The sequence below is a fragment of the Pseudomonas uvaldensis genome, assembly GCF_021271205.1.
Lineage (GTDB): Bacteria > Pseudomonadota > Gammaproteobacteria > Pseudomonadales > Pseudomonadaceae > Aquipseudomonas > Aquipseudomonas uvaldensis.
Window position 1 is genome coordinate 230,686 of the sequence record NZ_JAIWKS010000007.1, and the last position, 57,671, is coordinate 288,356.

Here is a 57,671-nt window from a genome sequence, read left to right on the forward strand (position 1 = left end):
CACCGTGCACACTCTCTGGCTGAGTGGCGAGCAACTGCCCGACGCGATTCGCGAACAACTCGAACGTTGCCTGCCCCACTGCCGGATACTCGATCTGTATGGCTCGAACGAAGCCGGGGACGTCGCCCTGATCGGCCCCGCAGGCCGCTTGCACCTCACCCCCGGCACCGAGGCCTACGTGTTGGACTCGACACTTGAATGCGTTCGCCTGGGCAGTCCCGGCGAACTCTATGTGCACTCACCGGGACTCACACCGGGTTATCTCCAGGACGATGCGGCCGATCAGGCAGCCTTCATAACCAACCCGCTGGCGCTGACCCAGCCGGAACTGGCCCGACGGCTGCTGCGTACCGGTGATATGGTGCGACTCACCGAGGCCGGAAACATCCATCTGCTGGGCCGCAGCACCACGCATTTGAAGCTGCGTGGGTTCAAGGTATTCAGCAGCGACGTAGAACGTGTCCTGGTTGCTCACCCCGAGGTACGCACGGCCTTGGTCACCACGCGAGGCGACGGGCTTGACCTGCAACTGGTCGCCTTCGTCACGCCGGCGGACCCCGAACATCCGCCCCTGGCCACCGTGCTGCGGCATTGGGCGAGTCAACACCTGCCCGCTTTCAGCGTTCCGGTAGCCTATTACCTGAGCCCCTCGATCCCGGCCGGAGCCAGCCAGAAGCGCCTGGGCGCGCACCTATTGCTGCACCAGCCATTGGTTTCTCTTCCGGATGACAAACCGTCGCTCACGCCCTTGCAATCCCGGGTCGCCGCCTTGTGGGGCGATTGCCTGCACCTTCAGGGTGTCACCCTGGGCCATGACAGTGACTTCCTCGAGATGGGCGGCAGCCTGTTGCTGCTGGAACTGATGAACCTGATTAACCGCACTTTCCGCGCCGATCTGTCTGTTGCCGACATCACCCGTAATGCGACCCTGGCAGGCATTACGCAGTTGCTCGCTCTTAGGCTCCAAGGGGAATCCGTGCAGGAGGCCCCCTTCTCGGTCGATGCCGAAACCGAGCTTTACCTGTCCCGGCTGCAAGCACCTGTGGCGCATGTGCCGCCGCGCCAGGCACGGCGAACGATCCTGGTTACAGGGGCTACGGGGTACCTGGGACGGATGATTGTTCGCCAATTGCAACAGACGACGGGCGTGGAGCGCATTCTGTGCCTGGTGCGGGCCGATAGCCCGGCTCACGCGCAGCAGCGGGTGGCCGATCTGGGGCCAGTAGAGGTTGTGGCTGCGAACCTGAGCCAACCCAGGCTAGGCCTGTCACCCGAGGCTCACCGGCAACTGTCCTCGGAAGTCGATTGCATCATTCATTGCGGCGCCGAGGTCAACTGGCTCAAGCGTTATGAACGCCTGGCCGAAACCAATGTAGGCGGCGTCCTGGAGATGCTGCGCCTGGCTGCCCTGGGCGGTGCCGGCGTCATCTTCGCCTCGACCTTGCCGGAAACGATCCCGACGACCGGCTACAACCGAGCCAAGCTGGTTGCCGAACGCGTGGCGATAACGTTCTGTGAACGGACAGGGATAGATCTGAACATCCTGCGATGCGGTGACATCAGCGCCCCCACCCAGGCCAGTGCCTGCGACCGCATCAACCCCGACGACTACGTCGGACTGATGATTCGAAGCTGCCTCGCACTCAAGGCCTGGCCAGCGCAAAGCGACTGGTCGCTGAATCTCACGCCGGTCGATTATGTCGCCCGGATCTTCGTGCATTGCGCCCTCGGCCAGCCGACGACGCACTCGGCACCGATCCATCACCTTTACAACCCGGTGAACACCCGCTGGGTACAGATCTGCACCTGGATCCAGACACTCTTGGGGACGAGCCGGTTCACTGCCCTCCCTTTGGCCGAATGGCAAGCCAGACTCAAGACCCAGGCACCCGGCAACCCCGTGCTCCAGCGCACGTCGCTGATTCTTCCGATGATCATCACCGACTTCGAGCATTTCAGCCATCCGGCCCCGTTACAACTCGCGCATCTGAAATGCCCGGTGATCGATGCCGAATGGACGCAGCAATACTTCACGGCGCTCCACCTACACGCAGGAGAGACCCCATGACGCATACCACCACCGGATGGGCGGCACATAGCCCGGGCTCGCCGTTGAAGCCTTTTACTTATCCACGCTCGGACCCGGGTCCCAATGAAGTCGAGATCCGGGTCACCCATTGTGGAGCCTGTACCAGTGACCTGCATTTGATCGAAGGTCATTGGGGCGAAGCATCTCAATACCCACAAGTGTGTGGTCATGAGGTGGTAGGGGAAGTAGTTCGCACCGGATCTTTGGTAGCGGGGCTCGCCTTGGGACAACGGGTCGGCGTCGGTTGGTACAAAGGTGCATGCCTGGCCTGCGAGTGGTGCTTGAAGGGTGAAGAGCAGCATTGCCCAAACGTGGTGCCTACCTGCAGCGATGGGCACCGAGGGGGCTTCGCGGACTTTTTGACCTGCGACGCACGGTTTGTATTCGCCATCCCCGACGCACTGCCCTCCCCCATGGCTGCGCCTTTGTTTTGTGCAGGACAGACCGTGTTCACCGCACTGCTGCACGGTACGCGTCCGGACATGCGGGTCGGCGTTCTGGGGATTGGAGGGCTGGGCCACCTGGCCATTCAGTTCGCCTCCAAGTTCGGGTGCACCGTGACCGCGCTGTCGAGCTCAGAAGACAAGAAAGCCCAGGCCATGGAGCTGGGTGCTCGCCACTTCCACACCCTGGATCCGGCCACGTTGCACGCACAGGAAAACACCCTGGACTTCCTGCTGGTGACCGCCTCCAACGATCAGGACTGGGCCAGCGCCATCGCCTTGCTGCGCCCCCGCGGCACCTTGTGTTTTGCCGGCATGCCCAACCCGATCACCTTGGACATCGCAGCCATGACCTACAAAACCCTGACCGTCTCCACCGCCAACGTCGGCGGGCGTCACGACATGCTGCAAATGTTGGCATTTGCCAGCGAGCATCGCGTCTGGCCGTTGGTCGAAACCTTCCCGGCGACACGCATCAACCATGCCCTGGATGCGCTGCGCAACAACCAGGTGCGTTATCGCGCGGTCATTGAGCTCTGATCATACAAGCTCCACGGAGATACCTCATGCCCTCTTCGCTGGCACTACCGCCTACCGTTCATTCACATTCGGATCTGGTCCTCCATGACTTCGAAATCGGACGTCAGGACCACTCCGACCTGAAAGGCCATCGTTCTCTCCTGTTGTGGTTCACCGGCATGTCCGGCGCGGGCAAGTCGTGCATTGCCAACCGGGTCCAGGCCAACCTGCATAAGCATCGACTACACACCTGCCTGTTGGACGGCGACCGGCTTCGTCAGGGCCTGACCGCCGACCTGGGCTTTGCCGATGACGATCGCAAGGAAAACATCAGGCGTACGGCCGAGGTGGGCAGATTGATGGTGGACGCCGGCGTGATCACCTTGGTATGCCTGATCTCGCCTTTCGAACAAGAACGGCGCATGGCCAGGGCTCTCTTCGCCCCTGACGATTTCATTGAGATATTCATTGATGCGCCACTGGCAGTCCTGGAGCGACGAGATCCCAAAGGGCTATACGCCAAGGCACGTCAGGGCCTGATCAAGAACTTCACCGGTATCGACTCCCCTTATGAGCGCCCTCTGTCTCCCGACATCGTGATCGATAGCGCAGCGGCTTCTGTCGAGCAGGCAGCACACACTATCGAAACATTCCTGCACCGCCGTCGGTGCTGGAACTAGCCATTACGTCACCACAGGGCAACTATCATGAAGACGCTTGTCATCGTCGGTGCCGGTTTCAGTGGTGTGGCCACCGCGGCACAGATCCTGCGCAGCGGTTGCACCAACCTGCATATCATATTGATCAATCGCACGCGGGCTATGGCCCGAGGGCTGGCCTACGGCACCAACAGCCCCCTCCACTTATTGAACGCCAGCGTTGGAAAAATGAGCGCGCTGGACGACGTTCCGGAAGACTTTCTGAGGTTCTGCAAAAGCCGGCACTACGATGTCGAGCCCACCTCATACGTCAGTCGCAGCCTCTATGGCAGCTACTTGAACGATGTCCTCGACAGCGCTGAACGATTCAATCCTGGCGTACAACTGTCACGGATTGTCGCGCAGGTCACACAGGTGCAACCCTACGGCGACGGCGCCCAGCTCAAGCTGTCAGACGGGCATACTTTTGAGGCGGATCATGTGATCCTCGCCTTTGGCAACTTCCCTCCCGCCGACTGCTGCAACTTGAACAAGACCTTGCGCCCGGAAACTTATGCGCACGATCCCTGGGAACCACCCACTTGCTTGGCGTCTGATCCAGCCACCGCGGTACTGTTGATCGGCACTGGCCTGACGGCGGTGGACATGGCGCTGCAGCTCGTCCAAAAGGGCCATCGAGGCCCTATCCATCTACTCTCGCGGCGCGGGCTCTTGCCCTTGGGTCATCTTCAGGAGGCCATCGCGCCTCTTTCCGCTCCAGTGCACCTGGGACGCGGTTCACCTCGACAATTGATGGCGACGCTGCGCAAGCGGGTCAAAGCGCACCAGCACCAAGGCGGCGACTGGCGAGCCGTGGTTGACAGCCTACGCCCCTGGGTACAAAAACTCTGGTCGGCGATGGATACCGCGCAGCAGCGACAATTCCTGCGACATGTCCAGCCTTGGTGGGACGTCCACCGTCACCGTTTGGCACCTGCGACTTTCGAACATTTTCAGCATTATCTGGACAATGGCCAGTTGACCATTCATGCCGGCAGGCTGATTAACGTGGCGCTGCTGGGCGAAGGCCTGATTGTCGACTTTCGACGGCGCAGCGACCAGGCAACTGAATCGCTCAAGGTCAGCAGAATTATCAATTGCACCGGTCCCAATCTCGATATCCAGCGAGTCGAGTCTCCCTTGGTCAATAATTTGCTGAAGCAAGGACTTATCAGCGCCGCCCCTTGTGGTTTCGGGATCCAGGTGGACGAGCAATTGTGCGTACTGGATCAGCAATATCAACCGATACCCTGGCTTAGTTACGTGGGCCCCATGCTCAAAGCCCAGTATTGGGAGGCCACGGCAGTACCCGAGCTGCGGCGTTTTTCTATCAAGTTGGCCACCCGCGTGACCTCTTTGCTAGCAGATGCACCTGTGAGCAATGGACTGCGTCCCAAGCTGCGTGAAACGCCTCAAGACCAGTTGTCGATTGCCAGTGACCGGAAAAGCACGCCACAGGCAGGAAGGCGAACGTAGCAGTAGCGGATAGAGCCAGAGCAGACCAACGATCCCGGGCTCAACCCTAGGATTTGTCGGCACCGGGTGGAGAAGCAAATGCCACCGCCAGCATTCTTTTCCAGTCGTTCGAACGCGACGAAGCCCAATTGCCCAGAAAGCTGAACGGGTCGTCAAGTACCTGAGCGAATTTAAAAGTTGATACGGAATCTGCCAATGAGGGCCCCAAGGTCAAGCTGACAAAGCCATTCTCACAGGATGAGCAAGGTATAAGGCCGCTCCGAAGACGTCCCAACCTCCCCTGCCCAGAGGTGTATAGAATGATATCAACGTCTTTGGGGGATGAATAAGGTGAGAAGCTACGCCTCAGAAGCGATTCGAGGGCGCTTTGCTCAAAAACGCTAACCACTCCATGCCCCTGCACACAAATTTTAGGCAAAAAAAAAGCCACTCATCTGAGTGGCTTTTTTCTGAATCTTGGAGCGGGAAACGAGACTCGCATCTGGCGTCCGACCCATTGAAATCTAAGGGGGTTCTTTTATTCCTGCTGCAGGAATGAACTTGATTCTGGACTTGTTTTCAGGGTGTATCAAGAGCAAAAAAAGATGACTCCAAGCCATGCTTGCGAGCTCTACCTACAGCCACTCGGAAGAGCAGTCGTCCGGCCGACGGTATCAATTGCGTAGGACCAATTCGAGACGAGTCCTAAAGCGAGTACAAAGCAGCAGGCCGGAGGACTCCGCATTCCGGCTCTGCCTGGAGTGAGTGGCGTTAACTACTGTCACCGGTAGAGTTTGAAAAGCGTTACGCAGCGAGCCTGGAGAGTGTCTAGGAAACCCGGGGCGATTCATATAGAGAGCAAAAAAAGACGATTCCAAGCCATGCTAGCGAGCTCTATCTACAACATGCTGAACTAATCGGTTGGTGCGGCAGCAGTCGCGCATTTTAAGCATGAGATAGGGGAATGGGCTGATCCACTGGATAAAGCGGCATCCAGAGCTCCGGCGACCTTAGGCGAGGGCTGCTTGGGTCGTTACGGCCCGGATGACCTGAGTGCCGAAGATGACACCGAATTTACCGGCGCGGAGGAGCTCTGGGAGAAAGTGCAGAATGAGTCCGAACCTATCTCCGTAGGCGCGGACTTGTCGTTGAAGAAACCCTAAATCCGGAAGCTGCCTACCAGCTGCTTCAACCGCGCTGCTTGCTGTTCCAGGTCGGAACAGGCCCGCAACGTCGAATGTAGGTTTTCCACACCTTCCTGATTCAGTGTATTGATCTCGGTGATATCGACGTTGATCGATTCCACCACGGCGTTCTGTTCCTCGGTGGCGGTGGCCACCGATTGGTTCATGCCGTCGATTTCGCCGATACGCAAAGTCACGCTGTTCAGGCGTTTACCGGCGAGGTTGGCGATCTCCACGCTGTCCTGGCTATGACGCTGGCTGTCGCTCATGGTGCTGACTGACTCGCGGGCGCCGACTTGCAACTCCTCGATCATGGTCTGCACTTGTTGCGCCGACTCCTGGGTGCGGTCCGCCAGGTTGCGGACTTCGTCGGCGACCACCGCGAAACCACGCCCGGCCTCACCGGCACGGGCCGCTTCGATGGCGGCGTTGAGGGCGAGCAGGTTGGTCTGCTGGGAAATGCTGGTGATCACCTCAAGAATCTGGCCGATGTTCACCGTCTTGCTGTTCAGCGACTCAATGTTGTTGCTGGAGGCACTGAGCATGCTCGACAGCTGATTCATCGCCACGATGCTGCGTTCCACTACTTGCTGGCCATCCTCGGCCAGGCTGCGGGCAGCGCTGGCCTCGTTCGATGCCTGGGCGGCGTTGCGGGCGATTTCCTGGGCGGCTGCGCCAAGCTGGTTGATGGCGGCTGCTACGCTGCTGGTGCGCGAGGCTTGCTGGTCGGAGTTGGCCATCGACGAGTTGGAAGCCGCGACCACACGCAACGCCACTTCGTTGACTCGCTCCGTGGCCGAGGACACTTCGCGTATCGAGCCGTGAATGCGCTCGACGAAGCGGTTGAACTCAGTGCCGAGGGTGCCGAACTCATCATTGCTCTGGATGGTCAGACGCTTGGTCAGGTCGCCTTCGCCGTTGGCGATGTCGGCCATGGTGCGGGTCATGACGTGCAATGGCTGGATCAGGATGCGAATCAGCAGGCCCAGCAGGGCGATGATGATGGCCACAGTAATGATCGTCGCTATCACTGCCGAGGTACGGAAATCGCTGAGCATCGAGTAGGCCTTTTCCTTGTCGACCGAAACAGCGATGTACCAGTTGACCGATGACAAGCCTTTGATCGGGGTGAAAGTCACAATGCGGGTTTTGCCGTCGACCTGAATTTCGTTTATTGCGCTGCTGATGGCCGGCGTGTCTTGTGGGTAGATATCCTGGAGCGACTTCATTGCCAGCGCTTTGTCGGGATGTACCAGGATCTTGCCTTCGGAACTGACCAGGAAGGCATAACCCATGCCGTTGAAATTCAGGGTGCCAAGGCTGTCGGCGATCGCCTGCAAAGTCAGGTCGCCACAGACCACTCCGATATTTTGGCCGTCTTTGATAACGCTGTCGACAATGGAAATTATCAGTTGTCCGGAGGCCAGATCCATATAGGGCTCGGTTAATACCGAACCGCTGCTGCCTTGCGCGATCTTGTACCAAGGTCGTACACGCGGGTCATAGCCATCGGGCATCTTGCTGTCCGGGCGAATGATGAAAGAGCCGTCCTTGCTGCCGAGGCAGGCTCCCCTGAAGGTCGAGGTCACGGCTTTTTGCTCTAGCAGTCTGGCAACGTTGTCGGCATCGGAATTCAGGGCAACCGATTGCGAGAGGTTCTCGATCAGCAGACTGCGCCCGTTCAACCAGGTCTGGATATTGTTGGCGGTCACTCCGCCCATTTCCTGCAGATAGTTTTCCAGGTTTTTACGAATGGCGTTGCGCTGCAAATAGTCGTTGTACAACGTGAACGAGGCAAAGGCAGCAAGGACGATGAAGGCGGCGGCAAGCAGGATTTTATGGCTGAAACGCATATTTTTGTTCATTGCTAGGGGGTTCTCCAAGGTCTTGATGTCCAGTGCGTGCGTTTATAAAGGAACGCACGATGGGTAAGATTGAAAGCAAGTGAGTGTCCCGATTTTCCTTAGGGATGCGCCGATCAACTCGTCATCTCTGAGTGACGAGTTGAAAAAGTCGCAGCGCTCTACGGTCTTTGCCGAGAAACAGCCCATACCGTCTGTTTTGGCGGGCTTCTACGTCCAGCTCTCCGCGTTAAGCGCGCAATTTGCCCATAGCCACCAGCTGTTTTCGAGCCATCCACAGGTTTGACAGAGCGAACAACGTGGTCAGCTGAGCGGTGTTTTTCATCAGCCCGCGAAACCGTAGTTTCACGTAACCAAACTGCCGTTTGATCACTCGAAATGGATGCTCAACCTTGGCCCGCGTCTGCGCTTTGAGATATTCGACTTTGCGCTTGGCCTTGTAGATCAGGCTACGTTTGCTCAGCTTGGAATACGTGCTGCGCCGGGCGGCGATCTGCCAGATCACTTCACGGTTTTCATACTCATCGCGTTTCTCAACACCGGTGTAGCCAGCGTCTGCGTACACCGCATTTTCTTCGCCATGTAACAGCTCGGCGACCTGCGTGACATCGGCCACATTGGCTGCTGTGCCATGGACATGATGAACCAGGCCCGACTCGGCATCGGCGCCAATATGCGCCTTCATTCCAAAGTAAAACTGGTTGCCCCTCTTTGTCTGATGCATCTCTGGATCGCGCTTGCCGTCTTGGTTCTTGGTCGAGCTGGGAGCATGAATAATGGTGGCATCGACGATAGTGCCCTGGCGTAGCGAGAGGCCCTTTTCCTGCAAATAACCGTTGATGACTGCGAGGATTGCTGGGGCCAACTGGTGCTTTTCCAGCAGGCGTCGGAAGTTCATGATCGTGGTGTCTTCGGGGATCGGCGCGCTCAGCATCAGGCGTGCGAATGACGCATGGGCGTGATTTCATACAGCGCCTCTTCCATGGCCGGATCGCTCAGCGAGAACCAGTTCTGCAACAGATGAATACGCAGCATTGTTTCGAGCGGGTAAGGTTTACGTCCGCCACCGGCCTTTGGTAGAACGGCTCGATCAGCCCCAGCAAGCCACTCCAGGGCACCACCTGATCCATCTCGGCGAGGAACCGTTCGCGGCGGGTCCGCTTGCGCTTGCCCGCATATTCGAAGTCGGAAATGCTCATCTGGCTCATGTCTGGTTCGGATCAGGTGGTAAGGGCGTCTTTCAACACATCTGAGGACTTGTTCGGAGTTTCCTTAGCGATAGTTGCTGCGTAGTTGATGGACGACACCGATCAGTGCGACGAGTATCGCCGCACCACCGGTAGACACAATCAGGGTTTGGTATTCAGGCATACAAGCCATGATCACGATGCACGTCAGAATGAATACGATCACTGCCCAGGTAAGCCAAGGATAGAGCCACATTTTGAGCGGGATATCTTGGCTGTGGTTTTTGAGCTTGCGACGCATTTTAAGCTGCGAATACGCAATTACCAGATAAACCAGCAAAGCAATCATGCCGGTGGTGTTCATCAGCGTATCGAGCACATCCTTGGGGCGCAGAGTTTCGCTGAAGTTAATGAACGCTAGAACGATGGCAATCGCGCAAGAGCCGATGACGGCATAGATAGGCACACCTGTTTTTTGCCAAGTAACTTTGAAAACAGCCGGTGCGTCACCACGACTCGCGAGCGAGAACAACATACGGGACGCCGTGTAATGGGCAGAGATCATGCAACTGCTTACAGATGTCAGCACTACAGCATTCATAATCAGCTCAGCCCCAGGGATGCCAAGCAGTTCGAGAGTACGGCGGTACGAGCCGTAGCCGGATTCGCCCAGCATCGGGTCATTCCACGGGACCAGGCATACGATCAGGAAGATGGAGCCGACATAAAACAGTGCGACACGCCAAATCACCGACTTAGTGGTCTTGACAATTTGACGCGACGGGTTGTCAGATTCCGATGCTGCGATAGTCGCGATTTCCGCACCAAGGAAGCCGAACATAACCCCGAGCATGGCACCTACTACGGGATCAAAACCATTTGGCATAAAACCGTGTTCGGTTAAATTGCTGATTCCGCTAACAGTGCCGAAATTCCAGATATTGAGCACCGCAAGGCTGCCAATTGCCAGGAAGCTGAAAATGGCCACGACCTTGATCAGGGCAAACCAGAACTCAAACTCTCCGTAGTTCTTGACATTGAAGAAGTTGATGCTGATAAGCACCAGAGTCGTGGCCAGCACGAAAACGTTAACGCTTATGCCGGGGGCCCAGTTGTGCAGGATCTTTCCGGCCACGTAGGCTTCCCAAGCCATGAGGATTACCCAGTAACCCCAATACAGCCAACCGATGGTGAATCCCGCCCAGCGCCCGATAGCACGGTCGGCGTAGGTAGAAAATGATCCAGTGTCGGGGGAAGAGGTTGCCATCTCACCGAGCATTCTCATGATGAGCATCATGAGAATCCCGCCAGCAAGATAAGCTAGAACTGCCGCGGGGCCGGCACTATGAATGACGCTACCAGAGCCCACGAACAGAGACCCCCCGATAACACCCGCGATAGACATCATCGTTAAATGTCGGGGCTTTAAACCCGCCTTCAGGCTGCTCTCCTGGCCCTGATCTTTACTTACAACAAAACTTGCATCCATCGTACTACTACCTCTGATTATTGTATTGGTAGAAGGTTAAGCCTATACATGCTTTACTCCGCCACCGAGTTGAGCCAGGCAACATTTAAAAATTCCACAAGGAATAACTGATACCCCTTGGAGAGACCAACTTATCCGTGACACTAAACCTTCAAGAGCAAGCTTGATATTCTTTGGCAGTTGCTGGAACGCACTAGTTGGCGTTAAAAAAGCGATGTGCAGAGTGATAAAAATATCAGTTCCACAGGGGTTTTCTGCGAGTAAGGGCTCGACAGAAGCTACGTTCAACATCGTACCGGCAATAAGCTGTGCACTATGGCATACGGCAGTTCAGTCTCCAGCAGGTGCGCACCGCGCCCAATATTTACGAGCGGTACTGGACGTTTGCAACACTCGACAATCTGAGATTAAAAAATTCCGCACGTGGCTGGAGTCAGCGGGATTACGTTGATCAGCATGTCTACATATACCGCCAACTATTCGAGCTCGTTAACTCCAATGGACGTGATATTTAGAGGTTGTGACGTAATGCTCCACCCCAGTAGTTGGAATCCATCTACGATGGAGCCGACTGTTTTTTTCCAAGGGATGGAGCTTACGGTGACCCGGTGCCACTGATTATTTGCTGGCCCAAGACATAAAGCGTTGCTCCAGAGACTCGCCGTTATCGGTCCAGAACTCGACGTCCATTTGCAACGCGTTCTTCATGTTTTCCGGATGCGTCGGCAGTTCGCTGGCAAGCTTTTCATCAAGCAGCGCCGCAACTGCAGTGTTGGTGGGACCGTACGCCATTTTTTCGGTGTACAGTTTTTGCTGCTCCGGCTGCATGGCAAACGAAATGAACTTATAGGCCAAATCCAGGTTGGGAGTCCCTTTAGGAATGGCCCATTCATCAAACTGGTAGAGGCTGCCATCCCACACGATTTTCAGATTGGCCCCGTTCTGCTGAGCAACATGTATGCGGCCGTTATAGGAAGAGCTCATCACGACGTCACCGGACACGAGGTATTGCGGCGGCTGGGCGCCAGCTTCCCACCACTGAATGTTCGGCTTGATCTCATCTAGTTTCTTGAAGGCACGATCCACGCCTGCCGGCGTAGAGAGCACCTTGTAAATATCAGCTGGAGCTACGCCATCCGCCATGAGGGCGAATTCAAGGGCGCCGCGTGCAGACTTGCGCAAGCTGCGCTTGCCAGGAAACTTCTTCAAGTCCCAGAAATCTTTCCACCCAGTGGGTGCGACCTTGAGCTTGTCAGCGTTGTACGCGAGCACATTCGACCAAACGAAAATGCCTACGCCGCATTCGGTCTGCGCGCCGTTGACTAGAGGCTCCTTAATCCCTAGACGCTTGTAGTCGAGCTGCTCGAAGAGCCCATCGCCACAACCCCGCGCGAGATCGTTGTCCTCCACGTCCAGGGTGTCCCAGTTCACGCTCTTGGTGTCTACCATGGCTTTTACCTTGGCCATCTCACCGTTCCACTCACCGGCGATCACTTTCGTACCGGTCTCCTTCTCGAATGGCTTGTAGAAAGCCGCTATCTGAGCATCCTTACTAGCGCCGCCGTATGAGATAACCGTGATGCTCTCTGCCATCGCATTCCCCGCGATTGCCAACCCACTCAGTGCCACAAGACTCAGTACTTTCGCCTTCATTGCCGCGCTCCTATAAAGCTGCGAGTAATTGTTTTAGTTAGTAAAAGGCAGAATTGGAGGACAGGAAGATCCCTTAGCAGTGAGTGGAAACCTATTTCCTCACGACCGCTACGACAGAGATCTGGATGGCACTGAAGCAAACAACACCGTTTGCAGAGCCCACCTGTCCTGGTTAATCGCATGCAAATTATCTGGGGAGAAACCACGTACCTCCGTTACTAGAAAGTGATCAAAATCTCCTACGCGAAGTGGGAGCATCTCGCGCCCCACTTCGGCCTTGGCGGCACTTACTTAAGATCACCAAGTACCCTGTCGAGGGTTTCGATGAAGATGTCCGCCTGCGCTCGCTGGAAGATCAGTTGAGGACGAACCTTCAGAATGTTTTCCATCGGACCGGCAGAGCTGATCAGCACGCCGCGCTCACGCAGCCCGTTGACCACCTGGCGCGTGGCGTCAGCGTCGGGAGCTTTGGTGGAGCGATCGCTAACCAGCTCAACCCCTAGGAACAGGCCTGCACCACGAACGTCGCCGATGACTTCGTAACGCTTGGCAAGCTCCTCGATTCCAGCCTTCAGGTAAGCACCGACCGACGCACAGTTGCGCAGCAGTCCTTCGTTCTGGATGAAGTCCAACACGGCATTAGCCGCAGCACAGGAAACCGGGTTGCCACCATAGGTGTTGAAGTAGCGAGCGATACGGCCGAACTCTTCGACGACATCAGAGCGCATGACCGCGGCGGCGATCGGCTGACCATTGCCCATGGGTTTACCCATGGTCACGATATCGGGTTCGACGCCGTGGCGCTGGAAGCCCCAGAGATGGGAGCCAGTGCGCCCGAAACCGGATTGGACTTCGTCGGCGATGTATAGCAGGCCCTCCTGCTTCGCCAGGGCGATCGCATCCTTTGCAAAGCCGGCAGGGTCGGATAGAACGCCATCGCTGGCAAAAATGCCGTCGAAGAGAATGGCCGCAGGCTTTATGCCGTTGGCGCGCATGTCATCGATGGCCGCGCGGACATCCTCCGCGAAGACCCGCGCAACATTTTCGACGCCTAGGCGGTAGGCATCAGGTGCGCGGACTTTGCGGACGAACGTGCCCAGCTCGACGCCTGCTCCCAACGAGGGAGAGACAGCAGACACCAGGTCAGTGATGCCGTGGTAGGCGAGTTCGGTAACGATCACGCCAGTACCGCCGGTGTACTGCTTGGCGATTCGCAAGGCCAGGTCGTTCGCTTCACTGCCGGTACAGGTGAACATCACGTGGTTCAAGTAAGACGGGAACGTCGCCAGCAGCTTGTCTGCATAGTTCAGGATGCCCTCGTGCAGATAGCGCGTATGCGTGTTCAACACCTTCACCTGCTCGCAGATCGCGTTGACCACGTGCGGATTGCAGTGACCGATCGATGCGACGTTGTTGTAAGCGTCCAGGTAGCGCTTGCCGTCGGCGTCGTAGAGCCATACGCCCTCGCCCTTCACGATGTGCAGGGGGCGCTCGTAGAAGAGGCGATATGCCGGGCCGAGGGTCTGGTCGCGGCGTGCGATGAGTTCGCGCTCTTGCTGGGAGAGATGTTCGGCGTCGGTCGCCGTGAAGCCATTAACCATTGTCATGCCATTGCCTCCATGGAGCAGATGCGAGCGATTTGTTCTTGAGCGAGTCCACGGGGAATTTTTGAGAAGCCACGCAGGCCAACCCACGCGGATGGGGCATTGCGCAAGATGTATGCGCGGTTTTCCGGATACATCGTCGCGCGCCAGTTCGTGATTGCGACAGTCATCACCATGCGTGCAGCAATGAGATCGAAGAGAATCTCCTGCTCAACCTCTTCCAGCGGGCATACGCTGTTGTACGCACCGATGAAGGGCAGCGCCTGGGATAGAACGTGTTCGCCAGCGCCCAACTGGTAGGAGGCGCCCACAGCCAGATCGTTTATCAGCGGTGCATGAACCATGTCGCCGAAGTCGAGGATAGTGCGGATGTTCTCCGGACGATCACGTTCAACGATCACGTTGTGGAAGTTGAGGTCGTTGTGAATGACCTGAGCACGAAGACCTTGAAGACGTGGGAGCGCGTAGGTTTCGAAGTTCTCGAGGAACCGGGCTACCAGGCTCCGGTCTTCGAGGTCGGGAATCAGATCCAGCAAACTGCCCATGCGCGAACAGTGCTTGATGTCCCACAGAAGCTCATGGCCGGCAGCCGGATGGAAGAAGCCACGCAGGGCAATTCCCAAGCGAGCGAGGTGTACGCCCAGATTCTCCCTAAGGACCTGGCTGGGAGCTTCGATCTTGTTGAGCTGTACACCCTCGACGAATGAGAGCAGGCGCACCAGGACCTGTTGTCCACCCAGTTCGACCGGAATCTGATAGGTGCCGGACTGGTTCGGATAAACACGCGATACGGGCAGGGTGGGATCCGTGCGCTGGACGTGAAGGAGCGCCTTGTTCTGGAAGTCGGTTACGTTGACGTCCTCTGCTGAGTTGGAAACCTTCAGCAGGAACTGACGGCCATCCTGGCAGCGAAGATGGAAGTTCAGGTCACGTTCGCCGGCGAGCAGTTGTGCCTGGCAGTGCAGGCCGAACTGCTCCAACGCCACGGCCTGCGCCTGCTCGTCAGAGGCATGTGGAGCAGCGGCGGTGAGGACATGATCATTCGGCGCATTGGTTTGAGTTTTCACGGATCGTCACTCTGAATAAACATCGGAATCAGCGGCTGCTCTGCGCAGCGAAAGTGACGATAATGCAGATTGGACAGTACGATTAGATCCAGAACTATCTAACTTATAAGTCCACTTTTAGACACTCTTCCAAAAGCATCAGCAACCTCAAGATAGGTCCGGTCCAGGTCCGGGTTATCGGGGGTCAGGATGCACATGAACGTGGGTTCCGGGGCGATTCTAAAATACGGAGCTGACATCGCTCGCTATTGGACTTACCTTTGACACACAAATATTTGCTGATCTTGGGTCCAGTTTATGAACGCGCAAATCCATGACTTCTTGGTGGGGAAGCTGGACAGGGAAGGCAGTGAAACGCTGCAGAGGCAGATCTATCGCATCATCCAGGATTCCATCCTCGAGGGGAGGTTGCCCGTGGATTTCAAAATGCCCTCCACTCGATCTCTGGCCGATCAGCTGCAAATCTCCCGAATCACCGTGTCACTGGCGTACGAGCGACTCACCGAGGAGGGTTATCTCTATTCACGCCCCGGCAGCGGAACGTACGTAGCGGACACTCTTCCGCAAATCTATATTCCGGCTAAGAAGGTAGAGAAAGCCGAGTACACAGCAGCGCTGCTTTCGCGCCGCGGCTTAGCAATAACGTCCAGAGTCACTGGCCTCGCCAAAGCCCGTGGCGCCTTCGTACCTGGAGTAGCCGATGCCGACCTTTTCCCCTTTCACATCTGGAGGCGGCTGCAAAACAGGTACTTCCGGAAAAACCACATGGAGCTCACCGGATACGCTGAGCACGGAGGATACCGCCGACTTCGTGAAGAGCTCGCCTCATACCTCTATGCATCCAGGGCGGTAAAATGCAGACCCGAGCAGATCATCATAACGATGGGCACCCACCAGTCACTGGATCTGGTGGCAAAATTGTTGAGTGATCCGGGTGACAGCGCGCTGATCGAGACACCTTGCCACTGGGGAGCTCCAGTCGTGTTCTCAGCCGCCGGCCTCGCTGCTCACCCCATTACAATCGACTCGGATGGGGCCTGCCTTCCTGAATTGGCCAATGATATTAATCCCCGCTTTGCATTCATCACGCCATCACATCAATATCCTACTGGCAACATCATGTCGCTGCAGCGCCGTCGGGAGTGGCTTGCATTCAGTGACGCGCGGAACATCTGGATACTTGAGGACGACTACGACAGCGAGTTTCGCTACGACACCGAGCCTCTGCCATCAATGCAGGGACTCGATACCAAGCACCGAGTTATCTATCTCGGAACCTTTAGCAAGGTGACTTTCCCTGGCCTGCGCTTGAGCTACTTGGTAGTACCTGAGGCCCTGGCTGAAGCATTTAGCAAAGGGATGACCCAGTTGTATCGCCCAGGCCTTCTCCCCGTCCAGGCAGCTATGGCGGACTTCATCGAGGAGGGGCACTTCGCGAGGCACATTCGGAAGATGCGGACCGTGTACGCAGGAAGAAGAAATCTCTTGCAAAGAAGTCTGCTCCAGCAGTTTGGCTCTAAGATTCAATTCTCCGCAGGCGCTGCAGGAATCCACCTCGCAGTCACCGTTATCCCTAAAGGCATCGCCCGGGAAATGATTCGTCGTGCACCAGAATTTGGCCTAACCCTGAGGGGCTCTTACCAGCTTGATGCAGTCGTTGATGACGACCTTTTAGTACTGGGGTACGGAGGCATCAAGGAGGCGGATATCGCCCCGGCGGTCCAGCGCCTAAGGCAGCTCTACGACTCGATAACCGCAGAATGAGGTCATAGGCTCATCGACGCAATCGCCATCACATAATCAGCGAGTACAAAGGCCATTAAATACGAACGACTAGGCACAGCGCCATTCGAATGAATCTTAGCCTGGCCTCAGACACCAATGTCGGGTGCTAACCGATCCTCAGCAAGCAGCTCCCACTCGTTACCAACCGTCGCTGTAGCCCCCGCTGGAGACGCCGCCACAGGATTAATTCACTACCATCGATCTCTTTTATCGAAGCAGAGAGGTCGTCGTGGAGCGGTTATCCAACAGAATCTCGAAAAGGGTTCGGCCCGTTGCTGCTCGAAGGCGCCTGAATGACCATCAAACTGTCACTGTCTTCCCTGGCGCTCAGATTTTAGGCACCCTCTCGCCATCTACGAGCTTGACGTCCGCAGGCGGTGCGATGCGAACGCCAGAGCTAAAGAGTTATTGATCAAAGTGGGCATGGGGATCACGCTCGTAAGTTCCCGAGCCAGTTGTCCTGCGGTCAACAACAACGTGTTGCGATCGCCAATACCTGGCGCCTGATGGGAAGGAGCGGCAGGTAACGTTCCGTGCTTGTTTGAGCGTATGCGCAACGGCCAGCCTCACAGACTGAGCATCGCGCCAGGAACGGTCGATATACCGGTAGAGGTTAAAACTCTGAAAAACCATGGCCCGACGCTGTGCATCGCTCTTCGAGCAAACGCACGAACATGGTCAGGCTTTGCGATACCGTTCCCCGGCGCCACACCAGCCAGGTTCGCAAATAGCGAAAGGACTCCGACAACGGCCACACACTCACCGTGGTGCAGCCCGGCATGCTTTCGAGCATGCTGCGCGGCATCAGCGCCAGGCCAGCACCAGAGCTGACACAGGCCAGCATGCCGTGATAGGACTCCATTTCGAAAATCTTGCCGGGCACCGCAGCATCCTTGGCGAACCAACTTTCAAAGTGATGGCGGTAAGAGCAATTGGAGCGAAAGGCGTAGATGTTTTCGCCGTTCACATCCTGCGCACGGTGGATCGGCAAATGGTTGAGCGGCGCGATCAGCACCATCTCTTCCTCGAATGCCGGCACACCCTCCAGTGCCGGGTGCAGCACCGGCCCGTCGACAAACGCAGCGGCCAATCGACCCGATAGCACTCCGTCGATCATGGTCCCGGAAGGACCGGTGGACAGTGCCAGTTCGACCTTGGCGTGCTTCTGGTTATAGGCGGCCAACAATTCAGGAATACGCACCGCCGCCGTGCTCTCCAGCGACCCAAGGGGAAACGATCCTTGCGGCTCTTCCCCGGCAACCGTCGCGCGCGCCTCCTGGACCAGATCGAGAATGCGTCGAGCATAGTCGAGAAAACTCCAACCGGCTGGCGACAGGCGCAGACGGCTTTTCTCGCGAATAAACAGGTCAACGCCCAGATCCAGCTCCAACTGTTTGATCCGCGTCGTCAGGTTCGACGGCACACGATGGATGTGCTGGGCGGCGACGCTGATGCTGCCGTGCTCGGCGACCGCTTTGAAAATCTCCAGCTGAACCAGATCCAAGTCATTCTCCATACGTGAACGATACGATCAGCATTATTCAGTTTTAAGAAAACAAAAGCCACCGTAGTCTGAACGCATTCCCACCTCGCAGGACAATGCCATGACCAACATTTCCAGCCTCACTCATGCCATTTCGATCAATCCCGTCAACGGCGAGCAGATCGCTAACTACCCTTTTGAATCCGAAGCGGCGCTGCAAACCGCACTGTCACGTGCCACGACCGGATTCCGTGTCTGGCGCGGCACACCGGTTGCGCAACGCGCGCAACGGCTGATCGCGCTGGCCAACGTCTTGCGCAACAACGCAGAAACGATGGCGAACATGATCACCCTGGAAATGGGTAAGCCGATCACTCAAGCACATGGCGAAATCGAAAAGTGTGCGCAGCTCTGCGACTGGTACGCGGAACACGGCCCGGCCATGCTCAACGCTGAACCGACATTGGTTGAGGGCGGAAAAGCACGCATTGAATACCGCCCACTCGGCCCGATTCTCGCGGTGATGCCGTGGAACTTCCCGATCTGGCAGGTCCTGCGCGGCGCCGTTCCGATATTGCTCGCCGGCAACACCTACGTGCTTAAGCACGCGCCGAACGTGATGGGCAGCGCTTACTTATTGCTGGACGCCTTCCAGCAAGCTGAATTTCCTGAAGGGGCTTTCGAAGTCATTAACGTCACGCCGGAAGGGGTTTCCACGGCGATCAAAGACTCACGTATTGCAGCCGTCACCCTCACCGGCAGCATACGAGCCGGCATGGCCATCGGCGCGCAGGCCGGTGCGGCGTTGAAAAAATGCGTCTTGGAACTGGGCGGCTCCGACCCTTTTATCGTGCTCAACGATGCCGACCTCGACGATGCAGTGAGAGCCGCCGTGATTGGCCGTTATCAGAACACCGGGCAAGTCTGCGCGGCGGCCAAGCGCCTGATTGTCGAGCAGGGCGTTGTCGAGGAATTCACGCGCAAATTCGTCGAGGCCACGCAAAAACTGGTGGTCGGTGATCCACTGGCCGCCGCCACGTACATCGGCCCGATGGCTCGCTTTGATCTGCGTGACGAACTGGATCAGCAAGTGCGCGACACTCTGGAGGAAGGTGCTACGTTGTTACTGGGTGGCAAGAAGGCCGAGGGTAGCGGTAACTTCTACGAGCCAACGGTTTTTGCTGATGTCACCGACCAGATGACCTCGTTTAAGCAGGAACTATTTGGCCCGGTCGCTTCGATCATTACCGCACGCGATGCCGCCCACGCCATGGCACTGGCAAATGACAGTGAGTTCGGCCTCGCCGCAACGATTTATACAGGCGACGTGGAACGTGCCCAACAGATGGCCGGTGAACTGGAAACCGGTGGTGTATTTATCAATGGTTACTGCGCCTCCGATCCGCGTGTCACCTTCGGCGGTGTGAAGAAGAGCGGTTTTGGTCGCGAGCTTTCGCACTTCGGGGTACGCGAATTCTGCAACGCGCAGACGGTGTGGCTCGATCGGCATTAAGTGGATGGACAAAGACCGAGTGCGTTGGAAACCACGTTTTCCAAAGAACTCATTGCAGCTTACAAAAATAGTCCAAGAAGGCACTGAAGGAGAGTGGTTGAGATTTGGGGGACTGACGGAATGACGTGCACGCTACAAACACTTAATCTACTGACTGGCATGTATCGTCAAGGGGCTACAAATGTCATTTGATCTCCACCACCTCCTGCTTGTATTCACCGCCTATATCGTGGGAGCAGCAAGCCCTGGCCCCAGCAACATGCGCATCATGGGCGTCGCCATGCACCAGGGCAGAAAACCTGCGCTTATGCTGGCAGCAGGTGTAATCAGTGGTTCTTTTTTCTGGGGATCGATGGCCGCCACGGGCGTATCAGCCATTCTAGCCCAATACGCGCAAGCGCTCTTCGCCCTCAAAATAGTCGGAGGAATTTACCTGCTTTTCCTCGCCATCAAAGCTGGCCGCTCCGCCCTCGACTCTGACGAGCGTCTTCAAAAAGAACTGGTTGCCGCACCAACCGTTTCGGGCTTTGTCCTTTACCGGCGCGGCCTGCTTATGCACCTCACAAACCCGAAGGCGCTGCTGGGTTGGATCGCAACCATGACCCTGGGGCTGGGGCCACACGCGACGCCTGAAACAGTTATGATTATCCTGGCTGGCTGCGCCGTACTGAGCGTCACTATCTTCTGCAGCTATGCGATCGTCTTCTCCACGGCACCGATGATTCGAGGTTATCGTCGGGCACGTCGATGGATCGAAGGCACCCTGGGGTTAGTTTTCGGCGCCGCGGGTATAAAGCTACTGATCTCACGTGCTTGAACCCATGACATCGCTCGCGGTTTGTCTGGAGTGCGCCGTGCTACGTCCTAAGTTCGAAACCATCCACCAACTGCTTGAGTCGCGAGGCTTGTCGCTCACGCTCGTCACAGGCAATCAAGGTAGCCTGGAGATTTTCCACGCCTTCCTGGTTGAGGGTTTTGATCTTGGTGATGTCAACGTTTAACGAATCAATGAGCGCATTCTGCTCTTCAGTTGCGGTCGCCACCGACTGGTTGATGCCGTCAATGTCGCCGCCTCAATGTTGCTGCACGACATGCGGATTTTTCCTGCTAACCCGTTCATGGCATCGATCGTCTGCGTCACCAGCCCTCGGCCAGTAGACGGGCATCCGTGGCTTGGAGTGAGGCATCACCGGCATTGCACGCAATTTCCCCCAGGTCGAGCGAGCTGACCAAGGCCAGATGCAAGGATCGTAATCAGCGGGTAGATCGTCCTTCGGCCGAATGACGAAACTACCGTCACGACTGCCTAGATAAGTGAAGGTAAACGTCGACAGCACCGACCTCTGCTCCCAAGAGCGAAAACGCTGCAACAGCAACGAATGATGCCGCAAGCAGTACCTTATGGCTGAACTACAGTTGCATCCCCTGCCCTCAGCCAACCTCATCAGAACTACCAGAGACAAACCGGGTGATAGCTTGTGCTCGTCAATGAACGCGCCGTAACCACGGATGACTCCCAGCCTTTCCAGCTTGCGAACGCGTTTCTGACAAAGGCTCTCGCTCGAGTTTTTTATAGGTGATGCGCCCGTTGCGGCGCAGCACCTCGACGATGGCCTCGTCGATACGCCCCAAACACTCAGAGGTGCCGTGGTTCTTTATTCCGCTGTTCATAGTCAAGGCATTTCACTTCAGCCCGTTGGACAGAAACTGCTGCAGGCGCTCGCTTCTGGGATTATCCAGAATCTCAGGTCCACCCTGCTCTTCAACCAGTCCCTGATGAAGAAACAGCAGTTGGTTCGAGACCTTGCGGGCAAAGCCCATTTCATGGGTCACCATGATCATGGTCCGCCCTTCTTCTGCAAGCCCCTGGATGACTTTCAGCACTTCGCCCACCACTTCCGGATCCAGCGCCGATGTAGGCTCGTCGAACAGTATGACTTCAGGCTCCATCGCAAGTGCGCGAGCAATGGCTACCCGTTGCTGTTGCCCCCCGGACAGAAACGCTGGGAACTGATCGGCAACACGGGCCGGCAGTCCTACCTTTTCCAAGTATCGCCGGGCACGATCCTCCGCATCTTTTTTGCTCACACCCAGCACCCGCCGCGGAGCAATGGTGATGTTGTCCAACACGGTCATATGGCCCCACAGGTTGAAGTGCTGGAACACCATGGCCAGGCGGGTGCGCAATCGTTGCAATTCATGGTCATCCGCCACGCGCAGCCCCATATGGTTTTTAACCATGCGGATCGGTTTGCCATCCAGACTCATGGCACCGTCGTTGGGGGTTTCAAGAAAATTAATGCAGCGCAGGAACGTACTTTTTCCAGAGCCACTGGCGCCGATCAGACTGATCACGTCGCCTGTTTTGGCTTGCAGGGAAACGCCCTTGAGTACTTCATGGCTACCGTAACTTTTGTGTAGCCCTTCAACAGTCAATTTGTACATGTTTGCAGTCATCCTCTAACGCGGATTGGAGCAGCAGTGTCAGCTACTGGGCTCAGTGAGTCGAACCAAGAAAAGCCAGCCAGTGACGCTCGGCGATTCGAAACAGGCCGACCAGGGCAAAGGTCACCGCCAGGTAAATCAGTGCCGCAATCCCAAACGATTGAAAGGTCAAGAAGGTCGCAGAGTTCGCGTCTCGCGCGACCTTAAGAATGTCCGGAACAGTGGCGGTGAACGCCACCGTGGTCGAGTGCAGCATCAGAATGACTTCGTTGCTGTAATACGGCAGCGAGCGACGCAAGGCTGATGGCATGATTACAAACGCGTAGAGCTTCCAACCTGAGAGGCCGTAAGCTTTCGCAGCCTCAACCTCTCCATGGGCGATGTTGCGAATGCCCCCGGCAAATATCTCAGTGGTGTAGGCGCAAGTATTCAAGGCGAAGGCCAGGATGGTGCAGTTCATCGCATCACGAAAGAACGCATCAAGCGCAGGCTGCGCACGTATTGCAGCCAGGCTATAGATCCCGGTGTAGCAGATCAGCAACTGGATATAGAGTGGCGTACCTCTGAACAGGTAGGTGTAAAACTGCACCGGCCAACGCACATAGAATCTGGGCGACACTCGAGCGATGGACAGTGGAATCGACACGATAAAGCCGATGAACAGTGAGGCACTGAGCAGCCACAACGTCATGGCCAGACCGGTTATCTGCTGACCATCGCTGAAGAAGAAAGGCCTCCAATACTCCTGCAAGAGCTCGATCATCGCACCGCCTCCCGTGAACCCACCGCGTAGCGCCGCTCAAGTAAGCGCAGGACAAGATTTGAAAGGCTGGTGATAACGAGGTACGTCAATGCAGCAAGCACCAGGAAGAAGAATAATTGATAGGTGCTTTTCCCCGCGTCCTGGGCGGCTTTCACCAAGTCAGCCAGACCGATGATCGACACCAGCGCGGTGGCTTTTAAAATCACCATCCAGTTGTTGCCAAGTCCCGGCAAAGCGAACCGCATCATTTGCGGGAACATCACGAAGCAAAAACGCTGAGTCCGACTTAAACCATAAGCAGTAGCGGCTTCGACCTGCCCCCGGGGCACTGCCAGCATTGCGCCACGAAACGTTTCGGTGAAATACGCGCCGTAGATGAATCCAAGGGTGATAATCCCGGCGACAAAGGGGTTGATCTCGATGTAATCCCAGCCCAGAGCGACTGTGAGTACCGTCAGCCAGGTTTGCAGGCTGTAGAAAATCAATAACATCAGGACCAGATCCGGCACCCCCCGGATCAGTGTGGTGTAAAGCTGCGCTGGCAGACGTAGCAGCTTGAGACTGGACAGTTTGGCGCTGGCCCCGATCAGCCCCAGCAGCACACTCAACGCCAGAGAAGAAAGGGACAGCTTGACGGTCATCCAGGCGCCTTCGAGCAGCAAAGGGCCAAACCCCTTCAGGCTGAATGCAGAGAGCCCCAGCACGCCTAATAGTGTGTCGAACATAATCAGCAACCTAATAGCGATAAGCGCCCATCCAGAGGGTGAGCGCCGGGTGGTTATTTGCCGCTGTAAAGATTCAGATCGCCGAAGTGCTGCTTCTGGATCGAATCGTAGGTGCCATCTTCGTGCAAAGCCCGGATCGCTTTATCGAGCAATGCCTTGAGTTCCACGTTACCTTTGGCAATGCCGATCGCGGTTTTGGAAGGAAGATAAGGGCTCTCAACGGACGGGCTGCTTTCGTAATCGGCACCCTGTGGCAAGTTGAGAAAACCTAACTGGGCCTGCAATGCGTCCTGCAAGGATGCATCCAGCCGCCCAGCTACGAGGTCGTAATACACCTGGTCCTGGTTCTGATAGGACTGGATTTTTACGCCTGCTTTGTCCAGAACAGCCTTTGCGTAGGCTTCTTGGATGCTGCCCTGGAAGTAACCGACCGTTTTACCCTTGAGTGACGCTACGTCTGTGCTGAGGCCCGAATCTTTTTTGAAGACGTAGGCCGTGAACCCGGAAAACAGCTCATTCGAAAAGTCGATGGCTTTTTCGCGTGTTGGCGTCACTGTCATGGATGAGAGAATGCCATCGAACTTACCGGCTCTGAGGCCTGGGATCAGACCGTCAAAATCGCTCTCGACCCAGATGCATTTGACTTGAAGTTTGGCGCAAATCGAATGACCCAAATCAATGTCAAATCCTTTGAGACTGCCATCAGCCGCTTTCGACTCGAAGGGCGCGTAGTTAGCATCCACGCCAAAGCGCAGGGTTGTGTAATCTTTGGCCCACGCTACATTCAAGCACAATGGAAAGAACGCGATAAAACACATTTTTCTTAGCGAGTTCATATGTACATCCCTAGGTATTGTAATTGGATTCAAGGGCAGTAAAGATTTGACAGCTGAACACATAGCTCCGTAAGTTATTATTATGAGGCGATCGCCTTATCACCAACACTACATCAGCATTGCCACCTCAGAGAACATGGCAAATTGATCAATCTCATGAGCAAAATGCTCGAAACTTTATGTCGAAGCCACTTTCATCATCACCAAGCCGGAAACAATTAAAATCGCGGCGGCCACTCGCAGAATGCTGGCTGGCTCTCCGAGGAAAGCAATACCAACTAAAAATGCACCCACCGCCCCGATACCTGTCCAGATCGTATAAGCGGTGCCTAGTGGAAGACTTTTCATCGAGAACGAGAGCAGCGCAAAGCTGGTTAGCAACATGACCAATGTCACGATAGTGGGTATTACCCGTGTAAAACCCTCAGATTGTTTCATTGAAAATGCCCAAACCACCTCAAGCAGCCCAGCAACAATTAAACTTAACCAAGCCACGATTAAAGCTCCTTTAAAATCTCGTTAATGAAAATCACCTTGCTCACTTCGAGCGAGACATTGCACCATATGTGCAAACTTATCCTGAGCTTAAAAAAAACCCCCGCGTGCACGGGGGTAAAGACGGGTTGACCAAACCCTGTGCGTGACGCTGTAACACAACAACTAATGATAAAACCTATCAGATCACTTGAACGTTTCATCCAACGCCAGGCAAATGTCTTTTATCAGGTCATCAGCGTCTTCAAGACCCACCGATAAACGCAAGTGACCGTACTCTTGAAATTCCTTGGGATACTTGTCGAAGCCACCACGGCCCTCAGCGCCCACATGCACAATGAGCGTTTCATCATGGCCCAGTGAAACGGCAGACGTAATAATGCGCAAGTTAGAAACAAAGCGATTTTGGGTGTCTGGATCGCCTTTCACTGCGAAGGCCATCATTGCCCCAAAACCACGACCTGCAAATTGTCGCTGAGCTAATTCATGCTGCGGATGAGAGGCAAGCCCGGGGTAATAAACATAGGCAACACGGTCATCTGACTCGAGGTAAGCAGCCAGTTTTTCCGCATTGCTCAGGTGCTGCTTCAAACGAAAAGGCAGCGTGACTGAGCCCCGCATGATTAACCAGGCATTGAACGGCGAGATGGTTGCGCCAAGGTCAACCAGTGCGTCGTGCTTGATGTGATTCATCATCTGGGTAGAACCCAGGACCACACCTCCCATCGAGTCACCATGACCGTTAATGTATTTGGTCAACGAATGAACAACCAGGTCTACACCATGCTCACTGGCACGGAAAAAAGGTGGCGGTGTAAACGTTGCATCTACAGAGATCAACGCGCCCTGAGCGTGCGCAATCTCGGCCAACGCAGCAATGTCCGCGACCTTGGTCGTAGGATTCGCGATCGTTTCAGTGTGCAGCAGCTTGGTATTGGGCCGGAATGCCTGCCGGACAGCCTCCAGATCGCCCATATCTACAAACGTTGCCTCAATACCATAGCGCTCAGGCAGAAGCTCGGCGAACAACCGCCATACGGCTTCATAGGTGACATCACTCACCAGGACATGGTCACCGCTCTTCAAAAATGTAAAAAACACTGCATGCAACGCAGCTACGCCGGTTGCAAACACAACACTAGACTCAGTCCCCTCAAGCGCTGCGAGTTTTTTCTCCAGGCACACCTGGTTGTGCCCTTGATTACGGGTATACACAAGACCATCTGGGCTGGACCAATCCATTGTCGAAGGATCATCCGGCAGTAGATAGGAGTTGGCCATGACTAATGGCGTACGCACCGCGCCAGTCGTCGTGTCAATTACGTTACCCCCATGAACAGCCAGTGTGGCTGCAGATAGCGTGGTCAGGTTTTTCTTGTCAGGACGCATGGGGTCTATTCCTCCAAAGTGCATTGTCGTTGTGCTTGTTCAATTTTGAAGTGGCGTGCGCGAGTGGTGGAGGGCCTGGTCAACAGGGACCAAATTCTGGTTCTCATCAAATATCAGTGCACCGGATTCAATCCCACGCACACGGCCGCTTACCATGTACCAACCGGCTACCAGCACCGCAGCGTAGATGGGCAGCGAAGCAATTGAGTACGTCCCAACCGGATAATCCATCGCAATCAATATCAGCACCAAACCAAAGAAAATAAGCGTGGCGTAACCACTGTACGGAGCGAAAGGCATACGAAACTGCGGTCGTTGCAACTCCCCAAGTTGGGCATATTTGAAGAGCTTGATTTGGCACAAAATGATCGTTGACCATGACCCAATCAGCATCACAGCAGTGAGGGTCAACGCAATTTCAAATGCTTCCCCCGGGACAATTGCATTGAGAAAAACCCCGATCAAGGAGGCGACGGTTGTCAGCATGATGCCGGCGAACGGAACCCCCTGACGATTCATCTTCGCCAGAAAACCAGGCGCTGAACCGCTGATGGCGAGGGACCTTAGTACTCGACCGGTTGAATAGATGCCCGCGTTCAAAGACGAAACGGCCGCCGTGATGAGGACCATATTCATAATGGCATCCGCGCCCTTGATTCCCAGTGAGCCAAAAAAGGTTACAAAGGGACTTACACCTGCTGAATAGGCTGTATGCGGGAGCAGCATTGCCAACAGCAGTATGGAGCCTACATAGAAGACAATGATGCGGAATACCACCGCGCGAATGGCCTTAGGCATGACTTTGGCGACATCCTGGGCTTCACCTGCGGCAGTACCGACTAACTCCACACTTCCGTAGGCGAATATCACCCCTTGGATCATGATGACTGCGGGCAAAAGCCCGGCAGGAAACCATCCACCATTGTCGGCGATGAGTTGGAAGCCAACCTCATGTCCCGGCAGTGGCGTGCCAAATAGAACCATATACGCGCCTATGCCCAGAAAGGTAGTCAAGGCAGCCACTTTGATCAGGGCAAACCAGAATTCGAGTTCCCCGAAAATCTTTACCGACACTAGATTAATTGCGGTGACGAGGGCTAACGCGGCAAGTGCAAGCAACCACTGCGGAATATCGCCTATAAAGGGTAGATAGGCCTTGAAAAAGTTCAGGTAGAGCGCGGTGGCAGTCAGGTCAGCAATAGCGACCATCACCCAATCGGTCCAGTACATCCAACCCACTGTAAATGCCCATTTTTCCCCATAAAATTCTCGGGCGTAGGAAACAAAAGAACCGGATGAAGGCCTATACATCACAAGCTCGCCCATAGCTCGAATGATGAACCAGGCAAAGAAACCACATATTGCGAAGACAAATACCAGAGAAGGCCCCGCCTCTGCGAGGCGCGCCCCGGCGCCCATAAAAAGCCCACTGCCGATCGCACCACCAATGGCTATCATCTGAATCTGGCGCGGCTTGAGCACTTGTTGGTAACCCGATTCCTCAGTGCTGAAGTCTGTTCTTCGAGCGACATGGGATGCCTGCTCGGGTGCTGGATTAAAATCGCTAACACTCATCTCTGTTACCTTTTATTTTTATTCTGAACGCGACTCTTCAAGGCAGAAGAGTCTCGCCAAGGGTCGCACTGAAGCGTCAAGCCCCGCAGGAGCGACGTGTTTAGTTCCCACTCACGCCGTTAATGCACACCACTTTGGGTTGCGTCATATCTTCATAGGCGAAACGCACACCTTCGCGGCCCATGCTCCCGTACTTGAAACCACCGAAAGGCATTGCGTCGAATCGGTAGTCCGAGGAGTCGTTGATCATCACGCCGCCCGCTTCAAGTCGCTTGGCTGCCTTCATCGCAACATTCAAATTACTGGTGAAGATCCCCGCATGCAGGCTGTATTCAGGCTCGTTGGCAAGCTTCAGGGCTTCGTCCAGTGAACCGACGCTCTGAAGTATCACGACAGGGCTGAACACTTCCTCGCACCACAGTTTGCAGTGGCGGTCGACGCTTTCCAGGACAGTGGGCGAATAAAGCGAACCGTTACGTACATTGCCGAACAGCAACGCCGCGCCTGTGGCAATCGCTTCATTCACCACGTCTTCAGCGCGCTTGGCTGACGCCTCAGTAATCATCGGGCCGACATCAGTCTGATCATCCGCAGGATTACCCACGATCAACTGGCTGGTTTTCTCAACGAAGCGTGTCTTGAACGCTTCGTAGAGTGGCGCCTCGATTAAAATCCGCTGAGTACCAATGCAATTCTGCCCGGCCGCCCAAAAAGCCCCCGACACACAGGCGTCGACTGTTTCATTCAGATCGCAATCAGCCATCACGATAACCGGGGCATTTCCGCCAAGGTCCATCGCCAGCCTCTTGAGCCCAGCCGTGCGCGCGATTTGCTCTCCGGTAACGAAACCGCCGGTGAAAGACACCATACGCACCGCACGGTGCGCAACCAGGGCCTTGCCCAATGCAGCCCCACCCGTGGCGACTGTTACAACAACAGGCGGCAGGCCCGCCTCGATCAGGCAATCCACTAGCTTGATCGCCGAGAGGGGTGTGAGCTCGGATGGCTTGAGAACAACCGCGTTCCCTCCCGCAATAGCAGGGCCCAATTTATGGGCGACCAGATTGAGGGGGTCGTTGTAGGGTGTGATCGCAACGATTACACCCAGGGGCTCGCGAGTGAACCATCCCTGGCGTGATTCGGATCCGACATAAGCATCGAAAGGGATCACTTCACCCGCATTCCGCTTGGCTTCTTCCGCCGACAACTTCAACGTATTGACGCAGCGCAGTACCTCCTTCCTTGCCTGCTTCAGCGTTTTGCCCGACTCCGCCACAATCAGTCGGGCAAAGGCGTCCTTATCACGTTCAACCGAGAACGCCGCCTGTTCCAATATGCGTGCACGTTCATGTCGCGGCAGGTCCTTGGAAATCAACGCCCCCAAGATAGCCGTGTCAACTATTGTGGTGGCGGATGAAGCAGGTATGTCGACCACCTCACCTACCTTGCTACCGTCAAACGGGCTACGCACAGTAATCGTTTTATAATCAGCAGCAATTGAGAGACTCAAGCTATTCATGATTACTTACCTGACTGGGTTTTGTGCTTGTGAATGCTCACAATATCGGCGAGTAAAGCGAAAGCAGTTTCAAAGCGACCTGCACCCGCGCCCACCACAGTTACAGGACCAAGAATGGCGGTATCGAAGGTGATGGCGTTGGTAGCGCCACTGACACCCGCAAGCGCATCAGTGGATGGCAATAAGTGAGGGCGCACAGAGGCAGAAATGGAGCCATCACTCAGCTTTTCTGCGCTGCCGATAAGCTTCCATCGAGCATTGGCTTTCGTAGCTTCGGCAATGTCCGTGGCGGTAATCTCAGAAATACCCTTGCATAGAACATCGCTAGGCTTGAGCTTTGCACCGAGCAACTCGTTCGCCAATATGACGACCTTTAGACGAACATCATGCCCTTCCACATCTGCTGTTGGATCTGCTTCGGCGTAACCTAGCTCCTGGGCCTTCGCAACAGCGCTGGAGAAGTCCAGACCCGTCTCCATACTGGAGAGGACAAAGTTCGACGTACCGTTGAGGATCCCTTTGAAACCGCTGATTTCCGAACCTGCGAGAGATTCCTTGGCCAACCGGATAACTGGCGTTCCACTCATGACTGCACCTTCGAACTCAAACCGAGCATCGGTGCTATCGGCAAGCGCTTTCAAACTTTGCGCATACAGCGCCACTGGTCCTTTATTGGTAGTCACGACGCTGATGCCCTTCTCCAAGGCCCAACGGCAGAATGTGGTGGCTGGCTCACCGTCCATAGGATTGGTAAATGTTGCTTCAGCAACGATATCTGCGCCAGCAAACCGAATGACGGACTCGTTGGCAGGTTCATCACTGCCGCCTCGCAGAGCTTTGAAGCTGCCTTTGGCAGCAGGCACCGCAGCCAGCTCATGAGCATCCAGACCGTCTTTGTTGATAACTGAGCCAAGAAAGAGATCACTGACGCCAACAATCTTCAATTTAAAACCCAGCTCATCTGCCCAACGCGAATTCTTATCAGCGATAAGCTGAGTCAGCGCACGGTTGACGCCACCGAAGCCAAGCAGAGCAATTTTATATTCAGTCACGTCAAAAATCTCATTGTTATGTTTGGTGCTGAAATAGTAAGTCGCCAACCCATTTTCACGAATATGGCAAACAGAACGTAATTGCGAGCAAAATGCTCGTTCAACAGCGCACATTGCTTTACCCGCACTACTTGATGCAGGATAGAACGAAGGAAGTCACAGTATTAAAAACGCCTGGCAGCGCTGAGATTTCACTCCAGACCCTGTGGATACGATCTGAACTCATCGCCTCGACCGTTAATACAATATCAAGGTCGCCGCTCATCACATTGCATGAAGTAACCTCTGGCATTGCTATGACAGAACGGACAACGTCAGCATCACGCATTCTATCTTTACGATAAACGAAGATTAAAGCTTTGATAGGCCCAGTATCCGTCGAGGGCATTCCTTTAATGATCGTATAGCCCCTAACATACCCATCGCGCTCCAATCTTTCGATTCTCAGCCTGACGGCATTCCTCGACAAGTTAACTTTTATCGCAATATCATTGTGAGCAAGCCGCGCGTTACGCGTAAGCTCTTCCAATATTTTCTCATCCACCTTATCTAACACACGCTTCATCTCTAACTCCAAATTTATAACGAGCGAGACTCCGTGTCTGTGGACAACGTCCCGATGAGCTGCTTAAGTGCGCCAACATCGTTAGGGATTGAAAAACATCGGTAGTCAAGTCCCGGAGGAGTACCGATCCCTTTGATGACATCCAGTGCATCTGTTTCATCAACTACTGCAGAACTCTTGGAGGGATGTGTCGTCGCCAGGCAAATCATCGGGATAAGCAAGCTACGCCTGCTGGCACGCGCCGCTCGCAATCCGATGGCCGTGTTGGGACTGACCAGATAACCACTCTGCGCAAACACCTCATGAATGGTCCGAAAAGCATCTGCGTCCTCCACGGCCAGAGAGTCGAAAAGCTTACGCGCCTCCAACCATTCATCTTGATCTAACTTAATCGAGCCCTCACTCTCCAGCAACTCCATATTCCTAGCAACTTTTTCTCCGCGGCGGTTAAGAACACTCCACTGCATGCGTTCAAAGTTTGAGGCCAATGAGACGTTCATACTAGGAGTATTAGTAATGCGAATTTCTTTTCGACTATAGAGATTATTTTGCAGAAAGTCATGCAATCCCGCATTGGCATTGGTGGCAACAATCAATTGCCGGATCGGCAACCCCATTTCCTTGGCAATATAGCCCGCGTATAACGCTCCAAAATTTCCGGTGGGCACACTGAAGGCTACTTCTCTGTTGGGCGCACCTAATTGAAGTGCTGAGTAAAAATAGAAGGAAAGATGCGCAAGCACTCGCACCCAATTCACGGAATTGAATGACATCAGTTGCTGCGTTTTATTATTGTGCTTGAAGAACTGTTCGCAGAGGCGATGACAATCAGAGTAATCCCCTTCCACAGCAACATTAACTATATTTTCTTCATTCGTACCCATTAAGAGACGTCTATGCTCTTCCGTTATTCCTTTCGAGGGATGCAGCACAATAACGGTCACACCTTGCATACCAGAAAAGGCTTTTATTGCAGCAGCGCCTGTGTCCCCACCGGTGCAACCTACAACAAGCGCTCTCTTGCCAGATCTCAATAGTTCGCGCCCAACCAGGCGAGCCATCAATTGGAGACCGAAGTCCTGATAGACGCCAGCTGGCCCATAAAATAATTCCAATATCCACTCATTACTCGCCGTTTGGTAAAGAGGTGCAACCGCTTTGCTTTTGAAGCAGTCAAACGTTTCCTCGAGAATCTGAGACAGCTGATCTTGAGGTATCCAATTACCTAAAAACGGCTCAATCACGTGACGTGCCAGCTCATGGAAAGGAAGCCATTCCAGCTTGGATAGGTCCTCCCTTTTGAAGCGAGGGACCTTGAGAGGTACGAATAACCCTCCATCCGGGGCATACGCCCCCATGAGCACGTCGGCGAAGTCGAATGTTTTGCCGGGTGTCCGCGTACTAACGTATTTCATAACCTGAGACACCCTCTCGCAATCTCTGAGCTAGCCGCCTCTCTGGCGGTGCCCTGCTGAAAACCGACACCACGATTTAAAGCGCTAGTCATCCAGCTTCCACCCATTGACTATAAAAGTCAATATAGTGACCATTGCATTTGTCTACTGGCTTTTTTCAGCCAAACGCAACGAAGCCTTTGGCGCTACCTCGCCAGGTAGCGCAGGACATCTGTCAGTTTAGAAATCAGAGAGAACACCATGTGCGCCAAGAACCTTCTGCATTCGCTTTACCAGTACAAGGCATGGTCTGAGGAGGAGCTATTCAAATACTTGAAAGCCTCGGCGGCGAAATCCTATCCAGACGAAATGGCGAAAGCGATGTATTGGCTCAGCCACATCAACATTGTTGATCAGTTGTTCATCGCCAGACTGAAAGGAAAGCCGGACGAATTTAACTCCGTCGTGACTGACCAACCTCAGAACTTGATTCAGCTTGAAAAACAATTCTCCAACGCGAATCAATGGTTTGTCGAATACACCAAAACCGTCACGACAGCGGAACTGGCTGATCGCGTGACGTTTACTTTCAAGGATGGAAAGCCTGGGAACATGACTAAGGAGCAAATACTGGCGCATGTGCTTTCCCATGATCTGCAACATCGGGGGAGTGTCGCTACTATCTTGCCAGGCGAGATCCTGCAGGATCACAAGGACCACTTCACAACGTTTTTGAAACGCTAGAAACCTGTTCGCCTGCCTCATGGAGCATGATTGGCAGGCGCCCTCTTTCTAAGTAAGAAGACAGGTTCAGCTCAGCTCCAGCTCGTCGATCACAGCGGCAATTTGCTTACGCCCTTCGCCACTTATAGTTCTGAGCGGCAGGGGCAGGCTTGGATGCTGGGTAAACCCACGAAGCTCTGCAGCAGTCGCCACGACACGAAAGCTGCCGCCAAATTGCCTGAACAAAGCCCAGAGTGGCTTTAAGCGCTCAGAAAGGCGTGCAGCCTCGTTGGCATCACCAGATAATGCCGCTCGCGTAATCGCTAGCGCTGTGTTGGGGAAAAGCCCCCCTATGACGGAATACCAGGCCTCACAACCAGCATTCATACCCACAGCTGCAAAGACTTCACCACTCACGCCGATCGTGACATTACTTGGAATCAGCCCCCGAAGACGCTCCACACGTGCTTTGGCAAGATGGAAAGCTTCAGGAACGCCCGGAATCTTGATTGAGCTCACATGCGGCAGCTGGGCAATGCGCCCGTGCAGCTCGTCAGTAAATTCAAAATGAGTGGTGCCGGGATTGTCATAGACACATAGCGGAACTGAGACGTTAGCCGAAACTGTTTCATACAAAGAAAAGACATCTTCCGCACATAGCTTCTGATAGCACACCGGCGGTAGAAGCAAGGCTTTGACCCCCACCTTTTGTGCATCCTCGGCCAGCAATAGCACGTCCCGCGTGCGTAGCGATCCAATGCTGACCATAACAGGCACATTGCCCGCGGCCTCTACCGCGAACTGCGCAACTCGAGTGCGCTCAGCCCGAGAAAGATACGCATAGCTACCAGTAGAACCGAGTGCACCGATGGAGTCGACATTGGCGGCTGCCAGTTGCTCAACAAGACGAGTAAATGCGTATTCATCTACACCTTGCTCATTCATAGGCGTCAATGGAAATGCGCTAAGGCCGGTAAATTTCATTTATGACTCCATGGTTTTGTCTTTTGACTAATTAGATCCAGGACCAATCAGTGAGCTTTCAATTTGAACACCTGGCATCATCAGTTGCAGGCCCTCGATAAGCTTGTCGCCTGCTTCTGTCAGCGCTTCAAGAGGCATCGCTGGCAAACTTTCCAGAATGAACCACATGTGTTTTGCATCAGCACCAAGGCGGGTTCTGACACCTTGCCGCCAATTCCAACGGCGACATGTCACGCCTTTATCGTCCCGCCATACCACTTCGCCGGCGTCCGGATACTCGTGAGCTAGAGCGCCTTCTTTCACGGTGTCAAAAGGCTCGGTACCGTCTGCGACGACGAGCCGCGGCGTGCCCACATAGGCGTCTATATTTTCCCCACCCACAGGGATCGCATACTCGATGCTGATGGCGTTGTAGAGGTCAACGATGGGATCCAGGCTCGGTACGCTGCCGTCTCGTAGAACACGCTTGCGCAATGCCTCAGCGGAGCAAGGCGTACGTTGTGGCTTAGCCCCAAACTTTCGGAAGGTCTCTGCCCATGCTGCCAGATGCACGTCTCCCCAGGTGGGTCCGCCTGACAACACTGTCTGGCAGGCGCGGTCCAGGGCCGCTTGAGCGATAGCAGGGTTGGTGAGGGACGCGGCCTTCACAACGATACTTAGCGCCCGGAAGCCCGGTGCCAAATCTGCAACAGATTGGTCAATTAACGGCAATACGGACAGCATCAAAAATCTCCAGTGATCTACATGTCGTTTTCATGCTAGCCATCAACGACCAAAAAAGTCAATATATCGACCATACCAATCAGAGCCAGCTACCGAGCAGATTGACGACACCAGTAGCAAGCGTCGAGAATCCTTTCAACTTTCTCTCATGACTATCAATAATGACCCTAAACACCAGTATATCGACCACGCCCGGCGCCGATGCTCAGACCGTGAGCCTGGCCGTTGCGCGTACGCTCAAACAGGCACGAAAGAATCAAAAGATCACGTTGGATGAGCTATCTCGCCGCTCAGGCGTGAGTAAAGGCATGGTCGTCGAAATTGAGAAATGTACGGCTAACCCGAGCATTGGCATCCTGTGCAAAATCGCCGCAGCGTTGGGGCTTTCTGTTGCAGACATCGTCAATGTGACAGACGCCCCTGCCGCCCACATTATCGACAGTCAGGAGATCCCTACACTCTGGACCGGCGATCTGGGCGGCACAGCTCGGCTGCTTGCAGGAACGACTGGACCCAACATGATTGAACTATGGCGCTGGGAAATGTTTCCGGGTGAGTCCTTTTCATCCCAAGGGCATCCTCAGGGCACGCTTGAGTTGTTTCATGTGGAGAAAGGGACGCTGAAATGTGTGGTCGGGGAAACAGAATTAGTAATCCCGGCAGGCTGCTCTGCTGTGGCAAAAACAGATGTTGCGCACTCCTACGCCAATGCGGGTAGGACCAAGCTGATCTTCACCATGTCGGTCACTGAAATACACCAGTAAACGGGTCCGGCATTTTTCGGCGGTCGTTAAGGCCTTGCGCTGTTCGATCCTGCTTAACAAATCCAACAGATCGTGACGATTGATATCGTAGATGGAGCGCCCACCGAGCGTGGGCAGAACGTCCTTATTGAAGATTCGCAAGATTTGCGAGAGCGTACTCTGGCGCCCTTCCTTCAGGCTCAGCCTGCGGAACTCCACCCATTGATTGAACACGGCCTCGAAGGTGTGCTCTGCCGCAAAACGAACAGCACGACGCTGTTGCTTACGGTACTCATAGGGATTGATGCCTTGGGCGACCAAGGCGCGCGCCTCGTCACGTCGTGCACGGGCTTCTTTGAGGCTGATTTGCGGATAGCTACCCAGAGACATGCGCTTCTGCGCGCCCACCCAGTAGTATCTGAAACGCCAGATTTTCCCGCCGCGGGCGGTCACGTTGAGCGCAAGTCCATCCGTGTCGTCTATCGTGTAGTCATTGCCAGTGATTCGGGCTTGCCAAACGGTCGTATCCGAGAGGGCCATAGCGAGCTCCTGAACAGAGTCAGGACCGGATGCTCGTCTCGCTATCCAAAGCTGCTCCAGCAAAAAACCGATTCAGTGCACATCTAAATCCAAGATCCTCATTCGGGACTTAAATCGGGACTTAAAAGCACTGGATGGAGCTGGATTTCAGTGGTTCCCGCTGGAACGAAAAAAGGACCCGAAGGTCCTGATTTCAATCACTCACAGAATTCAGTGGAACTCTGCAGCGCAATATTTGGAGCGGGAAACGAGACTCGAACTCGCGACCCCGACCTTGGCAAGGTCGTGCTCTACCAACTGAGCTATTCCCGCGTCTTGGTGTGGCGCATTCTATAGATTCAGATTACGCCGTCAACCCTTTGATTCAAAAAAGTTTTATTTCGAGTCCACGTCGGTCCGCAGATGCGGCCAGGCGGCGCGCAGGTACTGGACCATCGACCAGAGCGTCAGGCCTGCGGATATCAGCAGCAAGGCGTAGCCGAGCAATACCCAGAAGCTGAAGTCCGACGGATTCGCCAGCAGGATAACCAGGGCCAACATCTGCGCGGCGGTTTTCCACTTGCCGAGGTTCGACACGGCCACCTGGGCGCGGGCGCCGAGTTCGGCCATCCACTCCCGGAGTGCCGAGACGACGATTTCGCGACCGATGATCACCGCCGCCGGCAAGGTCAGCCAGAGGTTACCGTGCTCCTGCACCAGCAATACCAGGGCCACCGCGACCATCAGCTTGTCGGCCACCGGATCGAGAAAGGCACCGAATGGTGTGCTCTGTTTCAACAGCCGGGCCAGATAGCCATCCAGCCAGTCGGTGGCGGCGGCGATGGCGAACACCGAGGCGGACGCCACATAGCTCCAGTGGTACGGCAAATAGAACAGCACTATGAAGATCGGGATGAGCAGGACACGTAGAACGGTAAGCAGATTTGGGATATTCATCGGCACAACTGGCTGCGAGGTTGACGGGCATTCTACTCGCTATGCAGGTTTGCATAAATCGACTCAGCGAGCTTTTTACTGATACCGGGTGCTTTGGCTATCTCCTCGATGCTGGCACGAGACAGCTCCTGCAATCCACCGAAATGTTTCAACAGGTCGCGCCGCCGTGTCGGGCCGACGCCTGCCACACCTTCCAGCGTCGATGTACGGCGGGTCTTGCCTCGACGGGCACGGTGTCCGGTAATGGCGAAACGGTGGGCTTCGTCACGGATCTGCTGGATCAGGTGCAACGCCGGCGAATCCCCTTTGAGGGTGAATTCATGGGCTGCATCGTTCAGGTACAGCGTCTCGAAACCGGCCTTGCGCGTCGCGCCCTTCGCCACGCCCAACAGGATCAGGTCCGGCACCATCAGTTCATTGAGCACATCCCGGGCCATGGACAACTGCCCTTTGCCGCCGTCCACAAGCAGGATGTCCGGGAGCTTGCCCTCCCCGTCCTTGAGTTTGCCGAAGCGGCGCATCAGCGCCTGATGCATCGCGGCGTAGTCATCGCCGGCGGTCACGCCTTCGATGTTATAACGCCGGTAATCGGACTTTATCGGACCTTCCGGACCAAACACCACGCAGGACGCCACGGTGGCCTCGCCGCTGGAATGGCTGATGTCATAGCACTCCAGCCGCTGGGGCGGTTCGTCCAGATTGAGTACGTCAGCCAGGGCATCGAACCGCGCCGCGACGTGCTGACGATTGGCCAGGCGCGCACCCAGGGCCTGTTCGGCGTTGGTCACGGCCAGTTGCTGCCAGCGTGCACGGGTGCCGCGTACGCGATGGCTGATGGTCAGTTCACGACCGCGCAGCGTATGAATGGCTTCGATCAGGGCCGGAAAGTCCTCATGGACCACGTTGACGATCAGCTCGCTCGGCAAGTCGCGTTCAGGACTGCTGACGTAGTACTGGCCGAGAAAGGCCGACATGACCTCGGCCACATCTTCCTCGATACCCACCTGGGGGAAAAAGTTCTTGCTGCCCAGCACCCGGCCGCCCCGCACGCTGATCAGGTGAACGCAGGCGCCGCCCGGATTGATGAACGAAGCGATGACGTCGACGTCGCCACTGCCACCCTCCATGCTCTGCTGGTCCTGGACACGACGCAGCAGGCCGATCTGATCCCGCAACTCGGCGGCCTTTTCGAATTCGAGGTTGATCGCCGCCTCTTCCATCGCCGCCGACAGTTCATCGGTCAGTGCATTGCTGCGACCTTCCAGAAACATCACCGAGTGGCGCACATCCTCGGCATAGACCTGGGGCTCCACCAGCCCGACGCAGGGTGCCTTGCAGCGTTTGATCTGGTATTGCAGGCAGGGTCGGGTGCGGTTCTTGTAGTAGCTGTCTTCGCACTGGCGGACGAAAAAGGTCTTTTGCAGCAGGCTCAGGCTTTCACGAATCGCCCCGGCGCTGGGGTAAGGACCGAAATACCGGCCCTTGGCTTTCTTGGCCCCACGATGAATGCTCAGGCGCGGAAACGCCCCATCGGACAAAAACACGTAGGGGTAGGATTTGTCGTCCCGCAGCAGGATGTTGTAGGGCGGCCGCCACTCCTTGATCAGCGTCTGCTCGAGCAGCAGCGCTTCGGTCTCGTTGGCAGTGATGGTGGTTTCGATTTGCGCGATGCGCCCCACCAGAGCTGAGGTCTTGGGAGCGAGTCCGGTCTTGCGAAAGTAGCTGGCCAGACGCTTCTTGAGGTTCTTGGCCTTGCCGACATAGAGCAGGCGCGCATCGCTGTCGAACATGCGGTACACGCCTGGGCGGCCACTGCACGTAGACAGGAAAGCGCTTGGATCAAACAGTTCGGTCATTGTCAGGCGCTGGCATCGACCATGCCGTGACGCACCGCCAGCAAGGTCAACTCGACGTCGCTGCTGATCGAAAGCTTCTCGAAGATACGGTAACGGTAGGTGTTGACGGTCTTGGGCGACAGGCACAGCTTATCGGAGATGATCTGCACCTTCTGGCAGCCGACGATCATCAGGGCAATCTGGATCTCCCGCTCCGACAACGCATCGAAGGGCGACTCGGTGGTCGGCTGGAACGACTTGATGGCCAGTTGCTGGGCAATCTGCGGGCTGATGTAGCGCTGGCCGGCGAATACCAGTCGGATGGCCTGGACCATTTCGTTCAGACCGGCCCCCTTGGTGATATAACCCGCCGCTCCCGCCTGCAGGAGCCTAGTCGGGAACGGATCTTCTTCGCAGACGGTCACCGCGACAACCTTGATGTCGGGGTGGCTGCGCAGCAGTTTACGCGTGGCTTCAAGACCGCCGATGCCGGGCATCTTCACGTCCATCAGTACCACATCAGGCTTCAATTCACGCGCCTTGATCAGGGACTCTTCCCCGGATTCGGCCTGGCCAACCACCTGCAGACCGTCGATGTCAGCCAGCATTCGTGTAATGCCCGTACGAACGAGATCATGGTCATCGACCACTAACACCCTAATCAAGCAGACACCTCACGATTGGTCTTATATGGGTTGCTTCACACCTTAGCAAAAAAGCTGTCGACAGACCTAGCGCAAAGGGGCATTTAAAAGTTACAACACATGCAGGTTCCGATGCGTCAAGCATCGGCGTCTCGCTGCATCCTCAGGAAACATTCATCCTCCCCCACGACGCGCAGCCCCAGCCGTTCGTAGAGCCCACGGGCCGGGTTGTCCCTGAACACCGTCAGACGCAGCGCCGGCCGACGTTCCAACCTCACCATGCTCCACACCTGTGCGATCGCCCAGGTACCGGCGCCCTGCCCACGGAATGCTTCGGCGATCTGCAGCTCTCGGATGTACAACGCCCTGGCGTCACGACTGAGACTGACAAAACCCACTACCTGGTCATCGTGGCAGATGATCCAGTTCTGGCGAATGATCCAGGCCAAGTCGAACGCCTCATCCTGCCAGAGCAAATCATGGCGCAGGTGGTAAGGGAGCATATTGGTGCAGGTCAACTGCCGGGCGAAGCCGATGTCCCCGGCCTCGGCTGCGCGCCACTGGAAACTCATGGTTACCTCGTGAGGGTTAATCAAGGATTTAGCTGACTTGGCATAACGTTGAAGTCTGTCACAAAGCCCGCCAGACTCAACCATCCGGAGCGGCACCTATACCCGATAGAATTTTCTTATTGAACCGGCGCACTGCCGTCGGTAAGCTCAGGCCCATTCATCGGAGACGCACCATGTCAAACGCCCTCTTATCGCTCCACACCGCCAGCGCCGCACGCTCGGTTGCGGCTGCGCGGGCGAACGGCGTCCAAACTCCGGTCAACTTTTATTTTGGGTATTGGTTTAGCCACTGGCGCGCCTGATACCCCACCGGCGCCCACTGCAAACGGGTCGCCTTCCAGAGTTTTCCAAACCCCCGGTCGGCCTCCCGACCGGGGGTTTTGTTTTTCCGACCCAACACTTTTTGCAACACCCGACAAACTTGAGGATTCAGCCATGAACTACGCCACTTATTACCGTTACGACACGTTTGCCGCCTGGCGATTTACCAGCCACCGCTCGGGACAGCCTGCCGCCTCCGATCGGTCACCTCTCGGTGGCATGCCTGCATTGCCGGCCAATACGACCAATTGTCGAACACCTCAATAGGACTGACGCGCGGGAACGAACCCGCTGCTCGTCCAGGAAGCCAGATCATGAACTCGTCCGTCTCCGCTTTGCCGCTGTCCTCGCTCAACCCTGCCAATGAAGCCCTCACCCTGCGGTTGCCGAGCTCGCTGCAGCTCAAACAGCAGTTACCCCTGAGCCATGCGTTGAGCCAGCAGGTCAACGGCCACCGCCAGGCCGTCCGCTCGATCCTGAACGGTGAAGACCCCCGCCTGCTGGTCATTGTCGGTCCCTGCTCTATCCACGACCCGAAATCCGCTCTCGAATACGCCGCGAACCTGGCCCGTCTTGCCCATGACGTGCGCGACAGCATGCTGCTGGTGATGCGCGCCTACGTGGAAAAGCCCCGCACCACGGTGGGCTGGAAAGGCCTCGCATACGACCCCCACCTGGACGGTAGCGATGACATGGCCGCTGGCCTGACGCTGTCCCGTGAACTGATGCGCGAAGTGCTGCGACTCGGACTGCCCGTTGCCACGGAGTTGCTGCAACCCATGGCCGCCAGCTACTTCGACGACTTGCTCAGCTGGGTCGCCATCGGCGCCCGCACCACCGAATCCCAGATCCACCGGGAAATGGCCAGCGGCCTCGGCATGCCGGTCGGTTTCAAGAACGGCACGGACGGCGGGGTCGGCATCGCCTGCGACGCCATGCGTTCCGCCGCTCACCCCCATCGGCATTTCGGCGTCGACAGCCAGGGCCATCCGGCGATCATCCAGACCCAGGGCAACCCCGATACCCACCTGGTGCTGCGGGGTGGCCACCGAGGGCCGAACTATGATCGCCAGAGTGTCATGCAAATACACGACGACCTGAATCGTCTGAAGATACCGGCCCGGATCATGGTCGACTGCAGCCACGCCAACAGCGGCAAGAACCCGGCGCGCCAGCCGCAGGTATTCAATGACGTGCTGGAGCAGCGTCTACAAGGGAACCGCTCGTTGGTTGGCATGATGCTGGAAAGTCACCTGTTCGAGGGCTGCCAGCCCATCAGTCCGTCGATGCGCTATGGTGTATCGGTAACCGACGGTTGCCTGGGCTGGGACGCCACCGAGCAACTGCTGCGCCAGGCCCATCGCCAGTTGGTTTCAGCCGCTTGAATGTTCAAGGGCGCCCTCTCCCTCGAGGGCGCTCCGGGAACGAACGGCAACCAGCACCCCGGGAAACTGCTGGCTCACATCGTCCAGCCGCTCGACCTGATAGCGAATACGCACGGACCGGCCAAGCTGGCCGTGCCAATAAGCGGCGGGCACCGTAAAGGTGATCGGCTGGCCAACCATGGCCTCGACGATTTCGCGCTCCTCGACATGGCTGTAGTTTCCGTCACATTGCAGCCAGATCCACTCACCGGCCTCGAAGCCGCTCGCCTCGATGATCACGGTGACCCCGTCGCGCAGGGCGTCAACTTCCAGCTCACCATCGCTCACGCCCAGGAGCCGCGGTGCCTTCAAGGCAGGGCGTACCAACGGGCCGATATGCAGCGACAGGGTCTCGGCGCGACGCACCGCATGCCCACGCCTGACGATGTATGCCAGGTCCAGCTGATGTCCGAGATGCGGGGCCAACTGCGAAGCATCCAGCCAGAACGACACTTCGCGACCGACGGCATGGGCCTCGATGTCCAGCACATCGCGCCACAGTGCCCTGCCGCTCCGGCTGCCTATCAGGATCAGCCGGTCCCCGACCGCCATTCTGGGATAAGGCCGGATGGCCACACAGGTGCCATCGGGTACTCGACCGGGGTCAAGGCTGCCGCCCACGGCATCCCTGGCAATGGCCGGCAAGAGTTGCAAGGGCGCATCGCCAATCACCAATTGCAAGGGTTCCGAATCCATCGATGCCGGCAAGCGTCTTCCGGTCACGCGATAGGAAATTTCCAATGAACCGCTGTCCAGCTCGACGATATGAGGAGCTCGCACGACAAAGGTGACATCCCGATCGATTTGTCGCTCCGTGACGTAGCGACGGACTTCGTATCGGTACGGCTCGCCATCCGAATTGAGGCCATGCCAGAACAGCGTCACCTCATCACCACACGTCATCATCGGATAGGGTCTGATGTTCACGACGACTTTGGGCCAGGCAGGGTCGATCACCCCTCCCCTTGCCGCCGTCAGAAGGGGTGCCCGCAATGTCTTGCGGGCATTGGGCCGGTGTCGCCGGCCTGACAGTTCAATGCTCATGTGCAACTTCCAATCCTTGGATGAAGGCGCCGCTCCCGTAGAGCGCCCGACAGGACCATTAAAGCGCTGCCGCACGCGATGCACAGTCAGACGAGACGACAGCGCCAGTGGTCCCTTTGCACCCAAAACTGTAGCCGCACGCCACCGGACCTATCGGACCTGTCCGGATACCAACCCGCCCACTTGAACGAACTGCTGATCTTTCCCGCTTCATTAATTCCGTTTTCGACGAGCTGGAGCGGTTTCTTCCTACACCTTCACTTAAGGGCCTGCATTAGAGTGACGTCGTCAATTCAACATGAACCTCTTCGAAAAAGGTACGAACATGCAACGGAATGCAACCACTCAATTTCCCATCCTGTTGGTCCATGGTTTGTTCGGGTTTGACAGGGTCGCAGGGGATCAACTTTTCCATGGAATCAAACAGACATTGCGCGCCGCCGGTGCACGGGTCTTCATTCCCTACCTGTCGGCCACCTATACGAACGAGGCACGCGGGGAAGAACTGCTGGCTCAGGTCGACCGCGTCCTGAGCGGAACCGGCGCCACCCGGGTCAACCTGATCGGTCACGGGCAGGGTGCGCTGGCGGCCCGTTACGCCGCCGCCGTGACACCGGACCGCGTCGCCTCGGTGACGTCGGTCAGTGGCCCCAATCATGGCTCCGAACTGGCCGACTTCCTTCGCAAGGCACTCACCCCCGGACGCCTGCCGGAACACGTGGCGAGCAGGGTTGCGACGCTGTTTGCCGATTTCATTTCATTACTGGGCGGCCAGGCGCAGCTGCCTCACCACGCCATAGCGGCATTGGGGGCGCTGACCACCGAAGGTGTAGGCGCGTTCAACGACAAATTTCCCCAGGGGTTGCCAAAGAACTGGGGCAGCAAGGGGCCGGACGTCGTCAATGGCGTGCGTTATTACTCCTGGAGCGGCACGTTGCAAGACGTCTGCGGCGATATCCCCGACGCGACAGCTCCCTACCAGACATTCTGCCGCGCTTTTTCCGAATACTTCATCACCGAAGCCGGGCAGAACGACGGTCTGGTCGGACGATTCAGCTCACACTTGGGCAAGGTCATCCGCTCCGACTATCCAATGGATCATATGGACGCCATTGACCTTGGGTCCGGGCGTGCCCGCAAGGGCGCAGACCCTGTGGCGCTTTATGTAAAACATGCCGAACGCCTGCGCAAAGCCGGCCTTTGATCCACCGGTTCAAGGTTTTGACGCAATTTTGACAACAACCCTCAGTCGAATCCGGTAGGCTCAATACCTTTGAAATCATTGAAAGGAATTTTTCTCCATGGCCCAAGCCACTGCCCGCCACATCCTGGTTTCCACCGAAGACAAGTGCAACGAACTCAAGGCCCAGATCGAAGCCGGCGCCGATTTCGCCGAAGTCGCGAAAGCCAACTCTTCCTGCCCGTCCAGCCGTCAAGGCGGCGATCTGGGTTCGTTCGGTCCAGGCCAGATGGTCAAGGAATTCGACACCGTGGTGTTCAGCGCCCCGATCAACGTGGTGCAAGGCCCGGTCAAGACCCAGTTCGGCTACCACCTGCTGGAAGTGACCAGCCGCAAGGACTGATCCCCCGGCTTATCGACCTGAAGCCCCCCTTGTAGGAGCAAGGCTTGCCCCGATTGCTGCGCCGCGGTCCAACCGTTAAGCCGCATTATCGTTCATCGCGGGCAAGCCTTGCTCCCACAGGTCTTGCCCTTACAGATAATCCCTTCGCCGCAAGGGTTGACAATGCAACTGGCGTTCCCCTCACTGTTCTTGATCGCCCTACTCCTGCTGACAGGCGCCGCCGGTGTGGATGCCGCACCGCAGCATGCCCTGACCGTCTATGGCGAGCCGGCCAAATATCCCGAAGGCTTCAGCCACTTCGCCTACGTCAATCCCCGGGCGCCCAAAGGCGGAACCCTGCGCCGCTCGGCCATCGAGATCGGCCAGTTCGACCATCTGTTGCCCTATATCGACAAGGGTATCGGCGTCAGCCAGATCGACGGTTTGCTGTATTCGCCACTGGCCCAGCGTTCCCTCGATGAGCCTTACACCGTCTACGGCCTGGTGGCGGAGAAAATGGAACGCGCCGACGATGGCCTGTCCCTGCGCTTCTACCTGAACCCCAAGGCCCGCTTTGCCGATGGCAAACCCATCACCGCCCAGGACGTGCGCTACAGCTTCGAGCTGCTGATGACCCAGGGCAGCCTGCGCTATCGCACCCAGTTAGCAGCCGTCAAAGGCGTCGAGGTGGAGTCCGAACGCACCGTTCGCTTCGACTTCAAGAACAACGAGAGCCGCACCCTGCCCCTGGACATCGCCACCCTGCCGGTCTTTCCCGAACATTGGTGGAAGACCCGGGATTTCGCCGGCGGAGGTGGCTACGAGGCACCGTTGGGCAGCGGCCCGTACCGGGTCGGCAAGGTCGATTCCGGACGCAGCATCACGTTCGAGCGCAATGCCGACTGGTGGGGCAAAGACCTGCCCGTCAGCCGTGGGCTCTACAACTTCGATCACTTCAGCATCGAATATTTCGGTGACACCGACGTGGCGCGCCAGGTGTTGCGCGGCGGCGCCTACGATTACAACCGCGAATTCTCCGCCACCGGCTACTCCATCGGCTACGACAGCCCGGCGCTGCGTGACGGTCGCCTGCAGAAGGCCCACCTGGCCACCGAGGCCCCGCAAACCGCCCAGGGCTTTGTGTTCAACCTGCAACGGCCGCAGTTCCAGGATCGCCGCGTACGCCAGGCCCTGGCCATGCTCTGGGATTTCGAATGGAGCAACCGGCAGATGATGCGCAACCTTTATGTGCGCCAACAGAGCTTCTTTTCCAACACCGACCTGGCAGCCCGGCAACTACCCGACGCGGGCGAACGGGCGATCCTCGAACGGTTGCGCGGCAAGATCCCCGACGAAGTCTTCACCCAGGTGTTCGAAGCGCCCAAGACCGACGGCAGCGGCGTGATCCGGGACAAACAACTGCAGGCCCTGGCGCTGCTGGAAGAAGCCGGCTGGAAACCCGACGGCGACCGCCTGGTGAATGCCGAGGGCGAACCGCTGAGCTTCACTTTCCTCAACAGCCAGAACGGTATCGACCGCCTGCTGCTCCCCTACAAGCGGACGTTGAAGCAGATCGGCATCGACATGAGCATCCGGCGCATCGACCCGTCCCAATACATCAATCGCCTGATGAGTCGCGACTACGACATGATCATCACCGGCTATCCTGTCAGCACTTCGCCGGGCATGGAGCTCTATAACTATTTTGGTTCGGCGGCGGCCAACGATCCGGGCGCCAACAACTACATGGTCCTGCAGGACCCGGCCGTCGATACCCTCATCGATGGCTTGGTCAAGGCCACGACCCAAGGCGACATGCTCCGCCATGCCCACGCCCTGGACCGGGTGCTGCAATGGAACTACTACTGGATACCCAACTATTACCCGCCGGGCAGCTCCACCGTGTGGTGGAATCGCTTTGGCATTCCGAAAATCCAGGCCAGCAATGATGAAGCCATCGAAAGCTGGTGGGAGATCAGCACCACGCCACTGACCAACGAGCAGATGACCGCCGAGCGCATCAAGCGCGGTTCACCCGGAGGGCCGCACTGATGTGGGCTTACATCGCACGGCGCCTGCTGCTGATCATTCCGACACTGGTCATCATCCTGTTGGTGAATTTCGTCATCGTGCAGGCCGCACCGGGTGGACCGGTGGAACAGGCCATCGCCCACCTGCAAGGCATCGGCGGTGCCAGTGTCGGCAGTTCCGGCAGCGCCATGACCGGCAGCTCCCGGGCCAGTCGCGGCCTCGACCCGCAACTGATCAAGGACATCGAGAAACAATACGGCTTCGACAAACCGGCCCATGAGCGCCTGTGGCTGATGCTCAGCAGCTATGCCCGCCTGGACTTCGGCAAGAGTTTCTTCCGCGGTGCCACGGTCACCGACCTGATTCTTGAAAAAATGCCGGTCACCATTTCCCTGGGACTCTGGGCCACGCTGATCACCTACCTGGTGTCGATCCCGTTGGGGATTCGCAAAGCGGTGCACCACGGCTCGGCCTTCGACATGTGGAGCAGCACGGCGATCATCATCGGCTATGCGATGCCGGCGTTCCTGTTCGCCATGTTCCTGATCGTGATGTTTGCCGGCGGCACGTCGCTGAACTGGTTTCCGGTGCGCGGGCTGGTGTCGGACAACTTCGAGTCGCTGTCGACCCTGGGCAAGATCGCCGACTACTTCTGGCATCTGGTGCTGCCGGTGACGTCGCTGGTGATCGGCGGCTTCGCCACCCTGACGATCCTGACCAAGAACTCGTTTCTCAATGAAATCACCCGCCAGTACGTGGTCACGGCGCGGGCCAAGGGCATGAGCGAACGCCGCGTGTTGTATGGCCATGTGTTCCGTAACGCGATGCTGCTGGTGGTGTCGGGGATTCCCCAGGCCTTCATCAGCGTGTTCTTTGCCGGGTCGCTGCTGATCGAGGTGATCTTTTCCCTCGATGGCCTGGGACGCATGAGCTACGAGGCCGCCGTATCGCGGGATTACCCGGTGGTGTTTGGCTCGTTGTTCATCTTCACGCTGTTCGGCCTGATCATCAAACTCATCGGCGACCTCTGTTACACCCTGGTGGACCCGCGCATCGATTTCGCCGCGAGGAACGCCTGATGTTCAAGCTCTCGCCCTTGGGCCGACGGCGCTTCGAGCGCTTCAAGAAGAACCGGCGCGGCTGGTGGTCGCTGTGGCTGTTCATCGGCCTGTTCATTCTGACCCTGGGTGGGGAGTTGATCGCCAATGACAAGCCCCTGGTGGTCAGCTATCAGAACACCCTGTATTTCCCGGTGTTCAAGCGCTACACCGAGCAGGCGTTTGGCGGACAACTGCCGTTCCAGGCCGACTACCGCAGCAGCTATGTGCAGGACCTGATCCACAAGGGTGGCGGCTGGCTGCTGTTTCCGCCGATTCCGTTCAGCGACGACACGCCCAACTACGACCTCAACCAGCCGTCTCCGAGCCCACCCTCCTCCGTCAACTGGCTGGGTACCGACGACCAGGCCCGGGATGTGTTGGCCCGAGTGATTTTCGGCGCACGGGTGTCGATCCTCTTCGCCCTGGCACTGACTGCCATCAGTGCACTGATCGGCATCGCCGCCGGTGCGTTGCAAGGTTATTACGGCGGCTGGGTCGACCTGCTGGGACAACGCTTGCTGGAAGTCTGGTCCGGGCTGCCGGTGCTCTACCTGCTGATCATCCTGTCCGGCTTCGTGGAGCCGAATTTCTGGTGGCTACTGGGGATCATGGCGCTGTTTTCCTGGCTGGCCCTGGTGGATGTGGTGCGCGCCGAGTTCCTGCGCGGGCGCAACCTCGAATACGTCAAGGCGGCCCGGGCCCTGGGCCTGGGGGACCGCAAGGTGATCGTGCGGCACATCTTGCCCAACGCGATGAACGCCACCCTGAGTTACCTGCCGTTCATCCTCACCGGGGCGATTTCCACCCTCACGGCCCTGGACTTCCTCGGTTTCGGCATGCCGGCCGGCAGCGCATCCCTGGGTGAACTGATCGCCCAGGGCAAACAGAACCTGCAAGCGCCATGGCTGGGGCTGACGGCATTTTTCACCCTGGCGCTGATTCTTTCTCTTCTGGTGTTCATTGGAGAGGCATTGCGTGACGCCTTTGACCCACGATCATGAAACAGAATCCTGAGATGAACGAAAACCTGGTTGAAATCCGCGACCTGAGTGTGGCCTTCAACGACCACACGGTGGTGCGTAACCTGTGCCTGGACATCCGCCCCGGTGAGTGCCTGGCCCTGGTGGGCGAGTCTGGGTCGGGCAAGTCGGTGACAGCCCATTCGATCCTGCAACTGCTGCCGCAAACCGAGAGCCGCACCACCGGCAGCATCCGCTATCGCGGCCAGGAACTGGTAGGCGCCGACGCCGGAACCCTGCGCGAGTTGCGCGGCAACCGCATCGCGATGATCTTCCAGGAGCCGATGACCTCGTTGAATCCGCTGCACAGCGTAGAGAAGCAGATCGGCGAAACCCTGATGCTGCACAGGGGGCTGGGCGGCAAAGCGGCGCGCCAGCGCATTCTCGAACTGCTGGCCCTGGTCGGCATCCAGAAGCCTGTCGAACGGCTCAAGGCCTACCCTCATCAGCTGTCCGGCGGCCAGCGGCAACGGGTAATGATCGCCATGGCCCTGGCCTGCGAGCCAGAACTGCTGATCGCCGACGAGCCGACCACCGCACTGGACGTCACCGTGCAGCGCAAGATCCTGCTGCTGCTCAAGTCATTACAGCAACGCCTGGGCATGTCGTTGCTGTTGATCAGCCACGACCTGAACCTGGTGCGCAGCATCGCCCAACGGGTCTGTGTGATGAAGGCCGGGGAAATCGTTGAACAGGCACCGTGCGAAACCCTCTTCAGCGCGCCGAAACACCCCTACAGTTGTGAGCTGCTGCATGCCGAGCCGGAAGGCGAAGCCTTGCCCCGGGACGAGCGCGAAGACGTGTTGCAGGTGCAGGATTTGCGGGTGAGTTTCGCCCTGGGCGGCGGGCTGTTCCGGCGCAAGGAATACCTGCGGGCCGTGGACGGCATCAGCCTGAACATCCAGCGCGGCAAGACCCTGGGTATCGTCGGCGAATCCGGCTCCGGCAAGTCGACCCTCGGCCAGGCGATCCTGCGACTGATCGAATCCGAAGGCCGTATTCGCTTCCAGGGCCAGGCACTGGATCATTTGTCGCAGAAGGAACTGCGGCCGTGGCGCAGACAGATGCAGGTGGTGTTCCAGGACCCGTTCGGCAGCCTTAGCCCACGGATGTCGGTGCAACAGATCATCAGCGAAGGCCTGGAGGTCCACAGCCCGTCCAGCGCCCGGGAATGCGAGGCCCGAGTGATACAGGCCCTCGAGGAGGTCGGCCTCGATCCCCAGAGCCGCCATCGCTACCCCCATGAGTTTTCCGGCGGTCAGCGTCAGCGCATCGCCATTGCCCGCGCGCTGGTGCTCAAGCCAGCCCTGATCCTGCTGGACGAACCGACCTCGGCGCTGGACCGTACCGTGCAAAAACAGGTGGTCGCCCTGCTCCGACAACTCCAGGAAAAACACGGCCTGACCTACCTGTTCATCAGCCATGATCTGGCCGTGGTGCGTGCCCTGGCCCACGACATGATCGTGATCAAGGACGGCAAGGTCGTCGAGCAAGGCCCCAGCCATGAGGTGTTCGAGTCGCCCCGACATCCCTACACCCAGGAGCTGTTGGCGGCGGCGCATCCGGAGTGGGCATAATCGAGCCTTGCAGCTGGACCGCGTCGTGGCCTTCGCGGGCAAGCCCGCTCCCACACTGGATTTGAACGACACTGAGTATCCTGCGTGGGAGCGGGCTTGCTCGCGAAGAGGCCCGGACAGAAACCACTCATCCTGGAATGACCATGACCCCCACCGAAAACCTCAAGGACTACAAGCGCGTACGCACGCTGGCGATCCGTTCGCTGTTCGAGATCATCGAGCAGTCCAGCGAGGGCACGGTGATCGTCGACCGCGATGCGAATATCGTCTGGATGAACGAGCGATACGCCCGGCGCTTCGGCCTGAACTCAGCGCAGGAGGCGATTGGCCGGGCTTGCGAGAGCGTCATCCCTGGCAGCCTTTTGCGCGAAGTGGTACGCACCGGAAGGCCGATCCTGCTGGACATGCAGGACATGCCCAAGGAGCCGCTGGTGGTCATGCGCCTGCCGATCCACGACAGTGCGGGCGCGGTGATCGGCGCCATTGGTTTTGCCTTGTTCGGCGAACTGCACAGCCTGTCGCCGATGCTCAAACGCTATCAGAGCATGCAGGAAGAACTGGCCTCCACCCGTTCGCTGCTGCGGGCACGGCAGGCCAAATACAACTTCGCCCACTTCATCGGTACCAGCAGCGCCGGCCTGGAGGTCAAGCGTCGCGCCCGCCGCAGTGCCAGCGCCGACTCGCCAGTGCTGTTGCTCGGCGAGACCGGCACCGGCAAGGAGTTGTTGGCCCAGGCGATCCATAGCGCCTCGCCACGGGCGCACAAGGCGTTCGTGAGCATCAACAGCGCCGCGATTCCCGAATCGCTGCTGGAAGCCGAGTTTTTCGGTACCGCCCCCGGCGCCTTCACCGGAGCCGACCGCAAGGGCCGCCCCGGCAAGTTGCAGATCGCCCAGGGCGGCACGCTGTTTCTCGATGAGATCGGCGATATGCCGTTGCCACTGCAAAGCAAGCTGCTGCGGGTGCTCCAGGAAAAGGAATACGAGCCGGTAGGCTCCAACGAGGTGCTGCAAAGCGACGTGCGGGTCATCGCCGCCACTTCCACGGATCTGGAAGCGGCGATCAAACGGGGCGAATTCCGCGCCGACCTGTACTACCGCCTCAACGTGCTGCCGATCCAGGTTCCGCCGTTGCGCGAACGTTTGGACGACCTGCCGGCCCTGAGCGAAGCGATCCTCGAAGAACTGCGCAGCCAGCACGAGCTGAACGACGACGCACTCGATCTGCTGGGACAACATGCCTGGCCGGGCAACATCCGGGAGCTGCGCAATGTGCTGGAACGGGCGGCGCTGCTCAGCGACAACCCGGTGCTCACTGCCGCCGACATCCGCGCTGCCATCGGCACTTTCACACCGGTGACCCGCACGGCAAGCGCTGGCGTGGAACTGTTGTCGCAGGAGACTTTCGCCCAGGCCCGGGCCCGATTCGACCGGCAACTGATCGAATCCACCCTGGCGCAATGCGGGGGCAAGGTGGTGCAAGCGGCGGAGCGGTTGGGGTTGGGGCGGTCGACTTTGTATAAGAAGATGGTGGCGCTGGGGATTGCCGAGTCTCTGTAACGAGACAATATATCTCTATTTTTGGACTAGCCATTTGGAGTGCTTCGCACTCATCGCGAGCAGGCTCGCTCCCACAGCTTATCGCGTACACTGCCCCCTTTGTGGGAGCGAGCCTGCTCGCGATGAGGCCAGCAAGCCCCCCGAAAATCTCAAAACAGAGACAAAATTCTGATCCCTCATCGACACTCTAAAAATTATCCATATATTTCAATAAGTTAAGTATCTGGCACAAAACTCGCTTACCCGTCTCCTACCGCTTCATCACAACAATAACAATCCAGGAGACACACCATGAGTGTGATCATTGCCTTGGCAGCCCTCACGCTGCTGATGGTGGCCGCTTACCGCGGCTACAGCGTCATCCTCTTTGCCCCCATCGCCGCCCTCGGCGCCGTCCTGCTCACCGACCCGTTCGCCGTCGCCCCTGCGTTCACCGGGGTGTTCATGGAGAAAATGGTCGGTTTCATCAAACTGTATTTCCCGGTGTTCCTGCTCGGCGCGGTATTCGGCAAGCTGATTGAGCTGTCGGGCTTCTCCCGCTCCATCGTGGCAGCGGCGATTCGTCTGCTGGGCACGCGCCAGGCCATGCTGGTGATTGTGCTGGTCTGCGCATTGCTGACCTACGGTGGCGTGTCGCTGTTCGTCGTGGTGTTCGCGGTGTACCCGTTCGCCGCCGAGATGTTCCGCCAGAGCGACATTCCCAAGCGACTGATCCCGGCCACCATCGCCCTGGGTGCATTCTCGTTCACCATGGACGCCCTGCCCGGCACGCCGCAGATCCAGAACATCATCCCCAGCACCTTCTTCAACACTACCGCCTGGGCCGCGCCGTGGCTGGGGGTGATCGGCACGCTCTTCGTGTTCAGCATCGGCATGCTGTTCCTGCAACGCCAGCGCAACAAGGCCCAACGCCTGGGCGAAGGTTATGGCACCGAGCTGCGCAACGAGCCGGAAACCGCCGAAGACATCAAGCTGCCCAACCCCTGGATCGCCGTCTCGCCGCTGCTGGCAGTGGGGATCATGAATCTGCTGTTTACCCAATGGATACCGCAGTGGTACGGCAAAACCCATAGCCTGGCGCTGCCGGGCATGGCGGCGCCGGTGACCAGCGACATCGCCAAGGTCACCGCGATCTGGGCGGTGCAGGCCGCATTGCTGGTGGGCATTATCCTGGTGTTGTTGTTCGGCTTCCGGGCCATTCGCAGCAAGCTCGCCGAAGGCAGCAAGAGCGCGGTGGGCGGTGCGTTGCTCGCCGCCATGAACACCGCTTCGGAATACGGCTTCGGCGCCGTCATCGCATCCTTGCCAGGCTTCCTGGTATTGGCCGACTGGCTCAAGAGCATCCCCAATCCCCTGGTCAACGAAGCGGTCACCGTGACGCTGCTGGCCGGCATTACCGGTTCCGCCTCGGGTGGCATGAGCATCGCCCTGGCGGCCATGTCCGAAACCTTCATCAGCGCCGCCCACGCCGCCAACATTCCCCTGGAAGTGCTGCACCGGGTCGCGTCCATGGCCAGCGGCGGCATGGACACCCTGCCCCACAACGGCGCGGTGATCACCCTGTTGGCCGTCACCGGGCTGACCCACCGTGAAGCCTACAAAGACATTTTCTGCATTACGCTGATCAAGACCCTCGCGGTGTTCTTCGTGATCGGTGTGTTCTACGCCACTGGCATTGTGTGAGGTTTCCATGACAACGACACTTTCGGGCAAGACTGCCCTGGTCACCGGTTCTACCAGCGGCATCGGCCTGGGCATCGCCCTGGGTCTGGCCAAGGCCGGCGCCAATCTGATCCTCAACGGTTTCGGCGATGCCTCGGCGGTGATCGCCGAGGTGAAACAGTTCGGTGGCAAGGTCGGCCATCACCCGGCGGACGTCAGCGACCCGGCGCAGATCGCCGACATGCTCGCCTACGCCGAGCGCGAGTTTGGCGGCGTGGACATCCTGGTCAACAATGCCGGCATCCAGCACGTGGCCGCCGTGGAGGATTTCCCGGTGGAACGCTGGGACTCGATCATCGCCATCAACCTGTCCTCGGTGTTCCATGCCACCCGGCTGAGCCTGCCGGGCATGCGCGCCAAAGGCTGGGGGCGGATCGTCAACATCGCCTCGGTCCACGGTCAGGTCGGCTCGGTGGGCAAAGCCGCCTATGTCGCCGCCAAGCATGGGGTCATCGGTCTGACCAAAGTGGTCGGCCTGGAAACTGCGACCAGCAACGTGACGTGCAATGCCATTTGCCCAGGTTGGGTACTGACGCCGCTGGTGCAAAAACAGATCGACGACCGTATCGCCTCGGGTGTCGACCCGCAACAGGCCCAGCACGACCTGCTGGCCGAGAAACAACCTTCCCTCGCGTTCGTCACCCCGCCGCAACTGGGGGAACTGGTGCTGTTCCTGTGCAGCGAAGCCGGCAGCCAGGTGCGCGGCGCGGCGTGGAATATCGATGGTGGGTGGTTGGCCCAGTAGCTTTGAATCACTGTCAGTAATTGGAGGAACCTGTGGGAGCAAGACTTGCCCGCGATGAAGCTGACGCGGTCAGCCTTGCAACCGAGGCGTTTTCATCGCGGGCAAGCCTTGCTCCCACAGGACTGTGCCCCAATAAGACCCGGCTCGCTCTATAGTTTGTATGTGCACATAAAAACAAGAGGCACCCCATGTCCGACATCCTCTGGCAACCCGCCCCCGAACGCATCGCCCGGTCGCGCATGAACGCCTTTCGCCAGTTCATCAACGCGCGGCACCACCTGCAACTCAACGACTATCCCGCCCTGCACGCCTGGAGCATCGACCAGCGCGACGCCTTCTGGCAGGCCATCGTCGACTTCTTCGATATTCGCTTTCACCACGCGCCTACGCAAGTGCTGGTGGAAGGCCCCCACATGCCCAGCGCCCAATGGTTCCCAGGGGCGACACTGAATTTCGCCGAACACCTGCTGCGCCGTCGCGACGATGCCGTGGCAGTGGTGGCGGTCGACGAAAGCGGCGACCAGGCGCAGCTGACCTGGGCCGAACTGGCCGCCCACGTTGCCGGCCTGCAAAGAAGCCTGCAAGCTGCCGGCGTGACCCGAGGGGATCGTGTCGCCGCGTGCATGCCCAATACCTGGCAAACCCTGGTGGGCATGCTTGCCGCCACCAGCCTGGGCGCCATCTGGTCCTGCTCGTCGCCGGACTTCGGCACCCAAGGGGTGATCGACCGCTTCGGCCAGATCGAACCCAAGGTACTGATGACCTGCGCCGGTTACCGCTACGCCGGCAAGGTCATCGACCAGCGGACCAAGGTCAATGAAATCCTCGAACGACTGCCTTCGCTGCAACAACTGATCGTGCTGCCTTATGCCCGGCCCGATGCCGGCCTGGGCGATTTCAGGACCCCGGCCAATATTGCTTTGTGGGACGAGTTCTACCAACCCGGCGGCGAGCCGGCATTCACTAGCGTGCCGTTCGATCACCCGCTGTACATCCTCTATTCAAGCGGCACCACCGGCGTGCCGAAATGCATCGTCCACGGCACGGGCGGTGTCTTGCTGCAACATGTAAAGGAGCACGGCCTGCACGTCGACCTCGGTTCCGAGGATCGTCTGTTCTACTACACCACCTGCGGCTGGATGATGTGGAACTGGCTGGTCTCGGCGCTCGCCGTCGGCAGCGCCGTGATCCTCTACGACGGATCGCCGTTCCACCCCGGCCCCGAACGCCTGCTGGATCTGATCGACCAGCAGCGCATCAGCGTGTTCGGCACCAGCCCGAAATTCCTCGCGGCTCTGGAAAACCAGGGCCTGAAACCCCGGCAATCCCACGACCTGGGCAGCTTGAAGACCCTCCTGTCCACCGGCTCGGCGCTGGCGCCCCATAGCTACGACTATGTGTATCGCGACTTCAAGGCCGACGTCTGCCTGGCGTCGATGTCCGGCGGCACCGACATCGTGTCGTGTTTCGTCAACGGCAACCCACTGTCAGCGGTGCGTCGCGGCGAGATGCAAGGCAAGAGCCTGGGCATGGCGGTGCAGGTCTGGAACGAGGCCGGGCAAGCAATCATCGGCGAGAAAGGCGAACTGGTGTGCACCCGGCATTTCCCGGCGATGCCCATCGGCTTGTGGAACGATCCCCATCAGGAAAAGCTCCGTGCCTCCTACTTCAGTCAGTTTCCCGGCGTATGGGCCCAGGGCGACTACGCCGAAGAACTGCCCCACGGCGGTTTCCTGATCCACGGACGCTCCGATGCGGTGCTCAACCCCGGCGGTGTGCGTATCGGCACGGCGGAAATCTATCGGCAGGTGGAAAAAGTCGAGGAGGTGCTGGACAGCGTCGCCATCGGTCAGCAATGGCAAGGTGATGTGCGGGTGGTGCTGTTCGTGCGCTTGCGCGATGGCGTGGTGCTGGATGAAACGCTGGAGCAACGGATCCGCCAAGTCATCCGCGCCAACACCACACCGCGCCATGTCCCGGCGAAGATCCTGGCGGTCAGCGACATTCCACGGACCATCAGCGGCAAGGTAGTGGAACTGGCAGTGCGTAACGTGGTGCATGGCGAAGCCGTGAAAAACACCGATGCCCTGGCCAACCCCGAGGCGCTGGAGCAGTTTCGGGATCGGGTGGAGCTGGCTGTCTAGACGCAGCACAAACCGCTTTTCTGTGGCGAGGGGATTTATCCCCTCGCCACAGCGTCAATCCATCAACCCCCACTCCCCCGCCGCCGGATCACTCGCAGGTGCCGCGCCCGACTCGGCATGCAGCTTCAAACGCAAACGCAGATTGTTCGCCGAGTCGGCATTCTTCAAGGCTTCCTCCTCATCGATGGCCCCTTCGACCACCAGATGAAACAACGCCTGGTCAAAGGTCTGCATTCCCAGCTCCTCTGACTTTTCCATGATGCCCTTGAGTTCGCCCAACTCGTTGCGTCGGATCAGGTCGGCCACCGTGGGCGAGCCCAACATGACCTCCACGGCGGCCCGACGTTGCCCCGTGCGAGTGCGCACCAGACGCTGGGACACGAATGCCTTGAGGTTGTTGCCCAAATCATTGAGCAGCTGCGGCCGTCGCTCTTCCGGAAAGAAATTGATGACCCGGTCCAGGGCCTGGTTGGCGTTATGGGCATGCAGGGTGGAAATCACCAAGTGTCCGGTGTCGGCGAAGGCCAGGGCATGCTCCATGGTTTCACGGTCGCGGATTTCCCCGATCAGTACCACGTCCGGCGCCTGACGCAGGGTATTCTTCAGGGCGGCGTGGAAACTGCGGGTATCGACCCCCACTTCCCGTTGGTTGATGATCGACTTCTTGTGCCGATGGATATATTCCACCGGGTCTTCGATGGTAATGATATGGCCGCTGCTGTTGCGATTGCGGTAGTCGATCAGCGCCGCCAGGGAAGTGGACTTGCCCGAACCCGTCGCGCCGACGAACAGCATCAACCCCTGCTTCTGCATGATGGTGTCCAGCAGTATCTTGGGCAGCTTGAGGTCTTCGAAGCGCGGGATGTCCAGCTTGACGTTGCGTATCACCATCGATACGTCATTGCGCTGCTTGAAGATGTTGACCCGGAATCGC

46 protein-coding genes, 1 tRNA gene and 5 pseudogenes (2 of these 52 only partly in view) are annotated in these 57,671 nt (G+C 57.4%); 21 read left to right on the forward strand and 31 right to left on the reverse strand.

Features of this window, described 5'->3' with window-relative positions; translation table 11 throughout:
* The 5 genes from LCU97_RS18080 to LCU97_RS18100 all read left to right on the forward strand — a co-directional run.
* Positions 1 to 2,068, forward strand: the 3' portion of a protein-coding gene (locus LCU97_RS18080; protein ID WP_232777380.1) for an SDR family oxidoreductase. Its footprint begins 2,009 nt before the window's first position; the window shows 2,068 of its 4,077 coding nt (coding positions 2,010-4,077); the start codon falls outside the window, past its left edge; the stop codon is at positions 2,066 to 2,068.
* A complete protein-coding gene (locus LCU97_RS18085) occupies positions 2,065 to 3,072 on the forward strand; it encodes an NAD(P)-dependent alcohol dehydrogenase (RefSeq protein ID WP_232777381.1) in 1,008 nt (335 codons plus the stop codon). Before LCU97_RS18080 ends, LCU97_RS18085 begins: the two co-directional genes overlap by 4 nt.
* Positions 3,073 to 3,098: 26 nt before the next feature.
* Positions 3,099 to 3,731, forward strand: coding sequence for an adenylyl-sulfate kinase (gene cysC / locus LCU97_RS18090; RefSeq protein WP_232777382.1), 633 nt, complete (start codon positions 3,099 to 3,101; stop codon positions 3,729 to 3,731).
* A gap of 27 nt (positions 3,732 to 3,758) precedes the next feature.
* Positions 3,759 to 5,225, forward strand: coding sequence for an FAD/NAD(P)-binding protein (locus LCU97_RS18095; RefSeq protein ID WP_232777383.1), 1,467 nt, complete (start codon positions 3,759 to 3,761; stop codon positions 5,223 to 5,225).
* A 935-nt stretch (positions 5,226 to 6,160) separates the two neighbouring features.
* Positions 6,161 to 6,367: a hypothetical protein gene (locus LCU97_RS18100; RefSeq protein ID WP_232777427.1), complete on the forward strand. Its 207-nt coding sequence runs from the start codon at positions 6,161 to 6,163 to the stop codon at positions 6,365 to 6,367.
* On the opposite strand, the gene LCU97_RS26900 is transcribed toward LCU97_RS18100, so the two are convergent.
* The 7 genes and pseudogenes from LCU97_RS26900 to LCU97_RS18130 form a co-directional block, all read right to left on the reverse strand.
* A complete protein-coding gene (locus LCU97_RS26900) occupies positions 6,364 to 7,128 on the reverse strand; it encodes a methyl-accepting chemotaxis protein (protein ID WP_408636416.1) in 765 nt (254 codons plus the stop codon). The genes LCU97_RS18100 and LCU97_RS26900 overlap by 4 nt on opposite strands.
* A 93-nt stretch (positions 7,129 to 7,221) precedes the next feature.
* Positions 7,222 to 8,253, reverse strand: a pseudogene (locus LCU97_RS26905) (HAMP domain-containing protein); the annotation flags it as partial.
* 226 nt (positions 8,254 to 8,479) lie between these two features.
* Positions 8,480 to 9,458: pseudogene (locus tag LCU97_RS18110) on the reverse strand (IS5 family transposase).
* Positions 9,459 to 9,522: 64 nt separating this feature from the next.
* A complete protein-coding gene (locus LCU97_RS18115) occupies positions 9,523 to 10,926 on the reverse strand; it encodes an amino acid permease (protein WP_232777385.1) in 1,404 nt (467 codons plus the stop codon).
* 618 nt (positions 10,927 to 11,544) lie between these two features.
* Complete coding sequence (locus tag LCU97_RS18120; protein WP_232777386.1) at positions 11,545 to 12,579, reverse strand: ABC transporter substrate-binding protein; 1,035 nt, start codon at positions 12,577 to 12,579, stop codon at positions 11,545 to 11,547.
* 287 nt (positions 12,580 to 12,866) lie between these two features.
* The gene (locus LCU97_RS18125) at positions 12,867 to 14,186 is read right to left on the reverse strand and encodes an aspartate aminotransferase family protein (RefSeq protein WP_232777387.1); all 1,320 of its coding nucleotides are present in this window, start codon (positions 14,184 to 14,186) and stop codon (positions 12,867 to 12,869) included.
* Positions 14,183 to 15,250 carry a phosphotransferase gene (locus LCU97_RS18130; protein WP_232777388.1) on the reverse strand — a complete coding sequence of 356 codons (1,068 nt, stop codon included), beginning with the start codon at positions 15,248 to 15,250 and terminating at the stop codon, positions 14,183 to 14,185. The genes LCU97_RS18125 and LCU97_RS18130 overlap by 4 nt, the downstream gene beginning before the upstream one ends.
* Before the next feature lie 297 nt (positions 15,251 to 15,547).
* Between LCU97_RS18130 and pdxR the strand changes: the two genes are divergently transcribed.
* Positions 15,548 to 17,014, forward strand: coding sequence for a MocR-like pyridoxine biosynthesis transcription factor PdxR (pdxR, locus tag LCU97_RS18135; protein ID WP_232777389.1), 1,467 nt, complete (start codon positions 15,548 to 15,550; stop codon positions 17,012 to 17,014).
* Positions 17,015 to 17,648: 634 nt separating this feature from the next.
* On the opposite strand, the gene ptrR is transcribed toward pdxR, so the two are convergent.
* Complete coding sequence (gene ptrR / locus LCU97_RS18140; RefSeq protein ID WP_232777390.1) at positions 17,649 to 18,539, reverse strand: putrescine utilization regulator PtrR; 891 nt, start codon at positions 18,537 to 18,539, stop codon at positions 17,649 to 17,651.
* 100 nt (positions 18,540 to 18,639) lie between these two features.
* Here ptrR and LCU97_RS18145 point away from each other — a divergent pair, with 100 nt between their 5' ends.
* Together LCU97_RS18145 and LCU97_RS18150 are read left to right on the forward strand one after the other, a co-directional pair.
* Entirely contained in the window at positions 18,640 to 20,031 is a 1,392-nt protein-coding gene (locus tag LCU97_RS18145; protein ID WP_232777391.1) for an aldehyde dehydrogenase family protein, read from the forward strand.
* 181 nt (positions 20,032 to 20,212) lie between these two features.
* A complete protein-coding gene (locus tag LCU97_RS18150; RefSeq protein ID WP_232777392.1) occupies positions 20,213 to 20,848 on the forward strand; it encodes a LysE family translocator in 636 nt (211 codons plus the stop codon).
* Between the two features lie 40 nt (positions 20,849 to 20,888).
* Here the strand turns inward: LCU97_RS18150 and LCU97_RS18155 are convergent.
* The 13 genes and pseudogenes from LCU97_RS18155 to thrC all read right to left on the reverse strand — a co-directional run.
* Positions 20,889 to 21,101 (reverse strand): annotated as a pseudogene (locus tag LCU97_RS18155) (chemotaxis protein); the annotation flags it as partial.
* 351 nt (positions 21,102 to 21,452) lie between these two features.
* Positions 21,453 to 21,702 (reverse strand): annotated as a pseudogene (locus LCU97_RS18160) (Lrp/AsnC family transcriptional regulator); the annotation flags it as partial.
* A gap of 12 nt (positions 21,703 to 21,714) precedes the next feature.
* On the reverse strand, positions 21,715 to 22,476 hold the full coding sequence (locus LCU97_RS18165; protein WP_232777393.1) for an ABC transporter ATP-binding protein: 762 nt from the start codon (positions 22,474 to 22,476) through the stop codon (positions 21,715 to 21,717).
* A gap of 52 nt (positions 22,477 to 22,528) precedes the next feature.
* On the reverse strand, positions 22,529 to 23,239 hold the full coding sequence (locus tag LCU97_RS18170; RefSeq protein ID WP_232777394.1) for an ABC transporter permease: 711 nt from the start codon (positions 23,237 to 23,239) through the stop codon (positions 22,529 to 22,531).
* Positions 23,236 to 23,964 carry an ABC transporter permease gene (locus tag LCU97_RS18175; RefSeq protein WP_232777395.1) on the reverse strand — a complete coding sequence of 243 codons (729 nt, stop codon included), beginning with the start codon at positions 23,962 to 23,964 and terminating at the stop codon, positions 23,236 to 23,238. The genes LCU97_RS18170 and LCU97_RS18175 overlap by 4 nt, the downstream gene beginning before the upstream one ends.
* A gap of 53 nt (positions 23,965 to 24,017) precedes the next feature.
* On the reverse strand, positions 24,018 to 24,782 hold the full coding sequence (locus LCU97_RS18180) for a transporter substrate-binding domain-containing protein (protein WP_232777428.1): 765 nt from the start codon (positions 24,780 to 24,782) through the stop codon (positions 24,018 to 24,020).
* A 195-nt stretch (positions 24,783 to 24,977) separates the two neighbouring features.
* Entirely contained in the window at positions 24,978 to 25,295 is a 318-nt protein-coding gene (locus tag LCU97_RS18185) for a DMT family transporter (RefSeq protein WP_232777396.1), read from the reverse strand.
* 186 nt (positions 25,296 to 25,481) lie between these two features.
* Positions 25,482 to 26,684 carry a trans-sulfuration enzyme family protein gene (locus LCU97_RS18190; RefSeq protein ID WP_232777397.1) on the reverse strand — a complete coding sequence of 401 codons (1,203 nt, stop codon included), beginning with the start codon at positions 26,682 to 26,684 and terminating at the stop codon, positions 25,482 to 25,484.
* A gap of 39 nt (positions 26,685 to 26,723) precedes the next feature.
* On the reverse strand, positions 26,724 to 28,259 hold the full coding sequence (locus LCU97_RS18195) for an amino acid permease (RefSeq protein WP_232777398.1): 1,536 nt from the start codon (positions 28,257 to 28,259) through the stop codon (positions 26,724 to 26,726).
* Positions 28,260 to 28,359: 100 nt separating this feature from the next.
* Complete coding sequence (locus LCU97_RS18200; protein ID WP_232777399.1) at positions 28,360 to 29,778, reverse strand: aldehyde dehydrogenase family protein; 1,419 nt, start codon at positions 29,776 to 29,778, stop codon at positions 28,360 to 28,362.
* Between the two features lie 2 nt (positions 29,779 to 29,780).
* Positions 29,781 to 30,830, reverse strand: a complete 1,050-nt coding sequence (locus LCU97_RS18205; protein ID WP_232777429.1) for a homoserine dehydrogenase — start codon at positions 30,828 to 30,830, stop codon at positions 29,781 to 29,783.
* A gap of 127 nt (positions 30,831 to 30,957) precedes the next feature.
* Complete coding sequence (locus LCU97_RS18210; RefSeq protein ID WP_232777400.1) at positions 30,958 to 31,395, reverse strand: Lrp/AsnC family transcriptional regulator; 438 nt, start codon at positions 31,393 to 31,395, stop codon at positions 30,958 to 30,960.
* A 14-nt stretch (positions 31,396 to 31,409) separates the two neighbouring features.
* Positions 31,410 to 32,810 carry a threonine synthase gene (gene thrC / locus LCU97_RS18215; protein WP_232777401.1) on the reverse strand — a complete coding sequence of 467 codons (1,401 nt, stop codon included), beginning with the start codon at positions 32,808 to 32,810 and terminating at the stop codon, positions 31,410 to 31,412.
* A 240-nt stretch (positions 32,811 to 33,050) separates the two neighbouring features.
* Here thrC and LCU97_RS18220 point away from each other — a divergent pair, with 240 nt between their 5' ends.
* Entirely contained in the window at positions 33,051 to 33,533 is a 483-nt protein-coding gene (locus LCU97_RS18220) for a DinB family protein (protein ID WP_232777402.1), read from the forward strand.
* A 66-nt stretch (positions 33,534 to 33,599) separates the two neighbouring features.
* Here LCU97_RS18220 and LCU97_RS18225 read toward each other — a convergent pair whose 3' ends face one another.
* Together LCU97_RS18225 and LCU97_RS18230 are read right to left on the reverse strand one after the other, a co-directional pair.
* Positions 33,600 to 34,496 (reverse strand): dihydrodipicolinate synthase family protein, encoded by an 897-nt coding sequence (locus LCU97_RS18225; RefSeq protein WP_232777403.1) that lies wholly within the window; start codon positions 34,494 to 34,496, stop codon positions 33,600 to 33,602.
* 27 nt (positions 34,497 to 34,523) lie between these two features.
* Positions 34,524 to 35,219, reverse strand: a complete 696-nt coding sequence (locus LCU97_RS18230; RefSeq protein ID WP_232777404.1) for a B3/B4 domain-containing protein — start codon at positions 35,217 to 35,219, stop codon at positions 34,524 to 34,526.
* Between the two features lie 161 nt (positions 35,220 to 35,380).
* Between LCU97_RS18230 and LCU97_RS18235 the strand changes: the two genes are divergently transcribed.
* Positions 35,381 to 35,983, forward strand: coding sequence for a helix-turn-helix domain-containing protein (locus LCU97_RS18235; protein WP_232777405.1), 603 nt, complete (start codon positions 35,381 to 35,383; stop codon positions 35,981 to 35,983).
* Between the two features lie 3 nt (positions 35,984 to 35,986).
* Here LCU97_RS18235 and LCU97_RS18240 read toward each other — a convergent pair.
* The 6 genes and pseudogenes from LCU97_RS18240 to LCU97_RS18265 all read right to left on the reverse strand — a co-directional run.
* Positions 35,987 to 36,502 (reverse strand): annotated as a pseudogene (locus tag LCU97_RS18240) (tyrosine-type recombinase/integrase); the annotation flags it as partial.
* A 236-nt stretch (positions 36,503 to 36,738) separates the two neighbouring features.
* A tRNA-Gly gene (locus LCU97_RS18245) sits at positions 36,739 to 36,814 on the reverse strand.
* 63 nt (positions 36,815 to 36,877) lie between these two features.
* Positions 36,878 to 37,438 (reverse strand): CDP-diacylglycerol--glycerol-3-phosphate 3-phosphatidyltransferase, encoded by a 561-nt coding sequence (gene pgsA / locus LCU97_RS18250; protein WP_053154194.1) that lies wholly within the window; start codon positions 37,436 to 37,438, stop codon positions 36,878 to 36,880.
* A 32-nt stretch (positions 37,439 to 37,470) separates the two neighbouring features.
* A complete protein-coding gene (gene uvrC / locus LCU97_RS18255) occupies positions 37,471 to 39,294 on the reverse strand; it encodes an excinuclease ABC subunit UvrC (protein ID WP_053154197.1) in 1,824 nt (607 codons plus the stop codon).
* A 2-nt stretch (positions 39,295 to 39,296) separates the two neighbouring features.
* Positions 39,297 to 39,938: a response regulator transcription factor GacA gene (gene gacA, locus LCU97_RS18260; RefSeq protein ID WP_082339821.1), complete on the reverse strand. Its 642-nt coding sequence runs from the start codon at positions 39,936 to 39,938 to the stop codon at positions 39,297 to 39,299.
* Between the two features lie 116 nt (positions 39,939 to 40,054).
* On the reverse strand, positions 40,055 to 40,489 hold the full coding sequence (locus tag LCU97_RS18265; RefSeq protein ID WP_053154203.1) for a GNAT family N-acetyltransferase: 435 nt from the start codon (positions 40,487 to 40,489) through the stop codon (positions 40,055 to 40,057).
* A 635-nt stretch (positions 40,490 to 41,124) separates the two neighbouring features.
* On the opposite strand from LCU97_RS18265, the gene LCU97_RS18270 reads away from it, so the two are divergent.
* Positions 41,125 to 42,195 (forward strand): 3-deoxy-7-phosphoheptulonate synthase, encoded by a 1,071-nt coding sequence (locus LCU97_RS18270; protein WP_232777406.1) that lies wholly within the window; start codon positions 41,125 to 41,127, stop codon positions 42,193 to 42,195.
* On the opposite strand, the gene LCU97_RS18275 is transcribed toward LCU97_RS18270, so the two are convergent.
* A complete protein-coding gene (locus LCU97_RS18275; protein WP_232777407.1) occupies positions 42,184 to 43,278 on the reverse strand; it encodes a hypothetical protein in 1,095 nt (364 codons plus the stop codon). The two genes, LCU97_RS18270 and LCU97_RS18275, sit on opposite strands and share 12 nt — an antisense overlap.
* 325 nt (positions 43,279 to 43,603) lie before the next feature.
* Here LCU97_RS18275 and LCU97_RS18280 point away from each other — a divergent pair, with 325 nt between their 5' ends.
* From LCU97_RS18280 to LCU97_RS18325, 10 genes are all read left to right on the forward strand, one after another.
* Positions 43,604 to 44,482 carry an esterase/lipase family protein gene (locus LCU97_RS18280; protein ID WP_053155367.1) on the forward strand — a complete coding sequence of 293 codons (879 nt, stop codon included), beginning with the start codon at positions 43,604 to 43,606 and terminating at the stop codon, positions 44,480 to 44,482.
* Between the two features lie 97 nt (positions 44,483 to 44,579).
* Positions 44,580 to 44,861 (forward strand): peptidylprolyl isomerase, encoded by a 282-nt coding sequence (locus tag LCU97_RS18285; protein ID WP_232777408.1) that lies wholly within the window; start codon positions 44,580 to 44,582, stop codon positions 44,859 to 44,861.
* A 162-nt stretch (positions 44,862 to 45,023) separates the two neighbouring features.
* Positions 45,024 to 46,892 carry an extracellular solute-binding protein gene (locus tag LCU97_RS18290; protein WP_232777409.1) on the forward strand — a complete coding sequence of 623 codons (1,869 nt, stop codon included), beginning with the start codon at positions 45,024 to 45,026 and terminating at the stop codon, positions 46,890 to 46,892.
* On the forward strand, positions 46,892 to 47,950 hold the full coding sequence (locus LCU97_RS18295) for a microcin C ABC transporter permease YejB (protein ID WP_053154216.1): 1,059 nt from the start codon (positions 46,892 to 46,894) through the stop codon (positions 47,948 to 47,950). Before LCU97_RS18290 ends, LCU97_RS18295 begins: the two co-directional genes overlap by 1 nt.
* Positions 47,950 to 48,972, forward strand: coding sequence for an ABC transporter permease (locus LCU97_RS18300; RefSeq protein ID WP_053154219.1), 1,023 nt, complete (start codon positions 47,950 to 47,952; stop codon positions 48,970 to 48,972). Before LCU97_RS18295 ends, LCU97_RS18300 begins: the two co-directional genes overlap by 1 nt.
* Before the next feature lie 14 nt (positions 48,973 to 48,986).
* A complete protein-coding gene (locus tag LCU97_RS18305; RefSeq protein WP_232777430.1) occupies positions 48,987 to 50,567 on the forward strand; it encodes an ABC transporter ATP-binding protein in 1,581 nt (526 codons plus the stop codon).
* A gap of 143 nt (positions 50,568 to 50,710) precedes the next feature.
* Positions 50,711 to 52,126 (forward strand): sigma-54 interaction domain-containing protein, encoded by a 1,416-nt coding sequence (locus tag LCU97_RS18310; protein WP_232777410.1) that lies wholly within the window; start codon positions 50,711 to 50,713, stop codon positions 52,124 to 52,126.
* Positions 52,127 to 52,417: 291 nt separating this feature from the next.
* Entirely contained in the window at positions 52,418 to 53,809 is a 1,392-nt protein-coding gene (locus LCU97_RS18315; RefSeq protein WP_232777411.1) for a GntP family permease, read from the forward strand.
* Positions 53,810 to 53,816: 7 nt separating this feature from the next.
* A complete protein-coding gene (gene hbdH, locus LCU97_RS18320) occupies positions 53,817 to 54,593 on the forward strand; it encodes a 3-hydroxybutyrate dehydrogenase (RefSeq protein ID WP_053154227.1) in 777 nt (258 codons plus the stop codon).
* A gap of 188 nt (positions 54,594 to 54,781) precedes the next feature.
* The gene (locus LCU97_RS18325; RefSeq protein ID WP_232777412.1) at positions 54,782 to 56,737 is read left to right on the forward strand and encodes an acetoacetate--CoA ligase; all 1,956 of its coding nucleotides are present in this window, start codon (positions 54,782 to 54,784) and stop codon (positions 56,735 to 56,737) included.
* Between the two features lie 54 nt (positions 56,738 to 56,791).
* Here LCU97_RS18325 and LCU97_RS18330 read toward each other — a convergent pair whose 3' ends face one another.
* Positions 56,792 to 57,671, reverse strand: the 3' portion of a protein-coding gene (locus tag LCU97_RS18330) for a PilT/PilU family type 4a pilus ATPase (protein WP_053154233.1). It continues 236 nt past the right edge of the window; the window shows 880 of its 1,116 coding nt (coding positions 237-1,116); its start codon lies off the right edge, out of view; its stop codon occupies positions 56,792 to 56,794.

Bases quoted from the DNA above. Each gene is read 5' to 3' on its own strand.
- LCU97_RS18085 (WP_232777381.1), top strand. From the start codon at position 2,065: ATGACGCATACCACCACCGGATGGGCGGCACATAGCCCGGGCTCGCCG.
- cysC (WP_232777382.1), top strand. From the start codon at position 3,099: ATGCCCTCTTCGCTGGCACTACCGCCTACCGTTCATTCACATTCGGAT.
- LCU97_RS18095 (WP_232777383.1), top strand. From the start codon at position 3,759: ATGAAGACGCTTGTCATCGTCGGTGCCGGTTTCAGTGGTGTGGCCACC.
- LCU97_RS26900 (WP_408636416.1), bottom strand. From the start codon at position 7,128: ATGGCCAACTCCGACCAGCAAGCCTCGCGCACCAGCAGCGTAGCAGCC.
- LCU97_RS18115 (WP_232777385.1), bottom strand. From the start codon at position 10,926: ATGGATGCAAGTTTTGTTGTAAGTAAAGATCAGGGCCAGGAGAGCAGC.
- LCU97_RS18120 (WP_232777386.1), bottom strand. From the start codon at position 12,579: ATGAAGGCGAAAGTACTGAGTCTTGTGGCACTGAGTGGGTTGGCAATC.
- LCU97_RS18125 (WP_232777387.1), bottom strand. From the start codon at position 14,186: ATGACAATGGTTAATGGCTTCACGGCGACCGACGCCGAACATCTCTCC.
- pdxR (WP_232777389.1), top strand. From the start codon at position 15,548: ATGAACGCGCAAATCCATGACTTCTTGGTGGGGAAGCTGGACAGGGAA.
- LCU97_RS18145 (WP_232777391.1), top strand. From the start codon at position 18,640: ATGACCAACATTTCCAGCCTCACTCATGCCATTTCGATCAATCCCGTC.
- LCU97_RS18150 (WP_232777392.1), top strand. From the start codon at position 20,213: ATGTCATTTGATCTCCACCACCTCCTGCTTGTATTCACCGCCTATATC.
- LCU97_RS18165 (WP_232777393.1), bottom strand. From the start codon at position 22,476: ATGTACAAATTGACTGTTGAAGGGCTACACAAAAGTTACGGTAGCCAT.
- LCU97_RS18170 (WP_232777394.1), bottom strand. From the start codon at position 23,239: ATGATCGAGCTCTTGCAGGAGTATTGGAGGCCTTTCTTCTTCAGCGAT.
- LCU97_RS18175 (WP_232777395.1), bottom strand. From the start codon at position 23,964: ATGTTCGACACACTATTAGGCGTGCTGGGGCTCTCTGCATTCAGCCTG.
- LCU97_RS18180 (WP_232777428.1), bottom strand. From the start codon at position 24,782: ATGTGTTTTATCGCGTTCTTTCCATTGTGCTTGAATGTAGCGTGGGCC.
- LCU97_RS18190 (WP_232777397.1), bottom strand. From the start codon at position 26,684: ATGCGTCCTGACAAGAAAAACCTGACCACGCTATCTGCAGCCACACTG.
- LCU97_RS18195 (WP_232777398.1), bottom strand. From the start codon at position 28,259: ATGAGTGTTAGCGATTTTAATCCAGCACCCGAGCAGGCATCCCATGTC.
- LCU97_RS18200 (WP_232777399.1), bottom strand. From the start codon at position 29,778: ATGAATAGCTTGAGTCTCTCAATTGCTGCTGATTATAAAACGATTACT.
- LCU97_RS18210 (WP_232777400.1), bottom strand. From the start codon at position 31,395: ATGAAGCGTGTGTTAGATAAGGTGGATGAGAAAATATTGGAAGAGCTT.
- thrC (WP_232777401.1), bottom strand. From the start codon at position 32,810: ATGAAATACGTTAGTACGCGGACACCCGGCAAAACATTCGACTTCGCC.
- LCU97_RS18220 (WP_232777402.1), top strand. From the start codon at position 33,051: ATGTGCGCCAAGAACCTTCTGCATTCGCTTTACCAGTACAAGGCATGG.
- LCU97_RS18225 (WP_232777403.1), bottom strand. From the start codon at position 34,496: ATGAAATTTACCGGCCTTAGCGCATTTCCATTGACGCCTATGAATGAG.
- LCU97_RS18230 (WP_232777404.1), bottom strand. From the start codon at position 35,219: ATGCTGTCCGTATTGCCGTTAATTGACCAATCTGTTGCAGATTTGGCA.
- LCU97_RS18235 (WP_232777405.1), top strand. From the start codon at position 35,381: ATGACCCTAAACACCAGTATATCGACCACGCCCGGCGCCGATGCTCAG.
- pgsA (WP_053154194.1), bottom strand. From the start codon at position 37,438: ATGAATATCCCAAATCTGCTTACCGTTCTACGTGTCCTGCTCATCCCG.
- uvrC (WP_053154197.1), bottom strand. From the start codon at position 39,294: ATGACCGAACTGTTTGATCCAAGCGCTTTCCTGTCTACGTGCAGTGGC.
- LCU97_RS18265 (WP_053154203.1), bottom strand. From the start codon at position 40,489: ATGAGTTTCCAGTGGCGCGCAGCCGAGGCCGGGGACATCGGCTTCGCC.
- LCU97_RS18270 (WP_232777406.1), top strand. From the start codon at position 41,125: ATGAACTCGTCCGTCTCCGCTTTGCCGCTGTCCTCGCTCAACCCTGCC.
- LCU97_RS18275 (WP_232777407.1), bottom strand. From the start codon at position 43,278: ATGAGCATTGAACTGTCAGGCCGGCGACACCGGCCCAATGCCCGCAAG.
- LCU97_RS18280 (WP_053155367.1), top strand. From the start codon at position 43,604: ATGCAACGGAATGCAACCACTCAATTTCCCATCCTGTTGGTCCATGGT.
- LCU97_RS18285 (WP_232777408.1), top strand. From the start codon at position 44,580: ATGGCCCAAGCCACTGCCCGCCACATCCTGGTTTCCACCGAAGACAAG.
- LCU97_RS18290 (WP_232777409.1), top strand. From the start codon at position 45,024: ATGCAACTGGCGTTCCCCTCACTGTTCTTGATCGCCCTACTCCTGCTG.
- LCU97_RS18295 (WP_053154216.1), top strand. From the start codon at position 46,892: ATGTGGGCTTACATCGCACGGCGCCTGCTGCTGATCATTCCGACACTG.
- LCU97_RS18300 (WP_053154219.1), top strand. From the start codon at position 47,950: ATGTTCAAGCTCTCGCCCTTGGGCCGACGGCGCTTCGAGCGCTTCAAG.
- LCU97_RS18305 (WP_232777430.1), top strand. From the start codon at position 48,987: ATGAACGAAAACCTGGTTGAAATCCGCGACCTGAGTGTGGCCTTCAAC.
- LCU97_RS18310 (WP_232777410.1), top strand. From the start codon at position 50,711: ATGACCCCCACCGAAAACCTCAAGGACTACAAGCGCGTACGCACGCTG.
- LCU97_RS18315 (WP_232777411.1), top strand. From the start codon at position 52,418: ATGAGTGTGATCATTGCCTTGGCAGCCCTCACGCTGCTGATGGTGGCC.
- hbdH (WP_053154227.1), top strand. From the start codon at position 53,817: ATGACAACGACACTTTCGGGCAAGACTGCCCTGGTCACCGGTTCTACC.
- LCU97_RS18325 (WP_232777412.1), top strand. From the start codon at position 54,782: ATGTCCGACATCCTCTGGCAACCCGCCCCCGAACGCATCGCCCGGTCG.